This is a genomic window from Veillonella fallax (genome assembly GCF_020687175.1).
In the GTDB taxonomy this organism is placed as follows: domain Bacteria; phylum Bacillota; class Negativicutes; order Veillonellales; family Veillonellaceae; genus Veillonella; species Veillonella fallax.
Map to the genome: position 1 here is coordinate 1 of NZ_JAJEQD010000007.1, position 56,020 is coordinate 56,020.

At 40.0% G+C, this 56,020-nt stretch carries 72 protein-coding genes and 9 tRNA genes (1 of these 81 cut by a window edge); 79 read left to right on the forward strand and 2 right to left on the reverse strand.

The genetic code is table 11. The features are described from left to right. The 52 genes from LKD20_RS04370 to LKD20_RS04625 form a co-directional block, all read left to right on the forward strand. Positions 1-75: EF-Tu C-terminal domain-related protein (locus LKD20_RS04370; RefSeq protein ID WP_205112264.1), on the forward strand; the 75-nt coding region annotated here is incomplete at its 5' end. 180 nt (positions 76-255) lie between these two features. Continuing rightward, complete coding sequence (rpsJ, locus tag LKD20_RS04375) at positions 256-567, forward strand: 30S ribosomal protein S10 (protein ID WP_004695100.1); 312 nt, start codon at positions 256-258, stop codon at positions 565-567. Between the two features lie 12 nt (positions 568-579). After that, positions 580-1,221 carry a 50S ribosomal protein L3 gene (rplC, locus tag LKD20_RS04380; RefSeq protein ID WP_004695102.1) on the forward strand — a complete coding sequence of 214 codons (642 nt, stop codon included), beginning with the start codon at positions 580-582 and terminating at the stop codon, positions 1,219-1,221. 26 nt (positions 1,222-1,247) lie between these two features. After that, positions 1,248-1,871, forward strand: a complete 624-nt coding sequence (gene rplD, locus LKD20_RS04385; RefSeq protein ID WP_005377066.1) for a 50S ribosomal protein L4 — start codon at positions 1,248-1,250, stop codon at positions 1,869-1,871. Further along, the gene (gene rplW / locus LKD20_RS04390) at positions 1,871-2,155 is read left to right on the forward strand and encodes a 50S ribosomal protein L23 (RefSeq protein WP_004695108.1); all 285 of its coding nucleotides are present in this window, start codon (positions 1,871-1,873) and stop codon (positions 2,153-2,155) included. The genes rplD and rplW overlap by 1 nt, the downstream gene beginning before the upstream one ends. A 26-nt stretch (positions 2,156-2,181) precedes the next feature. Next, the gene (gene rplB / locus LKD20_RS04395) at positions 2,182-3,012 is read left to right on the forward strand and encodes a 50S ribosomal protein L2 (protein WP_005385496.1); all 831 of its coding nucleotides are present in this window, start codon (positions 2,182-2,184) and stop codon (positions 3,010-3,012) included. Positions 3,013-3,035: 23 nt separating this feature from the next. Further along, positions 3,036-3,317 (forward strand): 30S ribosomal protein S19, encoded by a 282-nt coding sequence (gene rpsS / locus LKD20_RS04400; RefSeq protein ID WP_060923779.1) that lies wholly within the window; start codon positions 3,036-3,038, stop codon positions 3,315-3,317. Between the two features lie 13 nt (positions 3,318-3,330). Then, positions 3,331-3,666 carry a 50S ribosomal protein L22 gene (rplV, locus tag LKD20_RS04405; protein WP_004695112.1) on the forward strand — a complete coding sequence of 112 codons (336 nt, stop codon included), beginning with the start codon at positions 3,331-3,333 and terminating at the stop codon, positions 3,664-3,666. A gap of 16 nt (positions 3,667-3,682) precedes the next feature. Beyond that, entirely contained in the window at positions 3,683-4,348 is a 666-nt protein-coding gene (gene rpsC / locus LKD20_RS04410) for a 30S ribosomal protein S3 (RefSeq protein WP_105084923.1), read from the forward strand. Next, complete coding sequence (gene rplP, locus LKD20_RS04415; protein ID WP_119206358.1) at positions 4,348-4,785, forward strand: 50S ribosomal protein L16; 438 nt, start codon at positions 4,348-4,350, stop codon at positions 4,783-4,785. Before rpsC ends, rplP begins: the two co-directional genes overlap by 1 nt. After that, complete coding sequence (rpmC, locus tag LKD20_RS04420) at positions 4,775-4,978, forward strand: 50S ribosomal protein L29 (RefSeq protein WP_004695115.1); 204 nt, start codon at positions 4,775-4,777, stop codon at positions 4,976-4,978. Before rplP ends, rpmC begins: the two co-directional genes overlap by 11 nt. Before the next feature lie 39 nt (positions 4,979-5,017). Then, a complete protein-coding gene (gene rpsQ, locus LKD20_RS04425; protein WP_005385504.1) occupies positions 5,018-5,278 on the forward strand; it encodes a 30S ribosomal protein S17 in 261 nt (86 codons plus the stop codon). Positions 5,279-5,302: 24 nt separating this feature from the next. Next, positions 5,303-5,671: a 50S ribosomal protein L14 gene (rplN, locus tag LKD20_RS04430; protein ID WP_005376994.1), complete on the forward strand. Its 369-nt coding sequence runs from the start codon at positions 5,303-5,305 to the stop codon at positions 5,669-5,671. 18 nt (positions 5,672-5,689) lie between these two features. Further along, positions 5,690-6,010 (forward strand): 50S ribosomal protein L24, encoded by a 321-nt coding sequence (gene rplX, locus LKD20_RS04435; protein WP_004695118.1) that lies wholly within the window; start codon positions 5,690-5,692, stop codon positions 6,008-6,010. Positions 6,011-6,033: 23 nt separating this feature from the next. Continuing rightward, the gene (gene rplE / locus LKD20_RS04440) at positions 6,034-6,573 is read left to right on the forward strand and encodes a 50S ribosomal protein L5 (protein WP_024065152.1); all 540 of its coding nucleotides are present in this window, start codon (positions 6,034-6,036) and stop codon (positions 6,571-6,573) included. A gap of 16 nt (positions 6,574-6,589) precedes the next feature. Then, positions 6,590-6,859 carry a 30S ribosomal protein S14 gene (gene rpsN / locus LKD20_RS04445; RefSeq protein WP_005377140.1) on the forward strand — a complete coding sequence of 90 codons (270 nt, stop codon included), beginning with the start codon at positions 6,590-6,592 and terminating at the stop codon, positions 6,857-6,859. 27 nt (positions 6,860-6,886) lie between these two features. Beyond that, a complete protein-coding gene (rpsH, locus tag LKD20_RS04450; protein WP_004695128.1) occupies positions 6,887-7,273 on the forward strand; it encodes a 30S ribosomal protein S8 in 387 nt (128 codons plus the stop codon). Between the two features lie 24 nt (positions 7,274-7,297). Then, a complete protein-coding gene (rplF, locus tag LKD20_RS04455) occupies positions 7,298-7,843 on the forward strand; it encodes a 50S ribosomal protein L6 (protein ID WP_039968986.1) in 546 nt (181 codons plus the stop codon). Between the two features lie 17 nt (positions 7,844-7,860). Continuing rightward, complete coding sequence (gene rplR / locus LKD20_RS04460) at positions 7,861-8,241, forward strand: 50S ribosomal protein L18 (RefSeq protein WP_050781715.1); 381 nt, start codon at positions 7,861-7,863, stop codon at positions 8,239-8,241. Positions 8,242-8,259: 18 nt separating this feature from the next. After that, complete coding sequence (gene rpsE / locus LKD20_RS04465; RefSeq protein ID WP_213467209.1) at positions 8,260-8,763, forward strand: 30S ribosomal protein S5; 504 nt, start codon at positions 8,260-8,262, stop codon at positions 8,761-8,763. Between the two features lie 14 nt (positions 8,764-8,777). After that, positions 8,778-8,957, forward strand: a complete 180-nt coding sequence (gene rpmD, locus LKD20_RS04470; protein WP_004695138.1) for a 50S ribosomal protein L30 — start codon at positions 8,778-8,780, stop codon at positions 8,955-8,957. 22 nt (positions 8,958-8,979) lie between these two features. After that, entirely contained in the window at positions 8,980-9,423 is a 444-nt protein-coding gene (gene rplO, locus LKD20_RS04475; RefSeq protein WP_005385511.1) for a 50S ribosomal protein L15, read from the forward strand. Position 9,424: 1 nt separating this feature from the next. Continuing rightward, positions 9,425-10,687, forward strand: a complete 1,263-nt coding sequence (gene secY, locus LKD20_RS04480; protein WP_039968988.1) for a preprotein translocase subunit SecY — start codon at positions 9,425-9,427, stop codon at positions 10,685-10,687. A gap of 12 nt (positions 10,688-10,699) precedes the next feature. Further along, complete coding sequence (locus LKD20_RS04485) at positions 10,700-11,263, forward strand: adenylate kinase (protein ID WP_005385513.1); 564 nt, start codon at positions 10,700-10,702, stop codon at positions 11,261-11,263. A 3-nt stretch (positions 11,264-11,266) separates the two neighbouring features. Beyond that, positions 11,267-12,037: a type I methionyl aminopeptidase gene (gene map / locus LKD20_RS04490; RefSeq protein WP_005385514.1), complete on the forward strand. Its 771-nt coding sequence runs from the start codon at positions 11,267-11,269 to the stop codon at positions 12,035-12,037. A gap of 23 nt (positions 12,038-12,060) precedes the next feature. Then, positions 12,061-12,279 (forward strand): translation initiation factor IF-1, encoded by a 219-nt coding sequence (infA, locus tag LKD20_RS04495; RefSeq protein ID WP_004695147.1) that lies wholly within the window; start codon positions 12,061-12,063, stop codon positions 12,277-12,279. Positions 12,280-12,305: 26 nt separating this feature from the next. Continuing rightward, on the forward strand, positions 12,306-12,419 hold the full coding sequence (rpmJ, locus tag LKD20_RS04500; protein WP_004695148.1) for a 50S ribosomal protein L36: 114 nt from the start codon (positions 12,306-12,308) through the stop codon (positions 12,417-12,419). A 23-nt stretch (positions 12,420-12,442) separates the two neighbouring features. After that, positions 12,443-12,811 (forward strand): 30S ribosomal protein S13, encoded by a 369-nt coding sequence (gene rpsM / locus LKD20_RS04505; RefSeq protein ID WP_004695149.1) that lies wholly within the window; start codon positions 12,443-12,445, stop codon positions 12,809-12,811. A 19-nt stretch (positions 12,812-12,830) separates the two neighbouring features. Next, positions 12,831-13,220, forward strand: coding sequence for a 30S ribosomal protein S11 (gene rpsK, locus LKD20_RS04510; protein ID WP_004695151.1), 390 nt, complete (start codon positions 12,831-12,833; stop codon positions 13,218-13,220). A gap of 71 nt (positions 13,221-13,291) precedes the next feature. Then, the gene (locus LKD20_RS04515) at positions 13,292-14,296 is read left to right on the forward strand and encodes a DNA-directed RNA polymerase subunit alpha (protein ID WP_039968990.1); all 1,005 of its coding nucleotides are present in this window, start codon (positions 13,292-13,294) and stop codon (positions 14,294-14,296) included. A 12-nt stretch (positions 14,297-14,308) separates the two neighbouring features. Next, complete coding sequence (gene rplQ, locus LKD20_RS04520) at positions 14,309-14,644, forward strand: 50S ribosomal protein L17 (protein ID WP_004695155.1); 336 nt, start codon at positions 14,309-14,311, stop codon at positions 14,642-14,644. 283 nt (positions 14,645-14,927) lie between these two features. Continuing rightward, positions 14,928-15,875 (forward strand): energy-coupling factor transporter ATPase, encoded by a 948-nt coding sequence (locus LKD20_RS04525; RefSeq protein ID WP_227721015.1) that lies wholly within the window; start codon positions 14,928-14,930, stop codon positions 15,873-15,875. Next, positions 15,875-16,735, forward strand: coding sequence for an energy-coupling factor transporter ATPase (locus LKD20_RS04530; RefSeq protein ID WP_227721016.1), 861 nt, complete (start codon positions 15,875-15,877; stop codon positions 16,733-16,735). Before LKD20_RS04525 ends, LKD20_RS04530 begins: the two co-directional genes overlap by 1 nt. Next, complete coding sequence (locus LKD20_RS04535) at positions 16,725-17,528, forward strand: energy-coupling factor transporter transmembrane component T family protein (RefSeq protein WP_227721017.1); 804 nt, start codon at positions 16,725-16,727, stop codon at positions 17,526-17,528. The genes LKD20_RS04530 and LKD20_RS04535 overlap by 11 nt, the downstream gene beginning before the upstream one ends. After that, positions 17,525-18,310 carry a tRNA pseudouridine(38-40) synthase TruA gene (gene truA, locus LKD20_RS04540; protein ID WP_227721018.1) on the forward strand — a complete coding sequence of 262 codons (786 nt, stop codon included), beginning with the start codon at positions 17,525-17,527 and terminating at the stop codon, positions 18,308-18,310. Before LKD20_RS04535 ends, truA begins: the two co-directional genes overlap by 4 nt. Before the next feature lie 270 nt (positions 18,311-18,580). After that, complete coding sequence (locus LKD20_RS04545; protein ID WP_227721019.1) at positions 18,581-20,332, forward strand: 2-oxoacid:acceptor oxidoreductase subunit alpha; 1,752 nt, start codon at positions 18,581-18,583, stop codon at positions 20,330-20,332. 1 nt (position 20,333) lies between these two features. Beyond that, a complete protein-coding gene (locus LKD20_RS04550) occupies positions 20,334-21,206 on the forward strand; it encodes a 2-oxoacid:ferredoxin oxidoreductase subunit beta (RefSeq protein ID WP_227721020.1) in 873 nt (290 codons plus the stop codon). Positions 21,207-21,526: 320 nt separating this feature from the next. Beyond that, entirely contained in the window at positions 21,527-23,377 is a 1,851-nt protein-coding gene (locus LKD20_RS04555) for an MAG1210 family protein (RefSeq protein ID WP_227721021.1), read from the forward strand. Beyond that, positions 23,370-24,089, forward strand: a complete 720-nt coding sequence (locus LKD20_RS04560) for a LemA family protein (protein ID WP_024064444.1) — start codon at positions 23,370-23,372, stop codon at positions 24,087-24,089. Before LKD20_RS04555 ends, LKD20_RS04560 begins: the two co-directional genes overlap by 8 nt. 39 nt (positions 24,090-24,128) lie before the next feature. Further along, on the forward strand, positions 24,129-25,475 hold the full coding sequence (locus LKD20_RS04565) for an MATE family efflux transporter (protein WP_227721022.1): 1,347 nt from the start codon (positions 24,129-24,131) through the stop codon (positions 25,473-25,475). A gap of 102 nt (positions 25,476-25,577) precedes the next feature. Further along, positions 25,578-26,465, forward strand: a complete 888-nt coding sequence (locus LKD20_RS04570) for a prephenate dehydrogenase (protein ID WP_227721023.1) — start codon at positions 25,578-25,580, stop codon at positions 26,463-26,465. A gap of 190 nt (positions 26,466-26,655) precedes the next feature. After that, a complete protein-coding gene (locus tag LKD20_RS04575; RefSeq protein WP_227721024.1) occupies positions 26,656-27,693 on the forward strand; it encodes a nicotinate-nucleotide--dimethylbenzimidazole phosphoribosyltransferase in 1,038 nt (345 codons plus the stop codon). Continuing rightward, positions 27,690-28,793, forward strand: a complete 1,104-nt coding sequence (locus LKD20_RS04580) for a nicotinate-nucleotide--dimethylbenzimidazole phosphoribosyltransferase (protein ID WP_227721025.1) — start codon at positions 27,690-27,692, stop codon at positions 28,791-28,793. Before LKD20_RS04575 ends, LKD20_RS04580 begins: the two co-directional genes overlap by 4 nt. 198 nt (positions 28,794-28,991) lie before the next feature. Further along, a tRNA-Gly gene (locus LKD20_RS04585) sits at positions 28,992-29,066 on the forward strand. 5 nt (positions 29,067-29,071) lie between these two features. Continuing rightward, positions 29,072-29,147, forward strand: a tRNA-Asn gene (locus tag LKD20_RS04590). A 5-nt stretch (positions 29,148-29,152) separates the two neighbouring features. Continuing rightward, positions 29,153-29,228 (forward strand) — tRNA-Lys (locus LKD20_RS04595). A gap of 4 nt (positions 29,229-29,232) precedes the next feature. After that, positions 29,233-29,307: transfer RNA gene (locus LKD20_RS04600), tRNA-Glu, on the forward strand. Between the two features lie 5 nt (positions 29,308-29,312). Beyond that, a tRNA-Val gene (locus LKD20_RS04605) sits at positions 29,313-29,388 on the forward strand. Between the two features lie 3 nt (positions 29,389-29,391). Continuing rightward, positions 29,392-29,466, forward strand: a tRNA-Gly gene (locus LKD20_RS04610). 7 nt (positions 29,467-29,473) lie between these two features. Next, positions 29,474-29,549 (forward strand) — tRNA-Asn (locus tag LKD20_RS04615). A 9-nt stretch (positions 29,550-29,558) separates the two neighbouring features. Next, positions 29,559-29,633: transfer RNA gene (locus LKD20_RS04620), tRNA-Glu, on the forward strand. A gap of 3 nt (positions 29,634-29,636) precedes the next feature. Next, positions 29,637-29,712 (forward strand) — tRNA-Val (locus LKD20_RS04625). A gap of 222 nt (positions 29,713-29,934) precedes the next feature. On the opposite strand, the gene LKD20_RS04630 is transcribed toward LKD20_RS04625, so the two are convergent. Together LKD20_RS04630 and LKD20_RS04635 are read right to left on the reverse strand one after the other, a co-directional pair. Further along, positions 29,935-30,258, reverse strand: a complete 324-nt coding sequence (locus LKD20_RS04630) for a YnfA family protein (protein WP_119206345.1) — start codon at positions 30,256-30,258, stop codon at positions 29,935-29,937. A gap of 221 nt (positions 30,259-30,479) precedes the next feature. Continuing rightward, positions 30,480-31,379 carry a LysR family transcriptional regulator gene (locus tag LKD20_RS04635; protein ID WP_060923797.1) on the reverse strand — a complete coding sequence of 300 codons (900 nt, stop codon included), beginning with the start codon at positions 31,377-31,379 and terminating at the stop codon, positions 30,480-30,482. A gap of 297 nt (positions 31,380-31,676) precedes the next feature. Between LKD20_RS04635 and rpsD the strand changes: the two genes are divergently transcribed. The 27 genes from rpsD to hemA all read left to right on the forward strand — a co-directional run. Beyond that, positions 31,677-32,264 carry a 30S ribosomal protein S4 gene (gene rpsD / locus LKD20_RS04640; protein WP_004695181.1) on the forward strand — a complete coding sequence of 196 codons (588 nt, stop codon included), beginning with the start codon at positions 31,677-31,679 and terminating at the stop codon, positions 32,262-32,264. A gap of 215 nt (positions 32,265-32,479) precedes the next feature. Further along, positions 32,480-32,920 (forward strand): 50S ribosomal protein L13, encoded by a 441-nt coding sequence (gene rplM / locus LKD20_RS04645; protein ID WP_005381375.1) that lies wholly within the window; start codon positions 32,480-32,482, stop codon positions 32,918-32,920. Positions 32,921-32,940: 20 nt separating this feature from the next. Continuing rightward, positions 32,941-33,333, forward strand: coding sequence for a 30S ribosomal protein S9 (gene rpsI, locus LKD20_RS04650; protein ID WP_005377846.1), 393 nt, complete (start codon positions 32,941-32,943; stop codon positions 33,331-33,333). 106 nt (positions 33,334-33,439) lie between these two features. Beyond that, entirely contained in the window at positions 33,440-34,426 is a 987-nt protein-coding gene (locus LKD20_RS04655) for a ribonuclease D (RefSeq protein ID WP_227721026.1), read from the forward strand. 90 nt (positions 34,427-34,516) lie between these two features. Beyond that, positions 34,517-35,308, forward strand: a complete 792-nt coding sequence (gene fabM / locus LKD20_RS04660; RefSeq protein ID WP_024066640.1) for a trans-2-decenoyl-ACP isomerase — start codon at positions 34,517-34,519, stop codon at positions 35,306-35,308. A gap of 170 nt (positions 35,309-35,478) precedes the next feature. Continuing rightward, positions 35,479-36,234, forward strand: a complete 756-nt coding sequence (gene pgl / locus LKD20_RS04665) for a 6-phosphogluconolactonase (RefSeq protein ID WP_227721027.1) — start codon at positions 35,479-35,481, stop codon at positions 36,232-36,234. A gap of 36 nt (positions 36,235-36,270) precedes the next feature. After that, positions 36,271-36,513, forward strand: coding sequence for a Sec-independent protein translocase subunit TatA/TatB (locus LKD20_RS04670; protein WP_004695192.1), 243 nt, complete (start codon positions 36,271-36,273; stop codon positions 36,511-36,513). 14 nt (positions 36,514-36,527) lie between these two features. Continuing rightward, positions 36,528-36,836: a heavy-metal-associated domain-containing protein gene (locus LKD20_RS04675; protein WP_227721028.1), complete on the forward strand. Its 309-nt coding sequence runs from the start codon at positions 36,528-36,530 to the stop codon at positions 36,834-36,836. A 66-nt stretch (positions 36,837-36,902) separates the two neighbouring features. After that, positions 36,903-37,346 (forward strand): cupin domain-containing protein, encoded by a 444-nt coding sequence (locus LKD20_RS04680; RefSeq protein ID WP_227721029.1) that lies wholly within the window; start codon positions 36,903-36,905, stop codon positions 37,344-37,346. 112 nt (positions 37,347-37,458) lie between these two features. Continuing rightward, positions 37,459-38,862, forward strand: coding sequence for a DASS family sodium-coupled anion symporter (locus LKD20_RS04685; protein ID WP_227721030.1), 1,404 nt, complete (start codon positions 37,459-37,461; stop codon positions 38,860-38,862). 561 nt (positions 38,863-39,423) lie between these two features. Then, positions 39,424-41,094 (forward strand): dihydroxy-acid dehydratase, encoded by a 1,671-nt coding sequence (gene ilvD, locus LKD20_RS04690; RefSeq protein WP_227721031.1) that lies wholly within the window; start codon positions 39,424-39,426, stop codon positions 41,092-41,094. A 41-nt stretch (positions 41,095-41,135) separates the two neighbouring features. Beyond that, positions 41,136-42,359 (forward strand): threonine ammonia-lyase, encoded by a 1,224-nt coding sequence (ilvA, locus tag LKD20_RS04695; RefSeq protein WP_060924497.1) that lies wholly within the window; start codon positions 41,136-41,138, stop codon positions 42,357-42,359. An 18-nt stretch (positions 42,360-42,377) separates the two neighbouring features. Further along, positions 42,378-44,087 carry a biosynthetic-type acetolactate synthase large subunit gene (gene ilvB, locus LKD20_RS04700; RefSeq protein WP_227721032.1) on the forward strand — a complete coding sequence of 570 codons (1,710 nt, stop codon included), beginning with the start codon at positions 42,378-42,380 and terminating at the stop codon, positions 44,085-44,087. Then, positions 44,087-44,575, forward strand: a complete 489-nt coding sequence (gene ilvN, locus LKD20_RS04705; protein WP_119206339.1) for an acetolactate synthase small subunit — start codon at positions 44,087-44,089, stop codon at positions 44,573-44,575. Before ilvB ends, ilvN begins: the two co-directional genes overlap by 1 nt. A gap of 11 nt (positions 44,576-44,586) precedes the next feature. Beyond that, on the forward strand, positions 44,587-45,381 hold the full coding sequence (locus LKD20_RS04710; protein ID WP_227721033.1) for an ABC transporter ATP-binding protein: 795 nt from the start codon (positions 44,587-44,589) through the stop codon (positions 45,379-45,381). A gap of 175 nt (positions 45,382-45,556) precedes the next feature. After that, positions 45,557-46,564, forward strand: a complete 1,008-nt coding sequence (gene ilvC / locus LKD20_RS04715; protein WP_227721034.1) for a ketol-acid reductoisomerase — start codon at positions 45,557-45,559, stop codon at positions 46,562-46,564. A 144-nt stretch (positions 46,565-46,708) separates the two neighbouring features. Beyond that, entirely contained in the window at positions 46,709-47,218 is a 510-nt protein-coding gene (locus tag LKD20_RS04720; protein WP_005375719.1) for a hypothetical protein, read from the forward strand. 123 nt (positions 47,219-47,341) lie between these two features. Continuing rightward, positions 47,342-47,803, forward strand: coding sequence for a DUF3290 family protein (locus tag LKD20_RS04725; protein WP_105094164.1), 462 nt, complete (start codon positions 47,342-47,344; stop codon positions 47,801-47,803). Positions 47,804-47,815: 12 nt separating this feature from the next. Continuing rightward, positions 47,816-48,535 carry a DUF421 domain-containing protein gene (locus LKD20_RS04730; protein WP_024066652.1) on the forward strand — a complete coding sequence of 240 codons (720 nt, stop codon included), beginning with the start codon at positions 47,816-47,818 and terminating at the stop codon, positions 48,533-48,535. Positions 48,536-48,672: 137 nt separating this feature from the next. Further along, a complete protein-coding gene (locus LKD20_RS04735) occupies positions 48,673-50,400 on the forward strand; it encodes a radical SAM protein (RefSeq protein WP_227721035.1) in 1,728 nt (575 codons plus the stop codon). 9 nt (positions 50,401-50,409) lie between these two features. Continuing rightward, on the forward strand, positions 50,410-51,264 hold the full coding sequence (locus LKD20_RS04740; protein WP_227721036.1) for a purine nucleoside phosphorylase YfiH/LACC1 family protein: 855 nt from the start codon (positions 50,410-50,412) through the stop codon (positions 51,262-51,264). Between the two features lie 130 nt (positions 51,265-51,394). Next, positions 51,395-52,081, forward strand: a complete 687-nt coding sequence (locus LKD20_RS04745) for a YggS family pyridoxal phosphate-dependent enzyme (protein WP_105084896.1) — start codon at positions 51,395-51,397, stop codon at positions 52,079-52,081. A gap of 51 nt (positions 52,082-52,132) precedes the next feature. Further along, complete coding sequence (locus LKD20_RS04750) at positions 52,133-52,630, forward strand: cell division protein SepF (RefSeq protein ID WP_105094160.1); 498 nt, start codon at positions 52,133-52,135, stop codon at positions 52,628-52,630. A 26-nt stretch (positions 52,631-52,656) separates the two neighbouring features. Then, the gene (proC, locus tag LKD20_RS04755; RefSeq protein WP_227721037.1) at positions 52,657-53,451 is read left to right on the forward strand and encodes a pyrroline-5-carboxylate reductase; all 795 of its coding nucleotides are present in this window, start codon (positions 52,657-52,659) and stop codon (positions 53,449-53,451) included. 2 nt (positions 53,452-53,453) lie between these two features. Then, complete coding sequence (locus LKD20_RS04760) at positions 53,454-54,239, forward strand: YlmH family RNA-binding protein (protein ID WP_119206332.1); 786 nt, start codon at positions 53,454-53,456, stop codon at positions 54,237-54,239. A gap of 57 nt (positions 54,240-54,296) precedes the next feature. Then, positions 54,297-54,944, forward strand: a complete 648-nt coding sequence (locus LKD20_RS04765; RefSeq protein WP_005385585.1) for a precorrin-2 dehydrogenase/sirohydrochlorin ferrochelatase family protein — start codon at positions 54,297-54,299, stop codon at positions 54,942-54,944. Beyond that, positions 54,913-56,020 carry the 5' portion of a glutamyl-tRNA reductase gene (gene hemA, locus LKD20_RS04770; protein WP_005385587.1) on the forward strand. 164 nt of this gene lie beyond the right edge of the window, so only the first 1,108 of its 1,272 coding nucleotides appear in the window; the start codon lies at positions 54,913-54,915; the stop codon falls past the right edge of the window. Before LKD20_RS04765 ends, hemA begins: the two co-directional genes overlap by 32 nt.

Genomic DNA, 56,020 nt, shown 5'->3' on the forward strand with positions numbered 1-56,020 from the left:
GAAGGTCTTCGTTTCGCGATCCGCGAAGGTGGCCATACAGTAGGCGCTGGCGTTGTAACTGAAATCGAAGGTTAATTTAACCTTTTATGCTCATCGTAGTGATGCGTTGAGCACAATACATGCAGCATTCAGAGCGGCAGTAATGCCGCTCTAGTGTTGTGTTTTTAAACTATGAAGTAGAAGGTTGCCTCTGCGGAGGAGAATTTCTATGGAGCAGCCCATTCATGAAATGGACGACAGGAGGAATTATTAATAATGGCTAAACAGCAAAAAATCCGTATTCGCCTTAAGGCATACGACCACAAAGCTCTCGATCAAAGCGCTGCTAAGATCGTAGACACTGCAAAAAGAAATGGCGCTATGGTATCTGGTCCGATTCCATTGCCAACAGAAAAGAATATCTTCACAATTCTTCGCTCTGTACACGTAAACAAAGATTCTCGTGAACAATTCGAAATGCGTACACATAAACGCTTAATCGATATTCTTGAACCAAATTCGAAAACAGTAGATGCTATCACTCGTTTAGATTTACCAGCTGGTGTATCTATTGAAATAAAACTATAAGGAGGTGCGATAATGTCTAAAGCTATTTTGGGTAAAAAATTAGGAATGACACAAGTCTTCACAGCTGAAGGCCAATTAGTTCCTGTAACAGTAGTGGAAACTACCCCAAGCGTTGTAGTGCGCGTTAAGACTGTTGAAACAGACGGCTACGAAGCAGTACAAATTGGTTACGGTTCCATTAAAGAAAAACATTTAACAAAACCTGTAAAAGGTCAGTTCGACAAAGCTGGCGTAGCTCCAGTGAAATATCTTCGCGAAGTTCGCGTAGCAAATGCAGCTGACTACACAGTAGGCCAAACTCTGGCAGCTGATATCTTCGCAGAAGGTGAATTAGTGGACGTAGTGGGTACAGGTAAAGGTAAGGGTTTTGCTGGCACAATTAAACGCCATAACTTCTCCCGTGGTCCTGAAACTCATGGTTCCAAATCTCACCGTGAACCTGGTTCCATCGGTCCTATGATCTCCGGTGGCGGCGGTAAGGTATACAAAGGTAAAAAACTCCCTGGACAAATGGGTGGTTACAGAGTTACCGTACAACGCTTATCCGTTGTGAAAGTTGATGCTGAACGTAACCTTTTATTGGTTAAAGGTGGTATCCCAGGCGCGAAAGGCAGCTTGGTTATGGTTCGCAACACGGTTAAACCTGTTAAATAATCATTTGTCGAAAGGAGGATTATGTAATGCCTACAGTAGCAACATATAATCAATCCGGCGTTAAAGTCGGTGAAATACAGTTAAACGATGCAGTATTCGGCGTTGAAGTTAACGAAGCCGTAATGCATCAAGCCGTAGTTCGTCAATTGTCTAACGAACGTCTCGGCACACATGCAACAAAAACTAGAGGTATGGTTCGTGGCGGTGGCCGCAAACCTTGGAAACAAAAAGGTACTGGTCGTGCACGTTCCGGTTCCAGCCGTTCCCCAATCTGGATTGGTGGCGGTACTACATTTGGTCCACAACCTCGCAGCTATTACAAAGCTATGCCTCGTAAGGCTAGACGTTTAGCAGTTAAATCTGCTCTTAGCGATAAAGTGAATAATAGCGAATTATACGTTTTGGAAGAAATCACATTAGCAGCTCCTAAAACTAAAGAAGTGTTGAACATTATCAATAGCTTCAACGTTGGTGATGCAAAAGTATTGTTCATCACTGAAGGTGATGTAAATGTTGAACGTTCCGCTCGCAACATCCAAGGTGTTAAAGCATTGGCTTGCGAAGGTATGAACATTTTCGATCTTCTTCATTACGATAAGCTCTTCATTACTAAGGGTGCTGTCGCAAAAATCGAGGAGGTACTTGGATAATGCAATTACATGATGTACTAATCCGCCCGGTTATTACCGAAAAATCCACTATGCTTATGGAAGAAGGCAAATACACTTTCCGTGTGCCTTTGACTGCAAATAAAGTGCAAATCCGTCAAGCAGTTGAAAAAATCTTCAATGTAAAAGTAGAAAAAGTAGCTACTATTCGCGTTTTAGGCAAAACTAAACGCATGGGTCGTACACAAGGTAAACGTAGCGATTACAAAAAAGCTATCGTTACTTTGAAAGCTGGCGAATCCATTGAATTCTTTGAAGGTGTCTAAGAGTCTAGTTGTAAGGAGGCCCACTAATGGCAATTAAATCATTTAAACCGTACTCCGCTGGTCGCCGGTTTATGACAGTATCCGCCTTCGACGAAATCACAGCAAGCAAACCAGAAAAATCTTTGCTCGCTAAGATTTCCCAAAAAGGTGGTCGTAACAATACTGGTAAAATGACAGTTCGTCACCAAGGTGGCGGTCATAAACGTCAATATCGTATTATTGACTTCAAACGTACTAAAGATAATATTCCAGCTAAAGTAGCAACAATCGAGTATGATCCTAACCGTTCTTCTCGTATCGCTTTGCTTAACTACGCTGATGGTGAAAAACGCTACATTTTAGCTCCTAACGGTCTAAAAGTTGGTGACGTTGTATTCTCCGGTCCTGAGTCCGATATTAAACCTGGTAACTGCTTACCATTGGCTAATATTCCAGACGGTACACAAATCCACAATATAGAATTGAAAATCGGTAAAGGTGGCCAAATCGTTCGTTCCGCTGGTACATCTGCTCAATTGATGGGTAAAGATAATGGCTATGCTATTCTTCGTTTACCATCTGGTGAAATGCGTCGTGTTCGTCAAGAGTGCCGTGCAACAGTAGGTGTTGTTGGTAACGCTGACCACAGCAACCTTGTAATTGGTAAAGCTGGTCGTCATCGTTGGATGGGCGTTCGCCCTGGCAACCGTGGTGTTGTAATGAACCCTTGTGACCATCCACATGGTGGTGGTGAAGGTAAATCTCCTGTTGGTCGTAAACATCCTGTTACACCTTGGGGCAAACCAGCACATGGTGTTAAAACTCGCGACAAGAAAAAAGCTTCTAATAGCTTAATCATTAAACGTCGTACAAAATAGGATAAAGGAAAGGAGATAAAATAGTGTCCAGATCTATTAAAAAAGGCCCTTTCGTAGCAGATCATTTGCTTAAGAAAGTTGAAGCTTTAAACGAAACTAACGAAAAGAAAGTTGTAAAAACCTGGTCCCGTGCCTCTACTATTATCCCAAGTTTTGTAGGCCACACAATTGCTGTGCATGATGGTCGCAAACATGTACCTGTATTCATTACAGAAGATATGGTAGGTCATAAATTAGGTGAGTTCGCTCCTACACGTACTTTTAAAGGTCATGGTAAGGACGAAAAATCTACAGGCAAAAAATAGGAGGAAATAATACATGGAAGCAAAAGCAATCGCTAGACATATCCGAATCGCGCCTCGTAAAATCCGTATCGTTGCAGATTTAGTGCGCGGTAAAAACATCGGCGAAGCATTTGCCATCTTGAAGTTCACTCCGAAAGTTGGCGCTGATGTAGTAGAAAAAGTTATGCGTTCTGCAATCGCAAACGCTGAACATAATTTCGATATGAATGTTGACAATCTTTACGTATCCGAGATCTTCGTTGATCAAGGCCCTACATTAAAACGCATTCATCCTCGTTCCCGTGGTCAAGCTTTCAAAATTTTGAAACGCACTAGCCATGTAACAGTAGTAGTTAAAGAAAGAGCTTAAGAAGGAGGGAAACAGAGTGGGTCAAAAAGTTAATCCACACGGTTTGCGTGTCGGTATCGTAAAAGATTGGGACGCAAAATGGTATGCAGATAAAGATTTCGCTGCTAATCTTCATGAAGACGTTAAAATTCGTAACTTCTTGAAAGAAACCCTTTTCATTGCTGGTATTTCCCGCATTGAAATCGAGCGTACAAATAAACGTATTAAATTGACTATCCACACTGCAAAACCAGGTATGGTTATCGGTCGTGGTGGTGCTGGTATCGAAGATATCAAAAAAGCAATGACTCGTTTCACTGACAAACAAGTGGACGTTAACATCGCAGAAATTAAACAAGCAGACATGGATGCAATCTTGGTTGCAGAAAACATTGCTAGCCAATTGGAACGCCGTATTGGTTTCCGTCGTGCAATGAAACAAGCTGTAGGTCGCACAATGCGCTTAGGTGCAAAAGGTATTAAAATCATGGTAAGCGGTCGTCTTGGCGGCGCTGAAATCGCTCGTAGCGAATCCTACCGTGAAGGTTCTATTCCTTTGCATACACTTCGTGCAGACATCGACTACGGTACTGCTGAAGCTCATACAACATATGGTTGTATCGGCATTAAAGTATGGATTTACAAAGGTGAAGTTTTGCCAGAAGCAAAACAACCTGCTAAGAAGGAAGAAGGTGGCAAGTAATGCTTATTCCAAAGCGCGTAAAACATCGTAAGCAATTCCGCGGCCGTATGAAAGGTCGTGCTATGCGCGGTAATACAGTGTCTCATGGTGAGTTCGGCTTGGTAGCATGCGAACCATCTTGGATCACTAACCGTCAAATCGAAGCTGCCCGTATTGCTATGACTCGTTATATCAAACGTGGTGGTAAAGTATGGATTAAAATTTTCCCTGACAAACCAATCACAGCTAAACCAGCTGGTACTCGTATGGGTTCCGGTAAAGGTTCTCCTGAATACTGGGTAGCAGTAGTTAAACCAGGTCGTGTAATGTTTGAAATGGACGGTGTGCCAGAAGCTATAGCTCGTGAAGCTATGCGTCTTGCAAGCCATAAACTTCCAATCAAATGCAAATTTGTTGTTAAGGGTAAAGAATTGGGTGGTGACGTAAATGAAGGTTAATGACATTCGCAATATGAGCGCTGCCGAAATGGAACAAAAAGTTTCCGGTCTTAAGGAAGAGTTATTTAACCTCCGTTTTCAGCTTGCAACAGGTCAATTAGAAAATCCTATGCGCATTCGTGAAGTTAAGAAGACAATCGCTCGTATTAAAACTGTACAACGTGAAGTTGAACTTAAATCTGAAAACGCATAATAACAGATTTGTTAAAGGTTGAAAAGGAGGCTTAAAATCGTGGCAGAAGAAAGAAACGTACGTAAAGTCCGCGTAGGTAAAGTTGTTAGCGACAAAATGAATAAAACTGTTGTTGTTGCTGTTGAACGTAAAGTACCTCACGCATTATATAACAAGCCAATGGTTAGCACTAAACGCTTCAAAGCTCATGATGAAAACAATGAGTGTCAAATTGGCGATACAGTTAAAATTGTAGAAACTCGTCCACTTTCTAAAGATAAATGTTGGAGAGTTGTTGAAATTCTTGAAAGACAAAAATAAGAGTGATGTAAGGAGGAATAGACGATGATCCAGCAACAAACAATTTTGAATGTTGCCGACAACACTGGTGCAAAACGTATTATGTGTATCCAAGTCATGGGCGGTTCTTATCGCAAATTCGGCAATATCGGTGACGTAATCGTTGCTTCTGTAAAAGATGCATCACCCGGTGGCGTTGTCAAGAAAGGCGACGTAGTTAAAGCTGTTATTGTTCGTTCTAAAAAAGGTATCCGCCGTCAAGACGGTTCCTATATTCGTTTCGATGAAAACGCAGCAGTAGTTATTAAAGAAGATAAAACCCCTCGTGGTACTCGTATCTTCGGACCTGTAGCAAGAGAACTTCGTGAAAAAGACTTCATGAAAATTGTTTCCTTGGCTCCAGAAGTATTATAAGAAGGAGGAACGCAGCATATGGCTAAACTACAAATCAAAAAAGGCGATACAGTTGTTGTTATCTCCGGTAAAGATAAAGGTAAGCAAGGTACAGTAATTGCAACTGAACCTAAAAAAGAACGCGTATTTGTTGAAGGCGTTAACACTGTAAAACGTCACACAAAACCTTCTCAAGCTAACCCACAAGGCGGCATCGTTACTAAAGAAGCTGGTATCCATGTTTCTAACGTAATGGTTGTTGACCCAGAAACTAAAACAGCTACTCGTATCAAAAAAGTTGAAGGCAAAGACGGTAAATTCGTTCGCGCTACAGTTAAATCTGGTACAGTACTTAAATAATCAGGAAAGGAGGAGCTAAATAAATGTCTCGTTTATTTGAACAATACAACTCTGAAATTAAAAAGAGTTTGCAAGAAAAATTCCAATACGGCAACGTTATGGAAATCCCTAAATTGGAAAAAATCGTTATCAACATCGGCGTTGGTGATGCAGTAGGCAATGCAAAAGCATTGGAAGCAGCAGTTAATGATTTGACTATCATCGCTGGTCAAAAACCTGTAATCACAAAAGCTAAAAAATCCATTGCGAACTTCAAAGTTCGTGAAGGTATGGCGTTGGGTACAAAAGTTACTCTTCGTGGCGAACGCATGTATGAATTCCTCGACAAATTGATCAATGCGGCATTACCTCGTGTACGTGACTTCCGCGGTATCAGCGCAACAGCATTTGATGGCCGTGGTAACTACGCTTTGGGTCTTAAAGAACAGCTCATCTTCCCTGAGATCGAATATGATCAAGTAGAACGTGTTACTGGTATGGATATCATCGTAGTAACAACTGCTAAAACAGATGAAGAAGCTCGTGAATTGTTGACTCAATTCGGTATGCCTTTTGAAAAATAATAGGAGGAACATATAGATGGCTAAAAAATCTATGATTGAACGCGAAAAGAAACGCGCTAAAATCGTTGAAAAATATGCAGCTAAACGTGCAGCGTTAAAAGCAGCAGGTGATTATGAAGGCTTGTCCAAATTACCAGCAAATGCATCCCCAACACGCTTACACAACCGTTGCAACTTAACTGGTCGTCCTCACGGCTATATGCGCAAATTCGGTATCAGCCGTATTGCGTTCCGTGAATTGGCGTACAAAGGACAAATTCCTGGTGTTAAAAAAGCCAGCTGGTAATATTAGACGAGAGGAGGTTTTTAGATTATGGTAATGACCGATCCTATCGCGGATATGCTTACGCGCATCCGTAATGCAAATGCTGCACTTCATGAAACGGTAAACATTCCTGCATCTAGAATGAAAGCAGCTGTTCTTGACATCCTTTTACAAGAAGGTTTCGTAAAGAACGTAGAAAAAGAAGAAAACACTTTAAAAGTAACTTTGAAATATGGTTCCAATAACGAAAAAGTTATTACAGGAATTAAACGTATTTCCAAACCTGGTTTACGTGTTTACGCGAAAAAGGAAGAACTTCCTCGTGTACTTGGTGGTTTGGGTATCGCAGTTATTTCTACATCCAAAGGCGTTATGAGCGACAAACAAGCTCGTAAAGAAGGTCTTGGTGGCGAAGTAATCGCATACGTTTGGTAATAGTAGCAATAGGAGGTAGAAATAATGTCACGTATCGGTAGAATGCCTATCGAGATCCCTGCAGGCGTTACTGTTACATATGATAACCATCATATGAACGTAAAAGGTCCTAAAGGTGAATTATCTCGCGATTTGCATCCAGATATGAATATCACTGTTGAAGGTAACACAATTACAGTAGCTCGTCCTTCCGACAATAAAGCTCATCGTTCCCTTCACGGTTTGACTCGCGCTCTTGTTGCTAATATGGTAACAGGCGTATCTGAAGGATTCACAAAAACTCTTGAAATCAACGGTGTTGGTTACAGAGCGGCTAAACAAGGCAATAAATTAGCTCTTACACTTGGCTTCTCTCATCCAGTAGAAATGGAAGCTCCAGCTGGTATTACAATTGAAGTTCCAGCTCCTAACAAAATCGTTGTTTCTGGTGCAGACAAAGAAGTTGTAGGCGCAGTAGCAGCTGATATCCGTAAATGGAGAAAACCAGAACCTTATAAAGGTAAAGGTATCCGCTATGAAGGCGAAGTTGTTCGTCGTAAAGCTGGTAAAGCTGGTGCAAAAGGTAAATAGTAATATCATCTATATGAATGAAAGGAGTGAATATCTTGCCTCGTAAATCTAGTAGAAACATCGCTCGAGCAAAACGTCATCTTCGTATTCGCCGTCACATCTCTGGTACGGCAACTTGCCCACGTTTGAACGTATTCCGTTCTTTAGGCAACATCTATGCTCAAGTTATCGATGACGTAGCAGGTACAACTTTGGTTGCTGCTAGCTCTTTAGATAAAGATTTGAACTTATCCTATGGTGGTAACGTAGCTGCTGCTAAAGCTGTTGGTGAAGCAGTTGCTAAAAAAGCTATCGCTAAAGGTATTGACACAGTAGTGTTTGACCGTGGTGGTTACATTTACCACGGCCGCGTAGCAGCCCTTGCAGAAGGTGCTCGTGAAGCAGGCTTAAAATTCTAAGAAGGAGGAACTATAGACATGGCGAGAATTGACTACACCAGTCTTGATCTTAAAGAAAGAGTAGTATTCATCAACCGCGTAGCCAAAGTAGTTAAAGGCGGTCGTCGTTTTTCCTTCAGCGCTCTTGTAGTTGTTGGTGATGGCAACGGTTATGTAGGCGTTGGCTTAGGTAAAGCAGCGGAAGTACCAGAAGCAATTCGCAAAGGTATTGATGATGCTAAGAAAAATATTGTAAACGTAGCAGTTAAAAATGGTACAATCCCTCACAGCGTAACAGGCGTATTCGGCGCAGGCCGCGTATTCTTGAAACCAGCTGCTGAAGGTACTGGCGTTATCGCTGGTGGCCCTGTTCGTGCCGTATTGGAATTAGTAGGTGTTCGTAACATCTTGACTAAATCTTTGGGCTCTTCTAACCCTAACAATATGGTTCGCGCTACTATCGAAGGTTTGAAAGATTTGAAACGCGCAAGCGAAGTTGCAGAACTTCGTGGTAAAACCGTTGAAGAAATTTATAACGCGTAATAAGGAGACAAGAAATGGCACAAGTTAAAGTAACATTAACAAGAAGCTTAATCGGTCGTCCTGAAGATCAACGCGCGACAGTTAAAGCTTTGGGCTTGAAAAAAACTAATTCTCAAGTTGTAAAAGAAGTAACACCTCAAATCGAAGGTATGCTTCACAAAGTTAGACATTTAGTAAAAGTTGAAGAAGTTTAATACTGATAAGGAGGTGCACTGAATGAAACTTCATGAATTACAACCAGCTGCTGGTTCCAAAAAAACTCGTACTCGTGTAGGCCGTGGTTTAGGTTCTGGCTTGGGTAAAACATCTGGTCGTGGTCAAAAAGGTCAAAACTCCCGTTCTGGCGGTGGCGTTCGCTCCGGTTTTGAAGGCGGCCAAATGCCTCTTTATCGTCGTTTACCAAAACGTGGTTTCAACAACGTTTTTGCTAAACAATATGCTGAAGTTAACGTAGAACAATTGAACCGTTTTGAAGACGGTGCAACAGTTGATCCAGTAGCTCTTATTGAAGCTGGCATTTTGAAAAATGTACGCGATGGCATTCGTATTTTAGGTAACGGTACATTGGAAACTAAAAACTTAACAGTTATCGCTAATGGCTTCACTAAATCTGCTGAAGAAAAAATTACAGCAGCAGGCGGAAAAGTAGAGGTGATCTAGGGTGCTAGATAGCCTCTCGAACATCTTTAAGATTACCGAATTACGTAATAAGATTCTTTACACATTAATGATGTTTGCCATCTTTAGAGCTGGTATCCACATTCCTGTTCCAGGCGTTGATGCGTCTGTTATCGAATCCTTGTTTACATCCGGTAACCTATTCGGTCTATTAGACTTGTTTGCTGGTGGTGCGCTTAGTAAGTTCTCTATCTTTGCAATGAGTATTACACCTTACATCAATGCTTCCATCATCATGCAACTGCTTCAGTCTGTAGTTCCTCAGTTTGAAGCATGGAGTAAAGATGGTGAAGACGGGCGTAAGAAAATAGCGAAGGTAACTCGTTATGGCACCGTAGTCCTCGGCTTTGTACAAGCCGCAGGCATGGCATTTGCTCTTAGAGCAAACAACGCTTTGGTAAATAATGATTTCCTTAGTGTATTCGTTGTGGCCATCATCCTAACAGCAGGTACATGCTTGTTGATGTGGATTGGTGAACAAATCACAGCATATGGTATAGGTAATGGTATTTCTTTGATCATCTTTGCTGGTATCGTAGCTCGATTACCAGATGGTTTAGAAACTATTTATCAATATATCCAAAACGGAACAATCAATATGTTCCAAGCATTCTTATTTGCTGTAATTGCTCTTGCGATGATTGCTGTCGTAGTTGCAGTTACACAAGGCCAACGTCGTATTCCGATTCAATATGCTAAACGCGTAGTAGGTCGTAAAATGTACGGTGGTCACTCTACATTCTTGCCGTTGAAAGTCAATCAGGCAGGTGTAATCCCAATTATCTTTGCGTCATCTGTGTTGATGTTCCCTGTGACAATTGCGCAATTTATTGACAATGAATATGTTCATAAAATTGCAGATTTATTTACATGGGGGACGCCGTTACAAACGGCATTGTATGCATTATTGATTTTTATCTTTACGTATTTCTATACTGCAATCTCTATCAACATTACAGATATGGCAGATAATATGAAAAAATACGGTGGTTTTATCCCAGGTATTCGTGCGGGTAAACCAACTGCTGATTATGTGGATAACGTGATGACCAAGATCACTTTGGCTGGCGCTGTATTCTTAGCTGTCGTTGCTATTATACCGAATTTCCTCGGTAGTATTACCGGCGTCCAAGGCGTATACTTTGGTGGTACGGCTCTCCTTATCGTTGTAGGTGTAGCACTTGATACAATGCAACAAATTGAGTCGCTCATGGTAACACGCCACTATAAAGGCTTTGTGAAATAGGAGGGAAACAATATGTATATTCTATTAATGGGACCTCCTGGTGCTGGTAAAGGCACTCAGGCAGCTCGACTTATTGAAAAATACGGTATTCCCCAAATTTCAACAGGTGATATGTTCCGCGCTGCGATTAAGAACGAAACACCTCTTGGAGTTGAGGCTAAGAAATACATCGATGCTGGTCAATTGGTACCTGACAGTGTAACTGTTGGTATCGTACGTGATCGCTTGGTGAAAGATGACTGCAAATCTGGATTTATTCTTGATGGATTCCCAAGAACAACAGCGCAAGCTGTGTCCTTGGATGCAATCCTTAAAGAATTAGGAATTTCTTTGGACGCTGTACTTAACTTAAATGTTCCTTCCGAGGAATTAGTTAAACGTATTAGCGAACGAGCTGTTCTAGAAAATCGTGCTGATGATAACCCTGAAACAGTACAGAAACGTCTAGCTGTGTACGAAGAATCTACTAAACCTTTAATTGATTACTACCGCAACAGCGGCTTATATGAAGAAATTAACGGTTTACAAGATGTAGACGCAGTATTTGCTGACATCATTAAGGCTTTGGAGAAATAATCCATGATTATTTTAAAATCGCCCCATGAAATTGAATGTATCCGCAAGGCAAGTAAGCTTACAGCAGACACGTTGTCCTTGTTAGTAGAAAAGGCTAAACCTGGCATCACGACGCTTGAGTTAGATACAATTGCCGAAGAATATATTCGCAGCCACGGTGGTATACCAAGTTGTAAAGGGTACTATGGATTCCCTGCTACAATCTGTGCTTCTATCAATGATGAAGTTGTTCATGGTATTCCGAGCGCTAAGCGTAAGCTTAAAAACGGTGATGTCCTCAGTATTGATCTTGTATCATCTATTGATGGATATCACGGCGATTCGGCTGTGACGATTCCTATCGGTCACGTCAAACCAGATGTGATGAAATTGTTAAAAGTTACAGAAGAAAGTCTGTTCAAGGGAATTGAACAAGTGAAAGTTGGCAACCGTATCGGTGCTATCGGTCACGCTGTTCAAACGTATTGTGAGAAACATGGTTACGGTGTCGTTCGCGACTTCGTAGGTCATGGTTTAGGCCGCGAAATGCATGAAGATCCGCAAATACCAAACTATGGTAGTCCTGATCAAGGACCTTTAATGAAACCAGGTATGGTATTGTGTATTGAACCGATGATTACAATGGGTAGTTATCGTGTTCATGTATTAGGGGATGACTGGACAGCAGTTACCGTAGATGGTAAACCTGCTGCTCATTTCGAACATACAGTGGTTGTTACAGAAAACGGCCCTGAAATATTAACCATGCGTGATGAACCGCGGTTAATTAAATAAAACAGGTAACCGGAGGAAAAGATATGTCAAAAGAAGACGTTATTGAGGTGGAAGGTACGGTAGTTGAGGCTTTACCGAATGCCATGTTCCAAGTTGAATTGGAAAATGGTCATATCGTATTGGCTCATGTGTCAGGTAAAATGCGTATGAATTTTATCCGTATTCTTCCTGGTGATAAAGTTACTATGGAACTGACACCGTATGACTTAAATCGTGGTCGCATCACCTATCGCTTCAAATAAGCATAGGGTCCACAAAGGAGGTACTAATGAAGGTTCAACCATCAGTTAAAAAGATATGCGAAAAATGTAAAATCATTAAACGCAAAGGCCGTGTAATGGTTATTTGCGAAAATCCAAAACATAAACAAAAACAAGGATAATCTGATAGGAGGTGGATGATTAGATGGCACGTATCGCCGGTGTAGATTTACCTCGTGATAAACGAGTGGAAATTGGTTTAACTTATATTTATGGTATTGGTCCAACTTTAGCATCTGAAATCATTGCTAAAACTGGCATCAATCCTGACACACGTGTTCGTGATCTTTCTGAAGATGAAGTAGCGAAAATCCGTGAATTGTTAGATGCTGATTACAAAGTTGAAGGTGACCTTCGTCGTGAAGAAGCTCTTAACATTAAACGCTTAATTGAAATCAACTCCTATCGAGGCAAACGTCATCGTATGGGTTTACCACTTCGTGGTCAACGTACTAAAACGAATGCACGTACTCGCAAAGGTCCTAGAAAAGCAATTGCTGGTAAAAAGAAATAAGATAAAGGAGGGATAAAGCGTGGCTAAAAAAGTTGTTAGAACTAAAAGAAAAGAAAAGAAACATATTGAATCCGGTGCGGCTCATATTCGTTCTACATTCAATAACACTATCGTAACTTTGACAGATACAAACGGTAATGCGTTGTCTTGGGCTTCCGCTGGTGGCTTGGGCTTCCGTGGTTCCCGTAAATCCACTCCATTCGCTGCTCAAATGGCTGCTGAACAAGCTGCTAAAGCTGCAATGGAACATGGTCTTCGCACTGTTGAAGTATTCGTAAAAGGTCCTGGATCCGGCCGTGAAGCTGCAATCCGTGCTTTACAAGCTGCAGGTCTTGAAGTTACTTCCATTAAAGACGTAACTCCAATTCCTCACAATGGTTGTCGCCCTCCAAAACGCCGTCGTGTATAATTAATAGCGGCCGATTTGATACGGTGCTATAATTAAACTATGAACGTGTGTTGTATAGGAGGATGTTCCTGATGAGCGAAGAAAAGAAACTTAAAATCGAGAAGGTGGACATCGCCGAAGGCGGTCGCTATGGTAAGTTCGTATGTGAACCATTAGACCGTGGTTATGGTATCACTCTCGGTAATAGCTTACGCAGAATTTTGCTTTCATCCTTGGATGGGGCAGCTATCACCTCTATCAAAATTGATGGAGTTCTTCATGAATTCTCTACTATTCCTGGTATTCGCGAAGACGTTACGGATATCATCCTTAACTTAAAGCAATTGTGCATCAAAGTTGAAGAAGATGTGCAACTACCATTGGAAGTTCACTTTGACTTCCAAAAGGATGGTGTATTGACAGCAGCTGACTTAGCTGAGCAATTCCCACCAGAAGTGGAAGTATTGAATCCTGAACTTGTGATTGCGACTATGGATGAGACAGCTCATCTCGTAATGGACGTAGTGATTGAACGTGGCAAAGGTTACGTTCCTTCTACGAAGAATAAAAAAGACACAGATGTAATCGGTTGTATTCCAATCGATTCCATCTTCTCTCCAATTCTTCGTGCCAAATACGAAGTGAGTGATGTTCGTGTAGGCAATGAAATGGACTTTGACAAACTTACATTAGAAGTTTGGACTGATGGTTCCATTACTGCTGCTGATGCAGTGGCAAAATCTGCTGCCATTATGATTGGTTATTTAGGGAACTTCACTAAATTAGCGCACTCTGCAGATGTTGTAGATGTAAACACAGGTGAAGGCGGTATCGTTGTTGATCCAGTAGGTTCCGATAATGAAGAACCAGCTGTAGATGAAGGCCCAGCAAAGATTTCCATCGATGAGTTGGAACTCTCTGTTCGTGCGTATAACTGCTTGAAACGTGCTGGCATTAATACAATTGCAGATTTGCTAGACAAAACCATTGATGACTTAGGAAAAGTTCGCAATTTAGGCAAAAAATCCATCGATGAAATTGAGGAAAAACTCAATAATCATCCAGGTGGTTTTCAACTTAAACAAAAAGGCGAATAAGGAGGAAGACGAATGTACAGAAAATTAGGCCGCGACAGCTCCGCTCGTAAAGCGTTGTTCCGTAGCATGTTAACATCTTTCTTCCAATATGAGCGTATTGAAACTACAGAAGCTAAAGCGAAAGAACTTCGCTCTTTAGCTGATCAAATGGTAACTTTGGCTAAACGTGGTGATCTTCATGCACGTCGCCAAGTTCTTGCATACCTCATGGATGAAAGCGTAGTAAAAAAATTGTTTGATACAATTGCTCCAAAATATGCAGACCGTCAAGGTGGTTATACTCGTGTAATCAAAACTGGTCTTCGCAAAGGTGACGCTGCACCTTTGGCTATTATCGAGTTAGTTTAATCAAACTCTATACGGTGTTGTAACTTATGTTGCAGCACCGTTTTTTTATTGTCAATTTTATGGTACAATCGATGAGTATAATATCGTAATATATTAGCAGTTATCGTAAATATTAAATGTCTATTGTTAACCTTTTACAGTATACCTTAGATACTATTTCATTCTAAGTGTATGAACAGGACATATTATATTGATGCTAGTAGGCTCAATATGGGAATGATTGATTTGTAAATGGTTCTACTTTTATAGAAGCGAAATTGACTAGAAAGATATGAGGTTATCCATGAATGAAAAAGACATTATGATTCAGGTCAATCATATGAGTCATATCTATACCGATGAAAATGGCAATGATGTACATGCATTAAATGATGTAAACTTATCTATTAAGCGCGGCGAGTTTGTTTGTATCATCGGTACGAATGGTAGTGGTAAAAGTACACTAGCTAAGCATTTCAATGTGTTATTACAACCTAGTGAAGGTTATATCAATGTATGTGGCTATGATACGCGTGATGAAGCGCATATTTGGGATATACGCCAACATGTAGGTATGGTATTCCAAAATCCTGATAACCAAATTGTGGCGGCTGTCGTAGAAGAGGATGTTGCCTTTGGCCCAGAAAACTTAGGTATTCCTAGTGCAGAAATTAGAAAACGTGTCGATGCAGCGTTAGAGGCTGTAAATATGACTGAATATAGAGAACATGGTCCTCATTTGTTGTCTGGTGGTCAAAAGCAACGCATTGCTATTGCCGGCGTACTTGCTATGAAACCAGATTGTATCGTCCTTGATGAGCCAACAGCCATGCTCGATCCTAAAGGTCGTCGTGAAGTACTTGAAACAGTTCATAAACTAAATAAAGAAGAAGGTATCACTATCGTGTACATTACACACTTTATGGAGGAAGCTGTCACAGCTGATCGTGTGGTAGTTATGAAAAATGGTGTGAAATTACATGATGGCACTCCTCGTGAAATCTTCAGTCATGTAGATACCTTAAAAGGCCTTGGCCTTGATGTTCCAGTGGCATCTGAAATTGCTTTTAAATTAAATGAAAAAGGTTATGAGGTCGGTAAAAGTATCATCAATAATGAAGAATTAGCAGTAGGTCTTAAACATTGTAAATTAGCTGACCAACTACTAGATGATCATAATGTAGAGGCCAAAACTATTAGTTCTCCTACCAATGAAGATGTAAATGCCGTAAGAGGGGAGGGCACACACTAATGGCGATTGTATTAGATAATATTACTTATACCTATGGTGTAGGTACTCCATTTGAAAAGACCGCCCTTCACGGTGTATCTCTTACTGTTGAAAACGGTGAGTTTTTAGGCATTATTGGTCATACCGGCTCTGGTAAATCTACCTTTGTACAACATTTAAATGGCTTATTACACCCTACAACAGGAACGGTTACCGTTAATGGTGTAGATATTAGTGCTTCTACAGAGGAAGCTAAAAAGATGCGCCATAAGGTAGGCATGGTTTTTCAATACCCAGAACATCAGTTATTTGAAGAAACTATTGCTGAAGATATTGCCTTTGGCCCTAAAAACTTAGGCCTCAGTGCTGATGAAGTAGATGAACGGGTACGGGAGGCAATGAAATTTGTAGGTCTTGATTACGACACCTACGCGGAGCGCTCTCCATTTCACCTATCTGGTGGACAAATGCGCCGTGTTGCCATCGCTGGTGTAGTGGCTATGAATCCAGATTTCCTAGTCCTTGATGAGCCATCTGCAGGCCTTGACCCATTTGGTCGTGAAGAAATATTTGAAGAGATCATTCGACTTCATAAAGAAAAGGGCATTACTGTAATCCTTGTATCACATAACATGGAGGATATTTCTCGCATGGCATCTCGCCTCGTGGTACTCGATAAAGGTCGTATCGTTCTCGATGGAGAACCGATGGAAATCTTTAATCATCACCGCGATGCATTGCAAGCTGTTGGTGTAGACGTACCACCAGTATCTGTAACCATGGAATATTTGCGTGAACAAGGATTAGATGTATCTAATCGTGTATTATCTGTAGATGATGCAGTACAAGCCATTCTAGAAGGAGGTAGCCATGTTAAATAACATTACTATTGGGCAATACTTCCCAGGAAACTCCTTCTTGCATCGCATGGATCCTCGTGCCAAGATTATTGCTACAACTATCTTTGTGGTAGCTATCTTCCTAGCAAATTCTCCTCTTGCGTATGGATTAGTGGGGGCATTTACAATCTTTGCTATGCTGCTATCACGATTGCCATTACGCTTGATGTGGTCAGCTATTAAACCACTTTGGATTATCATCGTATTTACCATGGGTATTCATATCTTTACAACACCAGGTAATACAATCTTCCAATGGTGGATCATCAATATTACAGATCAAGGCGTGGCTATGGGTCTACAAATGGCGGCGCGATTAATCTTTTTAATCTTGTTCTCGTCTTTATTGACTTATACGACATCACCAATTCGTTTGACCGATGGTATTGAACATTTGCTCAATCCATTCCGTTGTATTGGTGTGCCGGCTCATGAATTAGCAATGATGATGACCATTGCGTTGCGCTTTATTCCTACACTACTAGATGAGACAGATCGTATTATGAAAGCTCAATCTGCTCGTGGTGCAGACTTTGTAACAGGCTCCATCATTCAACGTGCTAAAAATATGGTGCCACTCTTAGTGCCATTATTTATTAGTGCTTTCAGACGCGCTGATGAACTAGCTATTGCCATGGAGGCTCGCTGTTATAGAGGGGGCGTTAACCGTACGCGCATGAAAGAGCTACAAGTTACCTATGTAGATTATATCGGCGTAGGAGCTGTCATTTTGGTTACCATCGCACTCATCGTTTTATGGTGGCTTGATCTATGAGAAATATACGTATCATAGTCGCTTATGATGGCACTGATTTAGCAGGCTATCAAAAGCAACCCGACGATAAGGGCTTAACGGTGCAAGGCTGTTTAGAATATGGATTGTCAAAAATTTGCAATGAACCGATTCAAATCTACGGTGCTTCTAGGACTGATGCAGGGGTACATGCGAAGTTTCAAGTATGTACATTCCAAACATCTGGATCTATACCGGCAGAAAATATTCCTCGCGCTATGATTGCTCATATCCCAAAGGATATAGTTGTTCTTGAGGCGGTGGAAATACCCCTCGATTGGAAGCCACGATGGAATATATATGGTAAAGAGTATGTATATACTATCCATAATCAACTCATTGCTAACCCGTTGACAAAACGATACCATTGGCACGTTAAGAAACCTCTTAATATCGAGCTCATGCAAGCGGCCGGTAATGAACTGTTGGGTACGCATGACTTTACAACCTTGAAGGGAACGAATTCAACGCCTGCTGATCCTGTAAAGACTATTATGGGCATCCATGTAGAGGCCGAAGGCCCTCACGTTACTATTTCAGTAGTGGGCAATGGGTTTCTATACCACATGGTTCGTAACATTGCAGGCTTGCTTGTCGATGTAGGGCTGGGAAGACGCAAGGTGGAGGATATTAAGGGCTATTTAGCGGCTAAAGATCGTCGTGTTATAGGTAAAACAGCACCAGCTCAAGGTTTGTGCCTAGAGGAAATCTTCTTTACCGAAGAACGGCAGCAAGAGGTATTACAGAATAAATATTCTATATAATTTTGTATAGACTACATTCTCCTATAATTTATTTAAAACGATAACCATTAATACTAAAAGGATACTACTTAGCATGTAGTATCCTTTTCTCTTATAATTTTTAGTTATAATGCCTTAATTTATACCTATTATTATGTGAAATGATACATTGTAAACCCAAAATATACATGATACAATGACGATATAGACAGGTTCGTACTATAAAACATTAACATAGTAAGGTAGACTCTTGTCAGCAGTGTAATTTTTATCCTAAGGAGGGTGAATCTCTTGCAAAAACGTAAAGATTTTATCTGGAAAATGGGCGGCCAACAAGGTGAAGGTATTGAGAGTTGTGGCGAAATCATGGCGACAATCCTCGCTAAAGAAGGTTATTCCTTGTATAGCCAACGTTTATTTGCATCTCGTATCAAAGGTGGTCATACTACATTCGCATTGCGCGTTGCATTAGAACAAGTTATGTCCATTGGTGAAGGCGTAGACTTCTTGCTTTCTCTTGATCAAGAAACAGTTGATATGCATGGTTCCGAAGTTCGCGATGGCGGTTACATCATTTGTGACAGTAAAGTAAATCCTGACTTCTCTAAATTTGAAGGTACAAAGGTTAATTGCTTGTCCTTGCCAATTTCTGAAACGGCAATGAAACAAGGTTCTATGTTGATGCGTAACATCGTAGCACTTGGTATGTCTGTAGCACTTCTTGGTTTCGATACTAAGATGTTCAAAGATGCGATTGCTGCTAAATTTGCGAAAAAATCCCAAGAAATCGTGGATAAAAACTTGGCTGCTTTTGACGATGGTTATGGCCTTGTAATGGAAAAATTAGGCGATGTTGAAATCGATACATTGCCAGCTCCTGGTAAGAAAGATCAAATGTTCTTATTGGGTAATGAAGCATGTGCGTTAGGTGCTATTGCAGCGGGTTCCCGTTTCATGGCATCTTATCCTATTACTCCAGCATCTGAAGTAATGGAATATATGATTAAAAATATGGATAAATTGGGTGCTACAATCGTTCAAACAGAGGACGAAATCGCAGCATGCATGACAGCTATGGGCGGCGTATACGCAGGTGTTCGTGGCTTTACATGTACTTCTGGCCCTGGTCTTTCCTTGATGGCAGAATCCTTATCCATGGCTTCCATGGCTGAATTGCCAATGGTTGTTATCGACGTTCAACGCTCTGGCCCATCCACAGGTATGGCTACAAAGGTTGAACAATCCGATATTGATGCGGCTTGCTACAATGCACATGGCGATTACGCTGGTATCGTAATTTCTCCAACATCTATCGAAGAATGCTTCTATGAAATTCAAAAAGCTTTCAACTTGGCAGAAATGTACCAATGTCCAGTTATCTTCATGCCTGACTTACAACAAGGTTTGAATAAACAATCCGTTCCTTCCTTCGACTTGAACCGTGTGCCTATTAACCGCGGTAAAATGATGAAAGAAGCTGACCTTCCTGAATTGGAACAACCTAAATACTTCAAACGCTTTGAATTAACTGAAGATGGTATTTCTCCACGTACAATTCCTGGCATGAAAAATGGTCTGTTCCTTTCCACAGGTCTTGAACATAATGAAGAAGGTAAACCAGCAGAAGCGCCTACAATGCACGTAGCGCAAACTGATAAACGTTTCCGCAAATTGGAAACTGTAGCTGATAACTATGAACCATTCTTGAATAATGCTAAATACGACGAAGCAGATGTACTCGTTGTAGGTATGGCTTCTAGCCGTGGCGCTATCGAAGAAGCAGTTGCTGAATTCGATCAAGAAGGCGTTAAAGTTAACCACTTACAATTGCGCTTGATTAAACCATTCCCAGCAAAACAATTACAACCATTCATGGATGCTGCGAAAAAAGTGGTTATCGTTGAGCACAATGCAACAGGTCAATTGACTAACTTATTTAAAATCAACATGCATAAGAAATCTAAAATTTCCAGCTGCTTGAAATACGATGGTAATCCATTCACAAAAAGTTATGTGAAAAATGCGATTAAGGAGGTCCTATAATATGACAACAGCTAAAGATTACAGAAACGATATTCGTCCTAACTGGTGTCCAGGCTGTGGCCATTATGGGGTTCAAGCAGCGATTACTGACGCTGTAGTAGCGAAAAATATTCCACCAGAAAAATTGGCAGTAATTTCCGGTATCGGTTGCTCTAGCCGTATCGGTGGTTATTTCTACGCATATGGCGCTCATACAACTCATGGTCGTGCGCTTCCTTACGCACAAGGCGTTAAACTTGCTAACCAAGACTTAGAAGTTATCGCTTGCTCCGGTGATGGCGATGCGTTTGCTATCGGTATGGGTCACACAATCCATGCTTTTAAACGTAATGTAAATATGACATACGTTGTAATGGATAACCATGTATATGGTTTGACTAAAGGTCAAGCATCCCCTCGTTCCGATATCGGTTTTGTTACAAAAACAACTCCTCGTGGGGCATTCGAATCTCCATTGTCCGTTTGTGAAACTGCAATTGCTGCAGGTGCTACATTCGTAGCTCAAGGTTATATGATTAATCGTGCACAACTTGTAGAGTTGATTCAAAAGGCAATGGATCATGAAGGCTTCTCCTTCATCAACGTATTCAGCCCATGTGTTACATACAATAAACACAACAGCTATGACTGGTTCAAAGAACATTTGGTAGAATTGCCAGAAGGTTATGACCCAACAGATCGTGCATTAGCACTTAAAACATTGGGTGAAACAGATGGTTTGGTAACAGGTGTTATCTACCAAAATACAAGTAAACCTTCCTTTGAAAAAGCTATGGCTGCAGCAAATGGTGGTCCACATCCTCGTCCATTAACTGAAGATGTTGTAAAACCGGATCAAGCGCTATTCGATAGCCTTTGCAATCAATTTAAATAATCTTATTTAAATTGAATTATGTATAATCTGAACCCCTCTTTACTGAATGTCTGGTAAAGAGGGGTTTTTACATTATGATATTATGAATAGTATGATTACTTTAGAGTGTTGTGAATGATATAGTTATTTTATAGCGGTATGAATCGTATTATTACTTTACGGAGGTTTTCTTAATTGATATACTAATTTATAATTTAGGATATTTATAATTAAGTAAAATTTGAACGCTTATAAATATAAGAGGCTATTATTTCAGAATATGAGGCATAATGGAAACGTATAGAAGTATCATTTACTATGCGATTCATTAAGGAGAGGGAATGAGTAACGTGTCGAATGAATATAATGAAGCATTACTAGAGCCACTTAAGTATTATCGGGAAGAGTTAAAGGACGCGTTTCAACAAGTAACCGAAGAATACTTTCAACAATTAGTAGATCAATCAAAGATTGATATAGATAACAACAAAGTATTAATAGATAAGTATACTGAGGTATCAGAAAATCGCGATCAATCAAACACATCCTATAAACGATTTGGCCTTATTAAAAAGGTTGATATTGTTATTGGTATAGGCGCTATTATTTATGGTATTTATCAGTTTTCACAAGATCATATTGATATTGTAGCGGTTATTGTTTCTATACTTATATTAGTTCTATGTGTAGGGCTTTACCTATATTGGATTAAGCCTAATAGTAAGAGTCTTGAAGAAAAACTTAATGATTTAGATGCTACATTAGCTAAAATGCGTCAAGAAGGCTATGAGATGATGGCCCCTTTAAACGATCTATTTCATAGTGAAATGACTGTAGAACTTATAAAAAAGGCGATTCCTTTTATTCATATGGATTCTAACTTTAATATTGAACGATATGAACAGCTCGTTAAAGATTATGGATTCTTAGAAAAAGGTGATGTAAATCATTCCACCTTAGATATTGCATCTGGTGATATTTTAGGAAACCCCTTTGTTTTTCTGAAGCGCATAATCCACTGGATGGATGATTATACGTATGAAGGCACCTTAAATGTTACGTATACAGAAGAGTATGTTGATTCTAATGGGAATCTAAAAACTCGTGATGTTAACGAAACATTACGGGCCGTTATAAGACAACCAGGTCCTTATTATGCCAATAGAGTATCTTTAGTGTATGGTAATCATGCAGCACCTAACCTAACATTCCATAGAAAACCACCGGAAAAAGGATTCTTTAATTTTGGTGGTGCCAAGAGTCGGATAGCAAAAGGTATTGCTAGTCTTAGACAGAAGGGTCAGGATTCATTGGAGAATGGCGGAAGCTTCCAAGCTTTAGCCAATGAAGAGTTTGATGCACAATTTAATGCATTAGATCGCAACAATGAGGTTGAGTTCCGCGTACTATTTACGCCATTAGCACAAAACAACTATAAGGATATTTTTGAAAACTCTCCATATGGAGATGATTTTATATTTAATAAAGAGTGTAAAATTAATGAGATTAAAGCTGACAATTCTCAAAATTGGGACTTTGATACATCACCATCTCAGTATTATGATTTTTCATTCCAAAAGATTAAAGAGAAGTTCATTAATTACAACTGCAGTTACTTTGATCACATGTATTTTTCATTCCTACCAATTTTAGCGATTCCTGTGTATCAACAAATGGCTTCTAATGATTATATTTATGGCAAGTCTTATAATTTCAAATACAATGATTACATTACAGAAATGCTAGCAAATAAAATGGGACTTAATTTATTTGTTCCTCCTGATGCGGCTCAACGGAATAATGTGAAAACAATCCTCAAGACTAGTCACCATAAAAATGAAGGCGATTCTGAGGTGATTAAAGTAGATGCGTATTCCTATAGAACGATTGAGCATATAGATGAAGTGCCGGTAAGAGCTGGTAATGGTAGAACCTATTATGTGCCAGTCCGCTGGGACGAATATGTGCCTGTTACAAAACACGAATTTATAGAAGTTTCAGAAATTAAATCTGCTGGAGAGGATTTTAAGCATATTAAAGGTCTAGATCAGTATCAAAAATCTGAAAATAATAAAGATAGGTCTTTTGCATACGATCACTTTATGGCAGGTAAACTATATCGACAAAATCAGTCTCTCGACGATTTATTAAATACTATTTACAAAGAATTTGGAGGTACCCAAAATGGCTAACCAACTCGACGAAATGAATCCGGAAATTATGTCTGAAGGCAGAGATGTGCATGTTATCGCTAAGGTAATCCCTGTTGAAACTAGTGGCTTTGAAAAACTTCTTCCAACAATCCTTATGGCAGTTGGTGTTATCGGTATCGTTTTAGGCATAGTTATAGACAAGTATCTAGTATCTATTATTGGCGCCATCGTATTGATTTATCCATGGTGGCGATTAAAACAAATTAGCTCAGAGTTTAATATGATGGAACAAAGAATTCAAAATGCTGCATCTGAAATTGATAACTATATGGAGCAACGTGTTGTGATTCTTTCTAATGCGGCTAAACTTGTGGAAAAATCTATTGAAGTTGATAAGGATATCCTTGTAGATATTGCTAAGTATAGAAGTGGTAATTTCTCTGAAGAATCTAGAAGTGATGTAAATGCACAACTTAACAAGGCTACAAGAGCCCTCAACGTAGCTATAGAAAATTATCCTGAATTACAAAGCCAAGATACGATTCGTGATGCAATGCAACAAAATTCTTACTTACAAAAAGAAATTACTGCAGCTAGAACGTTGTATAATGATGCTGTAAATACTTGGAATAGAGAAATCTTTGAATTCCCATTTAAAAAGATTGTAGCTGCAAAAGAAGGTAGAACTACTAGAATTCCATTTATTGCAGATCAAGAAACTAAAGAAAAAGCTAAAGGTGTTTTTTTCTAAGACATAAGTAGTTTGGCATTAGGATGTAAAGGGGATACTATGAAGTCTTATGAAAAAGGGATTAGCTTGTCTATTTGGACCTTGAGCTGGCCTATATTTATCGAGGTGTTCCTACAGCTGTTAGTAGGTAATATAGACCAAGTGATGATGAGTCATTACTCACCTGAAGCTGTGGCCGCAGTAGCTAATGCCAATCAAATTCTAAATATCTTTATTATGCTCATTATTGTTATGAGTACAGCTACGACGATTTTGATTGCTCAATATTTAGGGGCCCGTAATCAGTCGAAGTTATCAGAAGTGTGTACGGTTAGCTTGGTGCTGAACTTTTTCTTCTCGTCTATAGCGGCCGTATTCTTTATCACCTGTCATAAATGGATCTTTACGTGGCTTGGTATTCCGCCAGAAACGATGAGTGATACATCTGTATATACAACCATTGTAGCAGCAGGATTACCAATTCAAGCTATGTACTATGCATTGGTAGCAGTATTTAGGGGGCATTCATTAACACGTATTACCATGTATATTGCACTGGTTATGAATGTTATCCATATCACAACTAACTATATATTAATATTTGGTCATGGTCCGATACCAAGTCTAGGTGTGTTAGGTGTATCAATTTCTACTTGGTTATCTAAGGTGGTAGGCCTCGTAATTATCGGCTATACATTTAAGAAGTTGCTTACTTTAGAGGTGAGCTTCAAATTTTTAAAACCATTCCCGTGGCATACGGTTAAGTCTTTACTGAATATCAGTATTCCCTCTGGTGGTGAAACCTTAAGTTATCAGTTATCTCAGACAACGATTATGAAAATGGTCAATATTTTGGGGCTCGCTGTTATTAATACAAAGGTGTATGTATCGGTTATAGCTATGCTTTGCTATGTATATACAATAGCACTAGCAAATGCTTCTCAAGTTATTGTGGGATACTTGATGGGGGCTAAACGACAAGCTGAGGTGACAAATCGCGTATGGCATTCTATGTTATTAGCCATTGCTATTAGTGTAGGATTGGCTACGTTCTTTTATAGTACCAGTGATATTGTACTATCCATATTTACTACGGATCCAGAAATCCTATCATTAGCACATAATGTATTATTGATTGAGATTTTCCTTGAGTTAGGTCGTGCCGTTAATATTGTTATGGTTGGCTGCTTACAAGCGGCAGGGGATATTAGAACGCCGATGCTCGTAGGCATTTTTGGCATGTGGTTATGTGCTGTACCATTGTCCTATCTATTTGGAATTTACTGGGGATGGGGGCTCGTAGGCATTTGGATTGCCATGGCGGTAGATGAAATTTTACGAGGTTTATTATTTGTATATCGCTGGTATAGTGGTAAATGGAAAAATAGACGTCTCATTGAGGCGTAGTTTTATATTTTCGTGATTGCCGTTAATTATTTAGTAGTTTGTAAATGTAGTTAGCCTTACATTGGAGAGTGTAAGGCTAATTATTTGTGAAAGTAGGTTTATATGAGTAAGACAGTAGGTATTATTGGCTTAGGTCTATTAGGTGGTTCGTTGGCAAAGGCTTTAAAGGCCTATACCGATTATGAGGTAGTGGGCTATGCTCGTCGCCAAGAGGTTTGTGATGCGGCCATTCAAGATGGGGTGGTAAAAGCTGCTTGGACTGAGGTAGAACCATTGATTGAAAATTCAGATATCGTTGTATTTTCTTTGCCTCCAGATACAAATGCAAGACTATTTACAGAAACGGCGCATCTCTTTAGACCAGGACAAGTGGTGACTGATGTGTCTAGTGCAAAGGAAAACTTTGTACGAGCTGTATACAGTTCCATTCCGAAAGGAACAATTTTTGTGTCTGTCCATCCTATGGCTGGCTCTGAAAAGGGTGGCTACGAAGTATCTCATAAAAACCTATTTAAAGGTATGGGGTGGATTGTACTAGAGGATAAGGCCTCTGATGTATATAGTGAAGAGGTTGCTCAAGAACTAGCTGAAATGGGACGCGCTGTAGGATCACGTATTGAGTTTGTCGATATCTATGCTCACGATGCATATTTAGCTATGGTGAGTCATATGCCACATTTATTGGCATCCATTTTAACTCAAGTTTCCGGTGGGGATGAACTAGGCGAGTTGCGCATGAAATTATCCGCAGGGGGCTTTAGAGACTGTACACGTGTTGCCGGTGGTTTGCCATCTATGTGGCGTGAAATCATCTACGGTAATAGACACAATGTAATTGAAGGGCTTTCACAGATTGAATCTGAAATTCAACGGGTAAAAGAGATACTTTCACAAGAAGACGAAGGTCAAGCTTTAGAATCCTATCTTGAACGAGGAAGAGAAATCCGCGGCAAATTACCATATTTAACAGGACAAATAAAGAATAGCTAATGATAAATAATTATTAGCTAAGGCTATACATTGGTTAGCACTCATAGAGTACTAACAATGAGTAATTAACATTCATTTGAGTATGATGTATATTTATGTAGCTGAAGCAACGCGGTTTATGCAGTATAATGTGTATACTAGAGTCCGTAAAGAATATACATTTAACATATTAATTAGTTAAGGAGATACCATGAGTTTGTTACAAGAAACTTGTGACGCTATTAGAGGTCGCAGTCATGAAATTGAACAACATATAATCGATAATTGGAATGCAGGTTCTCCTGTAGAACAATATGGGCGACTTGTAAACGTGGTGGCTCAATATGGTGCGGCTACAAATCAGGAACAGTTAACGGTTCCAAAACCTTGTATGATTATTGCCTCTGCCGATCATGGCGTGGCTGATATGGGTGTAAGTGCGTACCCAAAGGAAACAACTGTAGGGATGACACAAAACTACCTAATTCCTAAAGGGGCGGGCGCCAATTCCTTAGCTAATTACTGTGGTGCTCAAATGGAAGTCATCGATATGGGCATTGATGCAGATATGAGTTGGGTACCAGGACTCCGTAGTCATAAACTTGGTATGGGCACAAAAAACTTTGTAGAAGAACCGGCCATGACACGTGAACAAGCCATTGAAGGCATTGAAACAGGTATCCGCCTTGTAAAAGAGAAAATCGACGAAGGCTTTAATGTTTTCTTGGTAGGGGAAATGGGCATTTCCAATACTACTGCTAGTGCTCTTATGACTGCCAAGTTTGCAGGACTCACTGCAGAGGAAGCTACAGGGCGAGGCACTAATATTTCTGATGAGCGTCTAAAATTAAAGCAACGCATTGTGCATGATGTATTAGAAAAATATAAAAATATTCCGAAAGATGATGCAATCGGAATTTTATCCTCTGTGGGCGGCTTTGAATTTACATGTATCGTAGGTGTTATTCTAGGTGCTGCAGCGAATAATGCACTTGTTATTATTGATGGTTTTAATACATCTGCTTGTGCATTGGTTGCTAAAACATTAGTTCCACAGGCGATGGATTATGTAATGGCATCTCATTTATCTGCTGAAAAAGCGGCTAAATCTTCTTTAGAAAATTTAGGCCTTGAAGCCTATGTTGATTTAGGGCTATGTCTTGGTGAGGCCTCTGGTGGCTCCATTCAAATGGGAATGCTAGATCTTGCCGTTCATATGTATTTGGCTGTTACAGGAGGTAAGGCATGAGAACTTTTACAATTGAACCATTACATGCACCATCCATGGAAGCATGCCGATTACGTATCGATAATTTAACAAAACCTATTTATAGCCTTGCAACATTAGAGTTAATAGCTGAGCGTTTTGCGGGCATTCTGGCAGACCCTCAACCAAATCATTTGCGATATGGCGTACTTGTGGTGGCGTCGGACCACTTGGTAGATGGTCCTCAAAATAGTCAGCATGGTAGTGAAAGTTATGAGGCTATCAAGCGTTTCAATGAAGGTAGAACGGCTACACAAGGGGCCGCATCTAAGTTGAATGCAGCTGTGCACGTTGTAAATATAGGTCTTGAACAAGATACAACAGATTTGACAAATATTGACCAACAGGTTATCCGTAAGGGTTCCCATTTCTTTGGTGTAGAACCTGTCATTTCTCGTGATGAATTAGAAGAGACCCTTGAATTAGGTTTTAATTATGCTGATAAATTACACAATGATGGATTGCAAGTCGTTGCTATTGGTAATATTGGTGAACGAGCTTTCCTTGATTCTCTCGTAACGACTGCAACTATCACAGGATGTGAATTTAGCGATATTCTCGTTCATACTGAATGTGGCCCTACTATTGAACAGCGAGCGGCTCATATTCATTCTTTTGTAGATCGTTTTGATATCGCTGTTGATGATTGGTCTGCTTTGAGTGAAAGCGAGCGCCGTGATGCGGTATTGCATTTACTTCATATTGCAGGAGGCTTAGATATTGCATTCTTAACAGGTTTTATCTTAGGTGCTGCTAGTCAGCGTATGGCTATCGTTTTTGATAATGCCGTAACAGGTGCTGCTGTATTGGCTGCTATTACCATTGAGCCATTAGTAAAAGACTATGTATTTCCATCGGCTGCCTATGAGGAACCAATTCATAAGGAACAATGTCGATTCCTTGGAATAAAACCATGTTTACACTACAATTTACAAATTGATGAAGCATTGGGTTCCACAATGGGTTTATCTATTATCGATGCATCTATGCATATGTTAAATGATATGAAAACTTTCGTTGAAGCTGAGGTTAAAGCAGCTGAAGATGGTGCCGGTAAAGGTAGACAAAAGAATAAAGAGTAATCTATATAAAAGAGGGAGTATTAAATCCCTCTTTTTGTATGTTTTATGCTCAATTATGCAAAATTAACTGAGAATTTCATGGAAAAACCATTGACACTATATGTGTAAATTGATATTATTATAGGGCAGTCAGGACAGACTTAAATTCTTCTTGACGACAGATTGATGATTATGTTATATTAATTATCGGTTCTGTATGCGGGAATAGCTCAGCGGTAGAGCACCGCCTTGCCAAGGCGGGGGTCGCGAGTTCGAATCTCGTTTCCCGCTCCATACATTCCTCGATAGCTCAGTTGGTAGAGCAATCGGCTGTTAACCGATCGGTCGTAGGTTCGAGTCCTACTCGAGGAGCCATTTATGACTCACTAGCTCAGTTGGCAGAGCACCTGACTTTTAATCAGGGTGTCCCGCGTTCGAGTCGCGGGTGAGTCACCATTTTGGCCCGTTGGTCAAGCGGTTAAGACACCGCCCTTTCACGGCGGTATCCCGGGTTCGATTCCCGGACGGGTCACCACATATGGACGATTAGCTCAGCTGGGAGAGCGCCTGCCTTACAAGCAGGATGTCGGCAGTTCGATCCTGTCATCGTCCACCACATGCGGGAATAGCTCAGCGGTAGAGCACCGCCTTGCCAAGGCGGGGGTCGCGAGTTCGAATCTCGTTTCCCGCTCCATTAATATTCCTCGATAGCTCAGTTGGTAGAGCAATCGGCTGTTAACCGATCGGTCGTAGGTTCGAGTCCTACTCGAGGAGCCAATTTCATATGGCCCGTTGGTCAAGCGGTTAAGACACCGCCCTTTCACGGCGGTATCCCGGGTTCGATTCCCGGACGGGTCACCACATGGACGATTAGCTCAGCTGGGAGAGCGCCTGCCTTACAAGCAGGATGTCGGCAGTTCGATCCTGTCATCGTCCACCAACGTAAGCGGTTATCTTCGGATGGCCGCTTTTTGTTATATAACACAGCTTTTTGTTATATAACACAATAGCTATTCATATATATCAATAGTTATTTCTATTTGTATAAAAATAGTTATTTATTTAGAAAATATTAGTTATAGACATAAAAATAGGCATAGAAATAGACATAGAAATAGACATAGAAAAAAGAGTACAACTGTAGCAGTTGTACTCTTTGTATTTAACGCGGCGCGTACATGATGATATAAACGCCCACAAGGCAGACGAGACCGCCGATGATATCATATGTGTCTGGTCGCAAACCATCGACGAGCCAACCCCATAGGATGGAAAGGGCAATAAATACGCCACCGTAGGCTGCATAAACCTTACCGAAGCTTGCTTCTGGTTGGAAGGTAGGGATAATACCGTATAAGAACAGGATGAAAGCACCAGCCAGTAAATATACAGGGCCTTTATCGTCGCGCATATAGAGCCATACTAAATAGCCGCCACCGATTTCGGCTAAACCGGCTAATATAAAGAAGAAAATAGATAAGAGCATAATAACCTCACAGTATTAATTGAAATCTATTCTCTATTGTACAACTTGTTACAGTAGAGAGCAATTATTTAATGACCAAGATGAATCGTTACTAGTGGTAAAGAAAAGAATGTTAAAAGACAAAGATATTAAAAGGTAAAAATGTTAAATATAGACATTAATAGAGGATATAATTAAATTAAAACCCGTACACATATATGTGTACGGGTTTTGTTTCGTTTTTATAAACGAGCTGGTGATTCGCTGTGTACATAATCCATGAAAGTATGCATTGTTTCCGATTTAGAATTGTTTTTCTTAAAGGCGAAGCACACTTGTAGTTTAAATGGTTTTTCTAAAGGTATGTAGCCATCATTGATATTTAAAGAATTTAGAATTTGGCGTGCTACGATGCAGCCTGATTTATTTTTTTGACAGTAGTCGATCATTGTATATGGGTTAGATAAGCGGCTACCTCTAATGTGTAGATTTTGTTGACCGTTACCAACATAATTTTTCAATGTACGATACATAAAGTACTTAGGTGGATACATAAGTAATGGTTGTTGTTGAATTGCTTTCAAGCTAGCAACTTCCATATTATCGATAATGTTTGGTGCATAGTATACGAATTCGTCCTCGCGAAGGGCTGTAGATTCATATGCTGACATATCCTTGTTATTTGGTAAGTAGAGGAGGGCAATGTCGATACGATTTTCGCGTAAGTCGAGCATCAACTCTTCTTCTTCCATGTCATAAATGCTGACAGAGAACTCAGGGTGGTTTTGGAAGAAATGGGATACATATCCGTTAAGGCGAATGTCCCCTAAACTACGCAATACACCAATATTTAAAATTGGACGTTCTACCTTGCTGGCTAAACGAATCGATTGAATAGCACGTTCCAATGTGTCGAGAACTTGTTCTGCTTCTGGTAGGAATAATTCACCTTCTGGTGTCAAACGGCTACCTCGTGTAGAGCGGGAAATTAATTTCACACCAACTAGACGCTCTAATTTTTTCATTTGAGCGCTGAAAGCTGATTGTGTAATGTTCATAGATTGTGCAGCTAATGTAAAGCTTCCTGTTTTATTATAGGTAATAAAACTTTGTAGCTCTTGCATTGTAGGTAACTCTTTCATAGTATTCCCCCAATATTGACATAAAACTCCAATGATACCTATTACCTTTCTTACTAATATTGTAGCATACTATAATTGTTTTTTCATCTAAATCTATAAAATATGATGAAGCATGCACAATCGATATAGTGAGCAATATTATCGCAAAAAAGTGTAATATAAATTCGCTATTATGCACTTATTTCAATGACTTTCACCATTATCAATAATTGACATAAGTAAATGAAAATGATATTATACATGAGTACCATTATGTGTAGGTACAAGTTTATATTAATCTTATGAGGTGATAATCACATGGCAACGAGAAGAGAGGCTCGATTCAAACTTTGTCGTCGCTTTGGTGTGAACGTATTCGGTCACGCAAAAGCCTTGAATCGCGTCAAAAAAGACCAACGTCAGAAAAAAATGTCTGAGTATGGCACACAATTATTAGAAAAACAAAAAGTTAAAGCTTACTACAACTTGCTAGAACGCCAGTTCGTACGCTATTATGATAAAGCGAAAAAAATGCAAGGTGTTACAGGTCAAAACATGTTGATCCTTTTGGAACAACGTCTTGATAACCTTGTATATCGCATCGGCTTCGGTAACTCCATTCGTCAAGCTCGTCAAATGGTAAACCATGGCCACATCTTGGTAAACGGTCGTCGCGTAGACATTCCTTCCTTCTCCTGCAAACCAGGCGATGTAATCGAATTGCGCGAAGCATCTCGTGACAACGAAATGTTCAAAACTAACTTCCAAGAACTTCGTTCTTTCGAACTTCCTTACATTGAAAAAGACTTGGAAGGCTTCAAAGCTACATTCACTCGTCTTCCTCAACGTGAAGAACTTCCTATCGAAGTTAACGAAACACTTATCGTCGAATTGTACTCCAAATAATTTGGCGCTTATGGGAAAACCACTCAGAATTGGGTGGTTTTTTCTTTATGACATGTCACTGTTAAAGGGCTATAACAGTGTAAAAAACAATTGACATAGAACACCAAAATCTGTATACTATTTTGAGTAAGCTTTAGTCGTGTTTCCATTAGCCCCGGAAGCAAAGGACAAGCTGATTTTGGTAGAATTATGACGTTATTAGGAGGATATGCAGCATGAAAACTACATTTATGGCCAATCCGAACACAATCGAACGGAAATGGTATGTTGTTGACGCTGAAGGTAAAACTTTAGGACGCCTTGCTGCCGAAGTTGCAAAAGTTCTTCGGGGCAAAAATAAACCAACTTTCACACCACACGTAGACACTGGTGACCATGTGATCGTTGTAAACGCAGAAAAAATTCGCGTAACTGGTAAAAAATTGGAACAAAAGGAATACTTCCGTCACTCTGGTTACCCAGGTGGTTCCCGTTTCACTAAATTGTCCATGATGCTTGAAAAACAACCTGAACGTGTTGTTGAAATGGCAGTTCGTGGTATGCTTCCAAAAAATAAATTGGGTGCACAACAATACCGTAAATTAAACGTATACGCTGGTCCTGAGCATCCACATGCAGCTCAAAAACCAGAAGTATTAGAAATTTCCGTACGATAATCTAGAGGGAGGAACATATAATGGCAGTAGCACAATATTACGGCACTGGTCGTAGAAAATCTTCCGTTGCTAGAGTTCGTCTGGTACCGGGCACAGGTAAAATCACTGTTAACAAACGTGAACTTAATGAATATTTCGGTCGCCAAACTTTGGAATTGATCGTAAAACAACCTTTGAACTTGACTAACACAGTTGAACAATACGATGTAATCGCAACTGTAGCTGGTGGCGGTCCTTCTGGTCAAGCTGGTGCAATTCGTCACGGTATCTCCCGTGCGTTATTGGACGTAGATGGCGAACTTCGTCAATCTTTGAAAAAAGCTGGCTTCTTGACTCGTGACCCACGTATGAAAGAACGTAAAAAATACGGTCTTAAAAAAGCCCGCAAAGCAAGCCAATTCTCCAAACGTTAATATTTGGAAAACAGGTTATTACACCTGCAGACAATGTCTGCAGGTGTTTTTTGCGTTTAATTTATGGTATAGTGTAAATATATTTTATTTGTTAAGGGGAAATAGTATGGGAAATAAAATCATATATGAAAAGGATTATGTTACTAGATTTAATTTAAAAACAGATACAAAGTTCCGATCTGAGTTAATAGATTTCTGCTTACATGGTAAAAATGTATTTACTGATGATGAGAAAGCTCAAGGTAAGGCTCAATTTTTAGCTATAGGTTGGAGTAGTGTTAATGTTGAATCTGGCCAATACGCTGATTTTTATAATGCAGTAAAACTTTATGTACATAGTCAACATAAGAGAATAAATCCAGCACTTAATGTCTTTAGCTATGCTGAAGTTAATGACTTATTTTGGACTCGGGATATGAATGGAATTTACTGGATTTGTAGAGTGAAAGACATCGCAAAGGTTTATTTAAATAAAGAGTTAGATATAGGTGCGATTTTGCCTGTTGAAGCTTATGAATTCGGGCTTGAAGTACCTGGTCAGATAAAAGCATCGTTTAATCGTGCAAGAGGTGGAATTGTTCAGCGATTACAATATCCAGCTATCACCGAATACTCTAAATTTGTGTTTAATAAATTATCTGGTAAAAATTACTATGATGTTAATTTAAATATAGCTGATAACGTAATAGCAAATTTACCTGATTTTGAATTAGAAGAGTTAGTAATTTCTTATCTTCAAATTGTTAAAGGTTATTATCTTCTTTCAAACTCTATTGCTAATAAATCAACAACTGTAAAAATTGAATGTCAGTTAATTTCCCGCGATGTAAATGATGTTAAAAAGGCTGTTGTACAAGTTAAAGGGCCTAAAGCGCCAGCGTTAAATGCTCTTTCTTTCAAGGACTACGAAAACAAAGGCTATTATATCTATTTATATGCACCTAAGGTTGATAATTTAGAAGAGATGAAGAATGTTATTCAAATTACCACTGAGGAACTACAAGCATTCTATAAGGAGTATAAAGCTATTTTGCCAGAATCTATTACTCAATTTGAAAATCTATTTAATACTGGGGTTAGTGAAAAGCCGTAATTTCACATTTACATCGTCATTTAATTTTCCTATAATAGAAATATATAATCGAATTTTTTCGAAAATAGATTTTCATATAGGAGAACTCATATGATTTATAATACAATTCAATACGTAGTGGACAACGGCATTGGTACGTTGACATTTAATCGGCCTACAGTGGCGAATGGTTTTAATATCGAGATGTGCAAGGAAATCCTTGAGGTTTTAGATAACGCACATAATGATGAAAGTGTTCGTGCTTTGCTCATCAATGCTGAAGGTAAGGTATTCTCTGCTGGTGGCGATTTAACAGAAATGGAACGGGCTGTAAATGATGGTGATACAGAGTCTTTATTTGAAATTGTTGAACTAGTAGCTCAAATTTCTATGGCTATGAAACGCTTACCTAAACCTGTTATCATGAGCCTTCAAGGTGCTGCAGCAGGTGCGGCGTTCAACATGGCGTTAGCTGCAGACTTTGTTGTAGCGGCTAACAATGTACGCTTTATCCAAGCTTTCGTAAACGTAGGTCTTGCTCCAGATGCAGGTGGTTTGTTCTTGTTGACTCGATCCATTGGCATGAACCGTGCTATGCATATCGTTATGACTGGTGAAGCCGTATCTGCTGAAAAAGGTAAAGAACTTGGCTTTGTATATAAAGTTTGTGAATTAGAAGATTTAGAAACTGCTACAAGACGTCTTGTAGAGAAGTTAGCTAAAGGTCCTGCACAATCTTACCGCGTTATGAAAGAAATGATGTGGAATAGCTTCTTATCTGGCTGGGAAGAGTACAAGAAGTTTGAAGTAGAAAATCAATGCTCCTTAGGTCTTTCTGAAGACTTTAAGGAAGGTGTACGAGCTTTCACAGAACGCCGTCGCCCTAAATTTGGTCAAAAATAATAATTATTCTCTTGTAATTCTTTGGAATATCATGTATTTTATAAGCAGTTACTAATATAATTCGAACCGATGTGGCTCTATATATTGAGTTACATCGGTTTTTGCTTTCATAAAAAAGCAAAAGTGTATATAATAGTACTATTATAATAGTTTTAGGAGGTCATTATTACATGGCTCAAGATACAATTAAATGTTATGACGGTCCTAGTGATGTAGTCCAAGCATTGGCGGAGGATTTTATTGATTTTACTAATGATGAAATTAGCCGTACTGAAACGTGCATCGTTGGTATTACTGGGGGTACTGTTATAAATGGTTTGTTAGAATTACTTAACTCTCCTGAATATATTGAGCGCCTTAATTGGGAACGGATATTCTTCTTGTGGACTGATGAGCGTTTCTTACCACAAGCGCATGAGGATAATTACTTCAATCGCGTAAAACCTCATTTGCTATGCAAGGCAAAGGGGGCTGCTCATTTCTTGCCCATTAATACGGATTCTAAAACCGTACATGAAGCGGCTGAAGAATATGAAAAAGAGGTTCGCAATGTCCTAAAGGCATGTAAAAAATCTGGTCTTGATTTAGCGTTGCTTGATCTAGGCGAGGATGGTCATACGGCAGGATTATTTGCAGGCTCTCACGCACTGCGTGTAGCTGATCAAGAGGTAGTGGCCGTTGAAGATGGCAAGGTATGGGAACGCATTTCTATGACATTTTCTTTCCTAGCAAAATCTGATGCTGTCTGGTTTACTGTGACTGGTGAAAGCAAGCGAACTGCATTGACAAAGGTATTATACCAACGCGAAGATTACGAGGATTTAACGTGGGAAAAACGCATTGGCCGTACATTGCCTGGTGCTGTACTTTCACAAGAGGCTGTAACCTGGTATGTGGACAAGGCGGCCTATAATGATGTACACTAAAAGATATAAGTTTTAGTAAATATAAAGGAGATATATATGGGATCTATAGGAACACCTGAATTAATAGTTATATTAGTGATCGCTTTAGTTATCTTCGGACCTGGTAAATTACCTGAAGTAGGTAAAGCTATTGGCAAGGGCATCAATGAATTCAAAGATGCTATTTCCGGCCCTAAAAAAGCTGTTGATGAAACGAAAGAAGCCGTTAAAAAGGCGACTACTATCGACGTAACAGCAGGGGCTAAAAACGACGATAAACATAAAGAAGCTAATGATTAATAGGAGGTATCACTATGTGCAAAGATTGTGGTTGCGGTGAAGATAATGGCGTTGTAACAAAGGTATTTACTGTACCTGGTATGATGTGCAATAACTGTAAAGAAACTGTAGAGGGGGCGTCCCTTGGCTTACCTGGCGTTTTGAGCGCAGAGGTTGATTTGCCAGAAAAAACAGCGACTGTTTCTTTTGACCCAAATAAAGTGTCTGTAGAAGTCATTACAAAAGCTATTGAACGTACAGGCTTTGAAGTAGATGGCGTTGCAGATGGTGTACAAAAACATAGTCATGGTTTACTAGGAACATTGAAACGTTTCTTCAAATAATCGAACCCATAGGGCTGTATTGAAACATTGTTTCGATGCAGCCTTTTTCTATAAAGAGGTAATAAGATGATACGCAAGTTTGATGCTAAAAATTTCAAGTGGGATGGCGTTGATACCTTGGTATACAAACAAGATGGTAGTCCTTTTAAAGATGTAACACGTCAAGTTTTATACGATGGAGCCTATGATATTCCATGTCAATTTCGCTATTTTGAATGTTTACCAGGTGGATATTCTACACTAGAATATCATGAACATACACATATGGTTATGATATTCCGTGGTAAGGGACAAGTATTGTTAGGCGATGAAATCCATGATGTAGAAGCTGGTGATTTTATTGAAATTCCAGGTAAAACGATACATCAATTCCGGGCTAATAAAGGAGATTATATCGGGTTCCTTTGCTTGGTTAACCAAGATCGGGACAAGGTAAAATTATTAACCCCTGAAGAGATGGATTCATTGAGAGCTAATCCTAAAATCAAGGAATTTTTGGAAAGCTGTTAGGAGATATGGCGGTTATGTGTGGTGACCGCCATATCGCTTTTATAATCAACTGTAACTGTAACTGTAACTGTAACTGTAATAGTTGGTTTGTGTAGTTTGATAGGGAGGATCTATGAATACTTTTACACGCGCGGCCCTTACTGTTTTGGTGGGCTTAGTGATTTGGTTCTTGCCTCACACGGAGGCAATTAAGCCTGAAGGATGGCATTTATTAGCTATCTTCACGGCTACAATTGTAGGTTTTATTTTACGACCTTGGCCAACAGGTATTATGGCACTCTTTGGTATTGTTGCAGCAGTAGCAACAAATTCTATTACTATGGTGCAAGCATTAGGTGGTTACGCTGAAGCCAATGTATGGCTTATCGTAGCAGCTGTATTCTTTTCTAGAGGCATTATTAATTCTGGCCTTGGTAAGCGTATCGCGTATACTTTGATTCGCTCCTTTGGTACTAGTTCCTTAAAGTTAGCTTATGCATTGGCTTGTACGGATCTTATTATTTCTCCTGCCACGCCATCTAATACAGCTCGTGGGGGCGGTATTATTTTCCCAATTGTACAAAACATTTCGTTAGCCTTTGATTCTGAGCCAAATGGTAGTACGGCACGTCGTATTGGGGCGTACTTGATGACCACGGCTCATACGATAAACACCATTACTGTAACAATCTTCTTAACTGCTTGTAGTGGTAACTTATTGATTACATCCTTAGGTGCAAAATTATTTGGCTATGATATTTCATGGTGGGAATGGTTCCAAGCCGGTGTAATCCCTGGTGTACTTTGTATGATCTTGATGCCTTGGTTTATTTATAAAATCTATCCACCAGAAATTAAAGAAACTCCACAAGCGGCGGCGATGGCCCAAAAAGAACTAGATGCTCTTGGTCCTATTACAAAAGCCGAAATTTCTGTAGCTATTATCTTTGTTCTTTGTATCTTGCTTTGGGCTACGGCTATTTGGACGAAGTTACATCCTACTGTAGTTGCTATGATGGGCGTACTTGCTTGTGTAGTTACAGGATCCCTTACATGGGAAGATATTCTAGGTGAACGCACAGGTTGGGATATTCTAATCTGGATGGGTACCCTCGTTGGTATGGCTGGTTTACTTGGCAAGCTCGGTGTTGTTGCAGTATTTGCTGATTTTGTAAGTCAACATCTTGTAGGTATTGATTGGTTCTGGGCATCCTTTATTATCTCTGCAACCTTTGTATACTCTCAATATTTCTTTGCCAGTGGTACAGCTCGTATTACAGCGTTATTCTCCGCCTTTGCAGCTATCTTGGTGGCAATGGGCGCACCAATTCCATTTACCATCTTGCTCTTTGGTTTGATGAACAGCCCTGGCTGTACATTAACACATTATAGTTCTGGTGTAACGCCAATCTTCTTCGGTGCTGGTTATGTACCACAAGGAACATGGTGGCGTGTAGGCCTTGCTATTTCTGTGGTTAGCTTCTTAATTCACTTCTGGGGCGGTACCCTTGGCATGTGGCTATTCGGTATTCTATAATATTCAAAAATCCCTCACAGTAGTGGGGGAATTTTTATTTGCGTAACTATTTAGTAGTTTGTTATCGATTTATTTTCTATGTGTATTAGATAGGTAGTGTATTATTTATTATTGCTATAGTTTTTATATATGGTAAACTTTAAAAATTTATATAATAAATCTATAGAATATTTATTGCACGACATTATATAAAGTGTTATTATTATTTTATGATTACAGATTACTTTAGGAGGAAACATGTTGGGTTTAGTCATTAGCTTGTTGATTATCGCGCTCGTCGTGATTATTAAAGACATTCGAATTATGAACAACAACTTAACACGTTTTTGTCTTAGAAGTTCCATGAATGGTTTAATATACAATCAATAAGATTTGACTATACGGTTTGTTTCTTATGTGTATTTATTCCAAGGGATACATAGGTCGTTTATGTATATAGGAATTCTGTAAACAAAAGGAATATCATTTGTAAACTTTTAAGACGATTCATATGAATCGTCTTTTTTTATTCAGTTGAAAGGCATCCAAGTGGATACTTTCAAGAAAAGTGAGGAGATTAACATGAGTTGTAGAAGTGACAATTTAAAAACAGGCGTAGCACGTGCACCACACAGATCTTTGCTAAAAGCTCTTGGTTTTGTTGATGAAGAAATGGGCAGACCAGTCATTGGTATTGCGAACTCTTTCAACGAAATTATTCCTGGTCACGTGGGCTTGAAAAATATTGTACAAGCCGTAAAAGACGGCATTCGCAACGCAGGTGGTGTGCCAATCGAGTTCAATACAATTGGTATTTGTGACGGCTTGGCGATGAACCACATCGGTATGAAATACTCCTTGGTAACTCGTAATATCATCGCTGATTCCATCGAAGCAACAGCTATGGCAACACCATTTGATGCTATGGTATTCATTCCAAACTGCGATAAAGTAGTACCTGGTATGTTGATAGCTGCAGCTCGTCTAAACATTCCATCCGTATTCGTGTCTGGTGGTGCTATGCTTGCAGGCGTACATAATGGCAAAAAAATCGGTTTGTCTGATGTATTCGAAGCAGTAGGTAAACATCAAACTGGTGAAATGGGTGATGCTGAGTTATCTGAAATCGAAAATACAGCATGTCCTACATGTGGTTCTTGCTCTGGTATGTACACAGCTAATACAATGAACTGCTTAACAGAAGCTCTTGGTATGGGCCTTCCTGGTAATGGTACAATTCCAGCAGTATACTCTGAACGTTTACGTCTTGCTAAATTAGCAGGGATGCAAGCAGTAGAGGTATTGAAAGCAAACCTTCGTCCTAAAGACATTATGACACGTGAAGCCTTTGAAAATGCAGTAGCTCTAGATATGGCTTTAGGTGGTTCCTCTAATACAGCACTTCATTTGCCAGCTATCGCTCACGAAGCAGGTGTACCATTGTCTTTGGACGACTTCGATCGCATTGCACAAAACACACCTCAATTGTCCAAACTTTCTCCATCTGGTAAATACTTCATCGAAGACTTGTATGCTGCAGGTGGCGTATCTGCTGTGTTGAAACGTTTAGCAGAAAATGGTCGTTTACATACAGACTGCAAAACTGTAGCTCTTAAAACACAAGGTGAAATTGCAGCGGTAGCTCATGTAACTGATGAAGATGTTATTCATCCTTGGAATAATCCTGTTCATGAAACAGGTGGTATTGCCGTTCTTAAAGGTAACCTTGCTGTAGACGGTTCCGTTGTAAAAGCAGGTGCCGTAGATGAAGATATGCTCGTTCACTCTGGCCCAGCAAAAGTATTCAACAGCGAAGAAGAAGCTGTTGAAGCTATTACAGGCGGTAAAATCGTAAAAGGTGATGTGGTAGTTATCCGTTACGAAGGTCCTAAAGGCGGCCCTGGCATGCGTGAAATGTTAACACCAACATCCATGATCGCAGGTATGGGTCTTGATAAAGATGTAGCATTGTTGACTGACGGTCGTTTCTCCGGTGCTACACGTGGTGCATCCATTGGTCACGTATCTCCAGAAGCAGCAGCAGGTGGCACAATCGCTGTTGTTGAAGATGGTGATATCATCAACATTGATATTCCAAACGGTAAATTGGAATTGGCTGTATCTGATGAAGAAATCGCTCGTCGTAAAGCCGCATTGAAACCATTCAAATCCAATGTAACTGGATACCTTAAAAAATACGCTCTTCATGTATCCTCTGCAGCACAAGGTGCTATCGAAGTATTTGAAGACTAATAGTAGATTTTCATTAATACTAACTAGAGGAGATAGAGTACATGCATAAGTTGTATGATTTTATGGAGGCTCGTGAGCGATTAAGCACAATCACGGTGAAAACAAAATTGCTTCATAGTGATGTGTTCTCTGACGAGTGTGGCAATGATGTATATATAAAGCCAGAAAATTTGCAAATAACAGGTTCCTTTAAGGTTCGTGGTGCATATAATAAAATTGCAAAATTAACAGAAGAAGAAAAGGCGTGCGGCGTTATTGCCGCATCTGCCGGTAATCATGCGCAAGGTGTAGCACTTGCTGCAAAACGTCTAGGCATTAAAGCGACAATCGTTATGCCAAAACATACACCTCTCATCAAGGTTAATGCTACAAAACAATATGGTGCCGAAGTTGTTCTACATGGTGAGATTTATGATGAAGCTTACCAAAAAGCGATGGAATTACAACAAGAGCACGGATATGTGTTCGTCCATCCTTTTGATGACGAAGATGTTATCGAAGGGCAAGGTACAATTGCATTAGAAGTTCTTGAGGAATTGCCTGATGCGGATGTATTGCTAGTTCCTGTTGGTGGTGGCGGTATTGTTTCTGGTATCGCAGCTGCGGCAAAATTAAAAAATCCTAGCATTAAAATTATTGGTGTAGAACCAGAAGGTGCGGCTAGTGCAATAGCTGCGTTAAAAGAAGATCATCCTGTACCACTTAGTGAGGTGGCTACTATCGCAGATGGTACAGCTGTACGTCAAATCGGCGAAACTACATTAAAATATATTAAGAAATATGTAGATGAAATTGTTACTGTCTCTGATTATGAATTGATGGAAGCATTTTTGTTGCTTGTAGAAAAACATAAGTTAGTAGCAGAAAACTCCGGTATTTTACCATTAGCAGGTCTAAAAAAATTAGACTGCAAAGGTAAAAAGGCAGTAGCCATTGTTAGTGGTGGTAATATCGACGTACTTACTATTTCTTCTATGATCAATAAAGGTCTCGTATTGCGTGGTCGTATCTTCACTTTCTCTGTAAACCTTCCAGATAAACCAGGTCAATTGGTTGCTGTATCTGAAATGCTTGCAGATGCGGATGCAAACGTTATTAAACTTGATCATAATCAGTTTAAAAACCTTGACCGCTTCCATGAAGTGGAATTGCAAGTGACTGTAGAAACAAATGGTGAAGAACACATCAAACACATTATTGATACTTTCAAAAATAATGGTTACATTATTAAACGATTAAATTCCAGCGAGATTTTATCTGAATAGCTGGTCGAAAGGGTTCCTATGAGCGCAGAAACAATCAATGGGGCACGCATTGTCCTTGAAACATTGCATCGCCTTGGTGTAACCGACATGTTCGGTTATCCAGGCGGCGCGGTAATTCCAATTTATGATGAAATTTATAGCTTCCCTGAAATTAAACATTATTTTGTTCGTCATGAACAAGGTGCAGCCCATGCAGCAGATGGTTATGCACGCGTATCTGGAAAAGTAGGCGTATGCCTTGCTACGTCCGGTCCTGGTGCAACTAATCTTGTTACAGGTATTATGACTGCTTACATGGATTCTGTACCTATGGTGGCCATTACTGGTCAGGTTGGTCGTCCGTTTATTGGTAAGGATTCCTTCCAAGAAGCAGATATCCAAGGTATTACCATGCCGATTACAAAACATAACTACCTTGTTCAAGATATTCGCGATTTACCTCGCATCATCAAAGAAGCGTATTTTATTGCTAGTACAGGTCGTCCAGGACCTGTTCTTATTGATATTCCTAAGGATGTTCAAACAGAAAAAATATCCATGACAGAATACAATAAATTATATGAAGTACCTATCCATCTTGAAGGGTATGATCCAACCTATAAAGGTCATCAAGGGCAAATTAAGAAAGCGGCTACACTCATTAAAAATGCAAAACGTCCGCTCATCATTGCCGGTGCCGGTGTATTGAAATCTGGCGCTATGGATGAGTTAAAGGAATTGGCAGAAAAGGCTCAAATTCCTGTAACAAATACATTAGTTGGCCTTGGTGGTTTCCCAGGGAACCATGAGCTTGCTCTTGGTATGGTGGGGATGCATGGCTCTGTAGCGGCTAATAATAGTACAGAAGAAGCAGACCTTGTTATTGCAGCTGGTATTCGTTTCCACGATCGCATTACAGGTCATCCAGATTTCTTCTGTAAAAAAGCTAAAATCATTCATATCGATATCGACCCAGCAGAAATTGATAAAAACGTTACTATTAACGTACCAATTGTAGGTGACTTGAAGCGAGTTTTATCTGAACTTAATACGCTTGTAGAACCTACAACTCATGAAGCGTGGATCGGACAAATTCGTGAATGGCAAGCGGAATATCCTATGGTAATTCCTGAATCTAAAGATGGTGTATTACATCCACAATACGTATTATCTGAACTTAACAAGATTGCCAAAGAGGATGCAGTTATTGTAACTGACGTAGGCCAACATCAAATGTGGGCGGCTCAATTCTTAACTCATAAAAAACCTCATACCATTGTTACCTCTGGTGGTGCAGGTACTATGGGCTATGGTTTACCAGCTGCAATTGGAGCTCAAGTGGGTGCTCCAAATAAACAAGTTATCCTTGTTGTTGGTGATGGTGGATTCCAAATGACCTTCGAAGAGCTCATGATGGTTCGCCAATATAATTTACCAATTAAGATTGTTATCATTAATAATGGTTACCTTGGCATGGTTCGTCAATGGCAACAAATCTTTAATGACCGCCGTTATTCCTATGTAGATTTGGAAACGAGCCCAGACTTCTTGAAATTGGCAGATGCCTTTGATTTGAAAGCCGCTCGTATCGATAATGTAGAGGATTTCAATAAAGAATTTAAATCTTTCATTACATCTGATGAAAGTATCATCTTGGATTGCCGTGTAGCAAGAGAAGATAATGTATTGCCGATGATTCCAGCTGGCGGTACCGTAAGTGGTATGATGGGCAAGAAAGGGGTGCTATAATGGCGAAAGAACATCAAGTCTTAGTAATTGCAAAAAATACAGCAGGCATTGGTGCACGTATATTGGCACTCTTTAACCGTCGTGGTTTTAATGTTACAAAGATGACATCTGGTATTACAAATAAACCAGGCTACGCTCGTATTACCCTCACCGTTGAGGCAGATGATCGCATCTTAGACCAAATTCAAAAACAAATTTACAAGCTCATTGATGTTGTAAAGGTTAAAGTTTTTGAAGATCATGATGTGGTATGCCGTGAGTTAATGCTTATCAAGGTAAAAGCAACTGCTGCAACACGCTCTCAAATTGTACAAATTGCCGATGTATATCGTGGCAATGTGCTCGATATTTCTCCTACTTCTATGATCATTGAAGTAATTGGTAGCGTAGAAAAATTACGCGGTTTCATTCAAATTATGGAAACTTATGGTGTCCTTGAAATTGCCAAAACTGGCATTACTGCAATGAGCCGTGGAGAAAAGATTTAGGAGATGGTTGTGTGAGTAGTGAATTACTCCATTATGAAGACGTCAAGTTTCGTCGTGAAGGTCGCGAAATTTTAAAAGGCATTAATTGGCATGTTGAGGAAGGGGAAAATTGGGCCTTATTAGGTCTCAATGGGGCTGGTAAATCGACGATGCTCAGCATGATTCCAGCTTACCAAATTCCCACAACAGGACTATTACGCGTATTTGGTCATGAATTTGGCAAATATGCATGGCCTAAGATCAAGGCCCGATTAGGCTTTGTTAGTTCGGCACTTGGACAATTCCAGTCTACACTGGATAAACAAGTCGTAGAAGATGTTGTTATTTCTGGTACTTTTAATAGTATTGGTATTTATCAACAGGTAGAGCCTGAAGTACGTGAACGAGGACTACAATTATTGTCTGAGTTTGGTTTGTCCTATTTGGAAGGCCATAGATTTCATACACTATCTGCTGGTGAACAGCGCCGTGTTTTACTAGCACGGGCTATTATGGCTAATCCAGATTTACTCATTTTAGATGAGCCTTGTTCTGGACTTGATTTGCCTGCTCGTGAGCAATTCTTAAGAACTGTTGAGAATATGGCACGAGAGGAGCATAAGCCTTTTATTTATGTATCTCATCAAATTGAAGAGATTATGTCAAGTATTACACATGTAGCTATTATTAAAGATGGTCTCATTGTGTATAAAGGCAAGAAACAGGACATCTTAACCGATGAAATTCTAAGCGATGTATTCGGTATTGATGTATCCGTTGTATGGGAGAAAAATCGCCCATGGATTATAGTTAAGCAAGAGCTATAATTGGGATAATTCATTTTTTCTTAATACAAAAAGGGTACAAATTTAAGTTGTAGATTAGTCTATTTGACTATTCGATAAATTACGATATACCCTACAAATCTTGCATTTATTTGTGAGATTGTGTACAGTATATATATTAAATATTCTATTGAATATATTTTGGAGGTTGTCTAGTATGGCAGGTAAAATTTTAGGTACTACAGTTTATTATGATGCAGATTGTAATTTGAGCAAATTGGAAGGCAAAAAAATTACAGTTTTAGGTTACGGCTCCCAAGGTCATGCGCATGCATTGAACTTGAAAGAAAATGGTATGGACGTAACAATTGGTCTTCGTGGTGGTTCTTCTAGCTGGAAAACTGCTGAAGAAGCAGGCCTTACAGTTAAAGAAACTGCAGAAGCAGTTAAAGGTGCTGACATCGTTATGGTATTGATTCCAGACGAATTACAAGCAGACGTATATGCACAAGATATCGCTCCTAACTTAAAACAAGGTGCATACTTGGCATTTGCTCACGGATTCAACATTCACTTCGGTAAAATCGTACCTCGTGAAGACATCAACGTATTCATGGTAGCTCCTAAAGGCCCTGGTCATTTAGTACGTCGTACATACCAAGAAGGTTCCGGTGTTCCTTGCTTGTACGCTGTAGAAAAAGATCCATCTGGTGATACTGAAGAAGTTGCATTAGCATGGGCTTCTGGTATCGGTGGTGGCCGTTCCGGTATCTTGGAAACTAACTTCAAATCCGAAACTGAAACTGACCTCTTCGGTGAACAAGCTGTATTGTGCGGCGGTGTTACTGAATTGATTAAAACTGGTTTCGAAGTATTAACAGAAGCTGGTTATGAACCTGTAAACGCTTACTTCGAATGCTTGCATGAAATGAAATTGATCGTAGACCTTATCTACGAAGGTGGCTTCCAAAAAATGCGTCACTCCATTTCCAACACAGCTGAATATGGTGACTACCATGCAGGTCCTCGCGTAATTACTGCAGATACTAAAAAAGCTATGGAACAAATCTTGGCTGATATCCAATCTGGTAAATTCGCTGACGAATTCTTGGCTGATTCCAAAAATGGTCAAAAATTCCTTAAAGAACATCGTGAAGCAGCTGCTAACCATCCAATCGAACCAGTTGGTGCAGAACTTCGCAACTTGATGAGCTGGTTGAAATAAGAGATTGCATTAGTAATTTCTTAATAAGCATAGGCTTACTGAAAGCGACCCCATTTGGGGTCGCTTTTTATTGAATAATACAAGTACGTATGATATAGTTAACGTAGAGTTAGTGTAGTATATTTTGGTATAAGGAGAGATACTATGAGTTCTACAACTATTATTATCATCGTGGCGGTTGCAGTCATTTGGGCCATTTTGTTTGCTGTATTTATGAAGTTCAATAAAAAACGACAAGCCGGTGAACAACAATTTGTACAAGAGAATGCTAATAAAGCGATTCTTCATATTTATGGTAAATCTGTAAAGGTTGATGGTAAGGACCTTTCTACTATTGATCATAAAACTGGTCAATATGGTCAAGTCATTGTGGCATTAACACCAGGAGAACATACCATTGAATCCGTATATTACACGACGGATAATGTGGGTACTAAAACAAAGAATGTTGAAACACAGCCTGTTACCATCACAATTCCAGTACAAGCAGGTAATGAATATAATGCGGCTATGTATTTCTATTCCGCAGAACAACGTAATGCGTATTATAAAGGTGACGTTGACGATGCCGTTTTAGAAGTTGAACTAGAATTAGAATCTGGTTTTACAGCGAATACTCATGCTTATATCATCGTGTACCGTGAATGTAAATAAATTAGTATAGTAACTGTTTAATAGAGCTATCATTGTGGTAGCTCTATTTTTTATAAATCGTTGTTGGTTATTAGCATATTTATTTGTGATATAATAAAGAATAATATATGAAAGGAGAACAATATGGATTTTTACACGTTGGCCTATGTTGAAAGTCAGGCTGTGACAGGCCAAACATGGGGCTTTATCGTTTTTGTTGCCATTCTTTTAGCACTGCTTGTTCTAGGTGTACAGGTATTGCGAAATGGTTTTACTAATCGCTATCGTGATTTATTGGTTATTTTGTCTTTAGTTGTAGTGTTTTTCTTAGGACTGGAGTATCAAGAATATAACCGAATGAAAACATACTCTGAAGACTCTTCTCGTATGGCTCAATTTTTACATTCTTTTAGTGCTGATCGTTCTGTACCAAGTGAGCAATTAGCGGTTAACTCCTTAAAAATTCGCAATGGTATGATTTTAAAGGTAAGCGATGATTATTATGAGGTTCAGTTTAATCCAGAATTTACAACCTATACAATTACTCGTGTGTATAAGATGAGCCCAACAGATCGTATTCATGATAAAGCGGACGTATTACCATAAGGAGGAACGTAAATGACAGAAGCTATGGCCGTCTATGGGATGGTCTTTGCCAAACTCGCCATCGGTCTCTTGGCGATTATCTTACAAATCAACTTAATGGGGAAGGGCAACTTAGCGCCAACCTCTGCTTTGGACCAATTACAAAACTATGTACTTGGTGGTATTATCGGTGCCATTATTTACAATGACCAAATCGGTATTTTACAGTTTATGTTAGTCCTCATTTTATGGACTATACTTGTAATGACGCTTAAGTTCTTAAAAGGAAATCTCCGATTCTTTAAAACTATTTTGGATGGACATCCTGTAATTGTTATTGAAAAAGGTCATATCTTAACAGAAGAATGTATGCGTTATGGCATTCAAGCGGCGGAGCTTAAGTTAAAGCTTCGTACAGCAGGTGTTCAATATGTTACGGATGTTAAGCGTGCTGTATTGGAGCAAAATGGTCAGCTCAGCGTAGTTCAATTTAGTGATGAGAATATTAAATTTGACCTTATTGATGATGGTCAAATTAACCATTTTACATTAGATGTAATTGAAAAAGGCCAGGATTGGCTAGAAGAAGAAGTTGAAAAGCAAGGCTATAAAATTAAGGAGGTATACATTGCAGAATACAAAGATGGGGAAGTTGTTATTTACCCTTATGAAAAAAAACATCGCCCTCAAATTGTAAAAACACTTAAAGATAAGACCTCTCATACAAAGGATAAATTGAAATCTAAATTGTAATGTTTCTTGGTCTTATAGTATAGTTAAGATAAGTATTATATACTACTCTTATAGACATACAAATATAGACATACAAACGATATATAAAATGTTTTTAAGCCCACTATTCGTAGTGGGCTTATATAGAAAGGAAATTAGTGAATCGTAAAGATTTAATTGATAGATTACAAGCATTATATAAAGACGAAGATAGTCGGGTAACGGTAAACCCTCATGCAGGGCAGAAGGTAGCTATCGTCTATCCTAATACATATTTTGTAGGCATGAGTAATCTTGGTCTCCACATTATTTATGAGGAAATCAACTTACGCAATGATAGCGTATGTGAACGCATTTTCTTGCCTGAGAAGAAAGAATTAGAAGCATACGATAAGACTAAGACACCGTTGATGAGTGTTGAAACACAGAGGCCTATGCATCAATTTGATGTGGTGGCCTTTGACGTAACCTTTGAAATGGACTATTTCCATATTCCGTTGATGTTACGTCATGGACGCGTACCTATTATGGGGAAAGATCGCACAGAATTTGATCCTATCGTTATTGCTGGTGGCCCATGTGCTACCTTTAATCCAGAGCCTTTTGCGGACTTTATCGATGCTTTCATCATCGGTGAAGGGGAAGGTATCGTTAGTCGCGTTCTAGATATCATTCGCGATGGCAAAATGGAGGGTCTAGATCGACATGCTATTTTGCGCGAATTAGCGAATATATCTGGCGTGTATGTACCATCCTTATACGTACCAATCTATAGCGAAGATGGTGAATTTAAAGGCTATGATATTGTAGAAGGAGCGCCGAAGACGATTAAACGTCACTTTGAAATGCTCACTAGCGGTGGCGAAACCGTAGTAGCTACGAATTATACAGAGTTTGGTGCTATGTATATAATCGAAGTGGCCCGTGGATGTGGTCGCCATTGTCGATTCTGTATGGCCGGCTATTGCTTCCGCGTACCCCGTGTACGGCCTTTAGATATTTTAAAAGAAGGCGTGGATCGGGCTGAAAAACTTGGCAAAAAGGTAGGTCTCATGGGGGCCGCTATTTCTGACTATCCAGAGGTAGATGAACTAGTTACGTATATTCGGTCTAAAGATATGCGCTATTCCTGTGCATCCTTGCGGGCAGATTCTTTGACGCAAGCCGTAGTAGATGGCTTGGCAGATAGCGGTCAAAAGACGATTACTATTGCTCCAGAAACGGGCAGTGAACGGTTACGCCGCGTTATTAATAAAGGGATTAGCGAGGAACATCTAAAAAATGCTGCTACCTTATCTGCTAAGTCTGGAATTCAACACATGCGCCTTTACATTATGATTGGGTTGCCTACGGAAACAGACGAGGATATTGAAGCCATTGTAGGCCTGGCAGAACGGACGCAAGCCCATATGGCCGAGGTAGGCTGTAAAGGTCGTTTGACACTTAGTATTAATCCATTTATTCCCAAACCATTTACACCATTCCAGTGGATGGCTATGGACAATCAAAAAACGATAGAGAAAAAACTACAATATATTAAGAAGGCGCTACAAAAAAATCGTCGTATTGAGGTGTTAGTAGAGTCGCCAAAAGAGGCGTATATCCAAGGTGTACTCGCTCGTGGTGATCGTCGTTTAGGTGCCGTTATTGCGGCGTGCGCAGCAGATCGTGGTAGTAAGTCCTTTAAGTCTGAAATGAAGGCAGCCGGTCTTGATATGGACGATATGAACTATCGTGAACGAAGCTTTGATGAATTTTTACCATGGAGTCACCTCGATATGGGGATGGACGATGGATATCTTGAAATGGAATGGAAGCGCTCCGTTGATGAAGCGTATACACCGCCATGTGTACAAGGCTGTAAGCGATGTGGTGTATGTAAATAGGAGGCACTTATGAATCAATCTGTAAAACGTATAGATATTAAAGGACCTCATGGTACTTGGTCTTATGAAACTCCTAATTGGGCAGATCGTTTTCCTATTACAATAGGTGATACGTACCGTCATGGTGGTGTATCTCAAGAGCCCTATAAATCACTAAATTTAGCATTTCACGTAGGGGATGAGCCTAAGTATGTTCGTGAAAACCGTGCTATTGTTGCTGAATATTTAGGTGTTGAACCAGAGCGAATCTCTTGTGGTAATCAAGTACATGGTTTAAAGGCTGTGGAAATCACAGAAGGCCTCATAGGGGCAGGTGCCTTTGGAGAGGATACAGCTATAGCCGATTGTGATGCTGTATTTACAAAATTACCGAATGTACCGCTATTTTTATTTACCGCCGACTGCGTAGCTGTTGGTATTTACGATGCTAAGCATCACGCTATTGCTACGGTACATGCAGGCTGGCGCGGAGCGATAGGACATTTGCCAGTTCTTACTATTGAGGCTATGAAAGAAGCGTATGGTACGGAGTTCAAAGATTGTTATATCTATCTTGGACATAGCATTGGACCAGAATCTTTTGAAGTCGATGTAGAGTTAGGGAAACGTTTTGAATTAGCTTGGCGTGGTATGACCGACCTTAGTATGGCTGATATTGTAAACTATCCAGGTGATAAACTAGATAAAGCCTATATCAACTTATGGAACTTTATCGCCGAAGGACTTATGGTGAATGGTGTTCCTAAAGAAAATATCGCTATTGGCGGTACCGATACAGTAACAGATAGAGATTGTTATTCCTATCGTCGGGAATCTGGTAAAACAGGTCGCATGGCTTTATTTGGTATGCTACAAGAACGGTAGTATATACATACATAGATTTATAGGCTTTATAAGACCTAAATGATGTACAATCAATACTAAATACTATATAATAGAATAGTCTATACAAATATATTTTATGGTTTTTAAATATAGATTGAAGGGGAATCACATGATTGAAGAATCCCTACACGCAATACAGCAGCGCATGGCAGATGCTATGGCGCGCGTTGGTCGCGTAGATACAGCATTATTAGTAGCTGTTACTAAGAACCACCCTGTATCAGCGGTGGAAGAGGTCGCACGTCTCGGTGTTACTCATGTGGGGGAAAATCGAGTACAAGAGGCTAAAGAAAAACAGCTCACCTATAAAGGTCCAGCATTAACATGGCACTTGATTGGTCATTTACAGGTTAATAAGGTACGTCAAGCGGTGCCTATGTTTGATTTAATTCATTCTGTAGACAGCCGTAAACTATTAGATGAAATCGAAAAGGTCGCTACAAAGCACGACAAAGTGCAAGACGTATTATTGCAAGTCAATGTAGCTCGAGAAGCCTCCAAAACGGGCATGTCCGTAGAGGAGTTTCCAGAGATTCGAGATTATGCAAAGACATTGCCTCATGTACGTGTACGGGGCTTGATGTGTATGGCGCCATTTTTCGACGATCCAGAGGAAGCACGTCCAATCTTCCGCGTAGCAAACGCCTTGTATGAGGATATGAAGGGCTACTTTGAAGAAGGGCAGATTCAATATTTATCTATGGGGATGACTCACGACTTTGAAGTCGCTTTAGAAGAAGGGGCTAACATCGTTCGTGTAGGCACAGCAATTTTTGGGGAACGTGTGTATGATTAAGGCTTGGGTTGCCTGATAATCGATAGCGTTAAGTATTAGGAGGAAATCCAAATGGCATTGGGAGATTATTTAGACAAAGCAAAAAACTTATTCTTAGGCAAAAATGATGATGACTATGAATATGATGATTATGACTATGAAGATGAAGAGGAATATGAAGCGGAACCTACACCAGTAGCTCCAGTAGCTCCAGTATCCGGCGCATCTGAATTTCATCCACGCAAGGTAGGAGGCCAATCTACGATGACACAACGTCCAACAGCTATGAAAGTAGTTGTAATTGAACCAAAAGTATTTGAAGACTCTGAAAATATTACACATCAATTGCGCGACATGCGTCCTGTATTGATTAACTTTGAAAATACAGATCCTCATGAAGCAGCACGTATTGTGGACTTCGTATCTGGTGCGACATTTGCATTGGATGGCAAATTGGAAAAGGTTGGTAAGGACATTTTCATGTGCGTACCTGTAAACATTTCCATTGATTATTCTGATAATGAAAGTAACAAAGCTGAGCAAAACGAATACGCTTGGGAAAACAAATAATTTCTCTATAAACGGTGGTGACAACTATGTTAGGTAAAACCTTATGTATCGGCGTTGGCTCGATGGGTGGCGCTCTATTGCGCGGTGCATTACAGCATGGCGTGTTGAAAGCAAGTGATACACACATTCTCGTGCGTCGCGAAGAACAATGTAAGGCTCTAACTGAGGAGCTCGGTGTAGTAGGTTTTACTACATTGCCTAATGTAAACGAATACAATACTATTTTGTTGGCCGTAAAACCACAAGTGTTACCATCTGTATTAGAGACGTTAAAAGAAGTACCTTATGGGACTGTTATGATCTCCGTTGCAGCAGGTATCACCTTAGATACTCTAGATGCAGCGATTCCGCAAGCTAACTGGTTTAGAGCTATGCCAAATACACCGGCTTCTATCGGTGCAGGTATGACGGCTCTTGCAGGGGATGATGTACATACGGACCTTGGTCGTGATGTTCAAGCATTATTTGAGGCTGTTGGCGAGGTAGCGGTGGTAAGCGAAGCTGATTTAGATCGCTTAGGTGCACTATCTGGTGCGGGCCCTGGTTATATGTTCGTCATTCTTGATGCGTTAGCTGATGCGGGCGTTCGCATTGGATTGCCTCGTCACTTGGCAATCAAGGCAGCGGCTCAAACGATGTATGGTGCTGGTAAGATGGCTCTTGAAAGTGGCAATCATCCAGCAGTACTACGAGATCAAGTAACAAGTCCAGGTGGCACTACCATTGCCGGTATTGGTGCCATGGAAAAAGGTGGACTTCGCAGTGCTCTCCAAGACGGCGTAGTAGCATGTCTTGCTCGGTCGAATGAATTGGGGAAATAATTTTGGCAGATACTAGTAAATTAATACGATATTTTGAAGCCAGTGGCAGTGGTGAGGAAGCTCGCCGCATGCTAGACTTGGCTGAGCAGGTTGTAAAAGGCCGTCCTTATCGCGTGGCGGACTTTACGAGCCCTGCAGGTCTTGTCATTGCAGACGCAATCAAGGCTAACTACCCACAGCTTATCGTTAAGACAGACGGTGGCTATGAAGGGGCGGAACGTATCCGCATCGCCTTTGTAGATAGCGACTTTAACGGTACTGTGGATATGGGGATTCGCGCCCTTAAGGTAAATTGGGACCCACGGTTCCGATTACTTACTCATCGCGATGTACTGGGCTCCTTGATGGGCCTTGGCATTGATCGCTCTAAATTTGGGGACGTTATCGTTCAACAAGGGGGCGCTCAAATTTTGGTGGATGAAAGCGTAGCAGACTTCGTGATTCAAAACTTTACGAAAATTGCTATGGTTTCCGTATCTGTAGAGGCTATTGAGCTATCAGATATTGCACCAAAAGAAGAAAAAATTAAAGAAGTCCGCACTACAGTTGCTTCTTTGCGCTTAGATGCGGTGGCAAGTTCTGGTTTTAGCGTGTCTCGTACTAAATTGGTAAGCGCTATAAATGCAGGATTATTGCAAGTAAACTGGCAACCAGCTAAGGGTGCATCCCAAGAAGTTAAAGAAGGGGATGTAATCTCTATGCGTGGTCGTGGCCGAATGAAGGTAGAAGCCATTACAGGTACATCTCGTAAGGGGCGTATCGGCGTATATCTGAAACGATTCATGTAGGCAATTGAAAATCGGCTTGACCATCAAGCCGATTTTTTTGTATATAGTAGGACAGCCATGGTATCCATAACATTTCAACCTACAACTGAAGATACAATCCTATTCGTTGGCGGCGGGAAGGTCGCAGAGCGACGAATGCAGCTCTTTATTGATGAGCCATGCAACATTGTGGTGATTGCTCCCACTGTAACAGATAGGATTTGCCAATGGGCAAAGGATAATCGTATCACGTGGTACGACCGTGCTTTCACAATGGATGATGAACACCACATTATAACGAGCAGTTTGTTCTTTATCTGTACAGATAATAGCGAATTAAACGATACGTTATATGATATGGGGAAAAAACACCGCGTTTGGACTAATCGCAGTGACGCCCCTAGTGCATGCAGATTTACTGTACCTTCATCCCTTGAACTAGGCGATCTTCATATCGCTATTAGCGCTAATAACGTAGGACCTCGTATCAATCGCCTCGTAAAGCAAGATATGATGAATCGTTATGGTCAGTTGCAAAAGGCTATGCCTAGACTTAAAATATTTAGAGAAGAAGTAAAGTTACTACTTCCTACTCCAGAGGCTCGACAGAAATTTTGGCGAGACCATCTGACCGTAGAAACATTTGAAGCCATTCTCAAGGGAGAGTGGATGACTATAGAGGAGAAACTTGACCATGAAATTAGTGGTATTAGGTCTAAATCATAGAAGTGCCGCTGTAGAGGTGCGTGAACGTTTCTCGTTTGATAAGGACGAGGTCGCCTCAGCACTGAACCGCCTCTATGAATTTGACTGTGTAGCAGAATGCGTTATTTTGTCTACCTGTAATAGAACCGAAATTTACGCGGCCTTAGAAGGTGTAGAGTTTCCTAAAGAATATATGCTGGCAGTATTAAAGGATTTAAAAGGTGCCGATCACATCGATGAAGATGCATTCTTCTTCTATGAAGAACGAGATTGCATTGAACATCTATTCCGTGTGTCTGCAAGCCTCGATTCCCTTGTGTTGGGGGAAGGACAAATCTTGAGCCAATTAAAAGGGGCTTATATCCAAGCCTATAGTGCAGGCTGTACAGGTACGATTTTTAATATTTTATTCCAACGAGCCATTAGTGTTGGTAAAAAAGTACGTACCAATACTGGCATCGCGAATACGCCTGTATCCGTTAGTTACACCGCTGTTAACCTAGCTGAGGACAGCTTAGATAAACCTTTATCTGAAGCGACGGTACTCATCTTAGGGGCCGGTACCATGAGTGAGTTGACCGCAACGCACTTACAAGCAAAGGGTGTAAAAACGATTTTCGTATCTAATAGAACCTTTGCTAAGGCAGAGGTATTGGCTGAGCGTTTTAATGGTAAGGCTGTTAAGCTCGATAACTTTGTAGATTACGCTAAAGATGCGGACATCCTCATCACATCTACAGGGGCGCCACATTATATTATTACGGAACGAGAAGCAAAGAAAATTGCATCTCTTCGCAAGGGTGAGCCTATCGTTATGATTGATATTGCAGTACCTCGTGATATCGACCCTACTGTGGCAGATATGGATGGTATTTATTTATTCAATATTGATTCCCTTGAAAGCGTAGTAGAAGAAAATAAGGCACAACGCGAAGAAGAAGCTCGTCGTGCAGAGCCTATCATTCACGATGCCATTGAAGAATTATTAGATAAATTGAGCTATCTAACGGTGCGCCCTATGATGGCATTGCTCACGGAAAAAGCAGAGCGCATTCGCCGTCGTGAGTTACATCGTGCATTGGCGAAATTACCTGACA

Bases quoted from the DNA above. Each gene is read 5' to 3' on its own strand.
- LKD20_RS04635 (WP_060923797.1), bottom strand. From the start codon at position 31,379: ATGAAAGAGTTACCTACAATGCAAGAGCTACAAAGTTTTATTACCTAT.
- proC (WP_227721037.1), top strand. From the start codon at position 52,657: ATGTTAGGTAAAACCTTATGTATCGGCGTTGGCTCGATGGGTGGCGCT.
- fabM (WP_024066640.1), top strand. From the start codon at position 34,517: ATGATTTATAATACAATTCAATACGTAGTGGACAACGGCATTGGTACG.
- rpmC (WP_004695115.1), top strand. From the start codon at position 4,775: ATGAAGGTTAATGACATTCGCAATATGAGCGCTGCCGAAATGGAACAA.
- pgl (WP_227721027.1), top strand. From the start codon at position 35,479: ATGGCTCAAGATACAATTAAATGTTATGACGGTCCTAGTGATGTAGTC.
- rplE (WP_024065152.1), top strand. From the start codon at position 6,034: ATGTCTCGTTTATTTGAACAATACAACTCTGAAATTAAAAAGAGTTTG.
- rpsE (WP_213467209.1), top strand. From the start codon at position 8,260: ATGGCGAGAATTGACTACACCAGTCTTGATCTTAAAGAAAGAGTAGTA.
- rplN (WP_005376994.1), top strand. From the start codon at position 5,303: ATGATCCAGCAACAAACAATTTTGAATGTTGCCGACAACACTGGTGCA.
- LKD20_RS04515 (WP_039968990.1), top strand. From the start codon at position 13,292: ATGAGCGAAGAAAAGAAACTTAAAATCGAGAAGGTGGACATCGCCGAA.
- infA (WP_004695147.1), top strand. From the start codon at position 12,061: ATGTCAAAAGAAGACGTTATTGAGGTGGAAGGTACGGTAGTTGAGGCT.
- LKD20_RS04745 (WP_105084896.1), top strand. From the start codon at position 51,395: ATGATTGAAGAATCCCTACACGCAATACAGCAGCGCATGGCAGATGCT.
- rpsH (WP_004695128.1), top strand. From the start codon at position 6,887: ATGGTAATGACCGATCCTATCGCGGATATGCTTACGCGCATCCGTAAT.
- rplP (WP_119206358.1), top strand. From the start codon at position 4,348: ATGCTTATTCCAAAGCGCGTAAAACATCGTAAGCAATTCCGCGGCCGT.
- ilvC (WP_227721034.1), top strand. From the start codon at position 45,557: ATGGCAGGTAAAATTTTAGGTACTACAGTTTATTATGATGCAGATTGT.
- ilvD (WP_227721031.1), top strand. From the start codon at position 39,424: ATGAGTTGTAGAAGTGACAATTTAAAAACAGGCGTAGCACGTGCACCA.
- rplO (WP_005385511.1), top strand. From the start codon at position 8,980: ATGAAACTTCATGAATTACAACCAGCTGCTGGTTCCAAAAAAACTCGT.
- LKD20_RS04580 (WP_227721025.1), top strand. From the start codon at position 27,690: ATGAGAACTTTTACAATTGAACCATTACATGCACCATCCATGGAAGCA.
- rplQ (WP_004695155.1), top strand. From the start codon at position 14,309: ATGTACAGAAAATTAGGCCGCGACAGCTCCGCTCGTAAAGCGTTGTTC.
- rplF (WP_039968986.1), top strand. From the start codon at position 7,298: ATGTCACGTATCGGTAGAATGCCTATCGAGATCCCTGCAGGCGTTACT.
- rpsJ (WP_004695100.1), top strand. From the start codon at position 256: ATGGCTAAACAGCAAAAAATCCGTATTCGCCTTAAGGCATACGACCAC.
- LKD20_RS04530 (WP_227721016.1), top strand. From the start codon at position 15,875: ATGGCGATTGTATTAGATAATATTACTTATACCTATGGTGTAGGTACT.
- truA (WP_227721018.1), top strand. From the start codon at position 17,525: ATGAGAAATATACGTATCATAGTCGCTTATGATGGCACTGATTTAGCA.
- LKD20_RS04525 (WP_227721015.1), top strand. From the start codon at position 14,928: ATGAATGAAAAAGACATTATGATTCAGGTCAATCATATGAGTCATATC.
- ilvB (WP_227721032.1), top strand. From the start codon at position 42,378: ATGAGCGCAGAAACAATCAATGGGGCACGCATTGTCCTTGAAACATTG.
- rpsN (WP_005377140.1), top strand. From the start codon at position 6,590: ATGGCTAAAAAATCTATGATTGAACGCGAAAAGAAACGCGCTAAAATC.
- LKD20_RS04560 (WP_024064444.1), top strand. From the start codon at position 23,370: ATGGCTAACCAACTCGACGAAATGAATCCGGAAATTATGTCTGAAGGC.
- rpmD (WP_004695138.1), top strand. From the start codon at position 8,778: ATGGCACAAGTTAAAGTAACATTAACAAGAAGCTTAATCGGTCGTCCT.
- rplV (WP_004695112.1), top strand. From the start codon at position 3,331: ATGGAAGCAAAAGCAATCGCTAGACATATCCGAATCGCGCCTCGTAAA.
- LKD20_RS04535 (WP_227721017.1), top strand. From the start codon at position 16,725: ATGTTAAATAACATTACTATTGGGCAATACTTCCCAGGAAACTCCTTC.
- LKD20_RS04550 (WP_227721020.1), top strand. From the start codon at position 20,334: ATGACAACAGCTAAAGATTACAGAAACGATATTCGTCCTAACTGGTGT.
- map (WP_005385514.1), top strand. From the start codon at position 11,267: ATGATTATTTTAAAATCGCCCCATGAAATTGAATGTATCCGCAAGGCA.
- LKD20_RS04570 (WP_227721023.1), top strand. From the start codon at position 25,578: ATGAGTAAGACAGTAGGTATTATTGGCTTAGGTCTATTAGGTGGTTCG.
- LKD20_RS04765 (WP_005385585.1), top strand. From the start codon at position 54,297: ATGGTATCCATAACATTTCAACCTACAACTGAAGATACAATCCTATTC.
- LKD20_RS04575 (WP_227721024.1), top strand. From the start codon at position 26,656: ATGAGTTTGTTACAAGAAACTTGTGACGCTATTAGAGGTCGCAGTCAT.
- rplR (WP_050781715.1), top strand. From the start codon at position 7,861: ATGAAAGGAGTGAATATCTTGCCTCGTAAATCTAGTAGAAACATCGCT.
- rplX (WP_004695118.1), top strand. From the start codon at position 5,690: ATGGCTAAACTACAAATCAAAAAAGGCGATACAGTTGTTGTTATCTCC.
- LKD20_RS04565 (WP_227721022.1), top strand. From the start codon at position 24,129: ATGAAGTCTTATGAAAAAGGGATTAGCTTGTCTATTTGGACCTTGAGC.
- ilvA (WP_060924497.1), top strand. From the start codon at position 41,136: ATGCATAAGTTGTATGATTTTATGGAGGCTCGTGAGCGATTAAGCACA.
- LKD20_RS04740 (WP_227721036.1), top strand. From the start codon at position 50,410: ATGAATCAATCTGTAAAACGTATAGATATTAAAGGACCTCATGGTACT.
- LKD20_RS04720 (WP_005375719.1), top strand. From the start codon at position 46,709: ATGAGTTCTACAACTATTATTATCATCGTGGCGGTTGCAGTCATTTGG.
- rpsI (WP_005377846.1), top strand. From the start codon at position 32,941: ATGGCAGTAGCACAATATTACGGCACTGGTCGTAGAAAATCTTCCGTT.
- LKD20_RS04485 (WP_005385513.1), top strand. From the start codon at position 10,700: ATGTATATTCTATTAATGGGACCTCCTGGTGCTGGTAAAGGCACTCAG.
- rplB (WP_005385496.1), top strand. From the start codon at position 2,182: ATGGCAATTAAATCATTTAAACCGTACTCCGCTGGTCGCCGGTTTATG.
- rpsD (WP_004695181.1), top strand. From the start codon at position 31,677: ATGGCAACGAGAAGAGAGGCTCGATTCAAACTTTGTCGTCGCTTTGGT.
- rpsM (WP_004695149.1), top strand. From the start codon at position 12,443: ATGGCACGTATCGCCGGTGTAGATTTACCTCGTGATAAACGAGTGGAA.
- rplC (WP_004695102.1), top strand. From the start codon at position 580: ATGTCTAAAGCTATTTTGGGTAAAAAATTAGGAATGACACAAGTCTTC.
- LKD20_RS04680 (WP_227721029.1), top strand. From the start codon at position 36,903: ATGATACGCAAGTTTGATGCTAAAAATTTCAAGTGGGATGGCGTTGAT.
- ilvN (WP_119206339.1), top strand. From the start codon at position 44,087: ATGGCGAAAGAACATCAAGTCTTAGTAATTGCAAAAAATACAGCAGGC.
- LKD20_RS04685 (WP_227721030.1), top strand. From the start codon at position 37,459: ATGAATACTTTTACACGCGCGGCCCTTACTGTTTTGGTGGGCTTAGTG.
- LKD20_RS04630 (WP_119206345.1), bottom strand. From the start codon at position 30,258: ATGCTCTTATCTATTTTCTTCTTTATATTAGCCGGTTTAGCCGAAATC.
- LKD20_RS04670 (WP_004695192.1), top strand. From the start codon at position 36,271: ATGGGATCTATAGGAACACCTGAATTAATAGTTATATTAGTGATCGCT.
- LKD20_RS04725 (WP_105094164.1), top strand. From the start codon at position 47,342: ATGGATTTTTACACGTTGGCCTATGTTGAAAGTCAGGCTGTGACAGGC.
- rplD (WP_005377066.1), top strand. From the start codon at position 1,248: ATGCCTACAGTAGCAACATATAATCAATCCGGCGTTAAAGTCGGTGAA.
- LKD20_RS04555 (WP_227721021.1), top strand. From the start codon at position 21,527: ATGAGTAACGTGTCGAATGAATATAATGAAGCATTACTAGAGCCACTT.
- LKD20_RS04730 (WP_024066652.1), top strand. From the start codon at position 47,816: ATGACAGAAGCTATGGCCGTCTATGGGATGGTCTTTGCCAAACTCGCC.
- rplM (WP_005381375.1), top strand. From the start codon at position 32,480: ATGAAAACTACATTTATGGCCAATCCGAACACAATCGAACGGAAATGG.
- LKD20_RS04750 (WP_105094160.1), top strand. From the start codon at position 52,133: ATGGCATTGGGAGATTATTTAGACAAAGCAAAAAACTTATTCTTAGGC.
- LKD20_RS04655 (WP_227721026.1), top strand. From the start codon at position 33,440: ATGGGAAATAAAATCATATATGAAAAGGATTATGTTACTAGATTTAAT.
- rpmJ (WP_004695148.1), top strand. From the start codon at position 12,306: ATGAAGGTTCAACCATCAGTTAAAAAGATATGCGAAAAATGTAAAATC.
- LKD20_RS04675 (WP_227721028.1), top strand. From the start codon at position 36,528: ATGTGCAAAGATTGTGGTTGCGGTGAAGATAATGGCGTTGTAACAAAG.
- rplW (WP_004695108.1), top strand. From the start codon at position 1,871: ATGCAATTACATGATGTACTAATCCGCCCGGTTATTACCGAAAAATCC.